General features: G+C 51.7%; 53 protein-coding genes and 2 tRNA genes (2 of these 55 only partly in view). 6 read left to right on the top strand and 49 right to left on the bottom strand.

The genetic code is table 11. The annotated features are described in order from the left end of the window. The 49 genes from lpxD to CVU69_00785 form a co-directional block, all read right to left on the bottom strand. Positions 1 to 957: the 5' portion of a UDP-3-O-(3-hydroxymyristoyl)glucosamine N-acyltransferase gene (gene lpxD / locus CVU69_01025; GenBank protein ID PKN13785.1), read on the bottom strand. 81 nt of this gene lie to the left of the window's left edge; the window shows 957 of its 1038 coding nt (coding positions 1–957); the start codon lies at positions 955 to 957; the stop codon falls past the left edge of the window. A gap of 23 nt (positions 958 to 980) precedes the next feature. After that, positions 981 to 1496, bottom strand: coding sequence for a hypothetical protein (locus tag CVU69_01020; GenBank protein ID PKN13784.1), 516 nt, complete (start codon positions 1494 to 1496; stop codon positions 981 to 983). A gap of 29 nt (positions 1497 to 1525) precedes the next feature. After that, positions 1526 to 3808 carry an outer membrane protein assembly factor BamA gene (gene bamA / locus CVU69_01015; protein ID PKN13783.1) on the bottom strand — a complete coding sequence of 761 codons (2283 nt, stop codon included), beginning with the start codon at positions 3806 to 3808 and terminating at the stop codon, positions 1526 to 1528. Between the two features lie 99 nt (positions 3809 to 3907). After that, positions 3908 to 4597: a lipoprotein-releasing system ATP-binding protein LolD gene (locus CVU69_01010; GenBank protein PKN13782.1), complete on the bottom strand. Its 690-nt coding sequence runs from the start codon at positions 4595 to 4597 to the stop codon at positions 3908 to 3910. Beyond that, positions 4590 to 5843, bottom strand: coding sequence for a lipoprotein-releasing system transmembrane subunit, LolC/LolE family (locus CVU69_01005; protein PKN13781.1), 1254 nt, complete (start codon positions 5841 to 5843; stop codon positions 4590 to 4592). The genes CVU69_01010 and CVU69_01005 overlap by 8 nt, the downstream gene beginning before the upstream one ends. Continuing rightward, a complete protein-coding gene (lysS, locus tag CVU69_01000; GenBank protein PKN13780.1) occupies positions 5844 to 7328 on the bottom strand; it encodes a lysine--tRNA ligase in 1485 nt (494 codons plus the stop codon). An 18-nt stretch (positions 7329 to 7346) separates the two neighbouring features. Then, the gene (locus CVU69_00995; protein ID PKN13779.1) at positions 7347 to 7925 is read right to left on the bottom strand and encodes a hypothetical protein; all 579 of its coding nucleotides are present in this window, start codon (positions 7923 to 7925) and stop codon (positions 7347 to 7349) included. A 116-nt stretch (positions 7926 to 8041) separates the two neighbouring features. Further along, a protein-coding gene (locus CVU69_00990; GenBank protein PKN13778.1) for a peptide chain release factor 2 occupies positions 8042 to 9143 on the bottom strand; the annotation gives its coding sequence in 2 pieces (ribosomal slippage) (positions 8042 to 9085 and positions 9087 to 9143; 1101 coding nt in all). A 317-nt stretch (positions 9144 to 9460) separates the two neighbouring features. Then, the gene (locus CVU69_00985; GenBank protein ID PKN13777.1) at positions 9461 to 9835 is read right to left on the bottom strand and encodes a hypothetical protein; all 375 of its coding nucleotides are present in this window, start codon (positions 9833 to 9835) and stop codon (positions 9461 to 9463) included. A gap of 153 nt (positions 9836 to 9988) precedes the next feature. Continuing rightward, positions 9989 to 10065: transfer RNA gene (locus tag CVU69_00980), tRNA-Arg, on the bottom strand. Between the two features lie 18 nt (positions 10066 to 10083). Next, positions 10084 to 10599: an adenine phosphoribosyltransferase gene (locus CVU69_00975; GenBank protein ID PKN13776.1), complete on the bottom strand. Its 516-nt coding sequence runs from the start codon at positions 10597 to 10599 to the stop codon at positions 10084 to 10086. A 38-nt stretch (positions 10600 to 10637) separates the two neighbouring features. Then, positions 10638 to 11645: an RNA polymerase subunit sigma gene (locus tag CVU69_00970; protein PKN13775.1), complete on the bottom strand. Its 1008-nt coding sequence runs from the start codon at positions 11643 to 11645 to the stop codon at positions 10638 to 10640. A gap of 74 nt (positions 11646 to 11719) precedes the next feature. Further along, positions 11720 to 12490, bottom strand: a complete 771-nt coding sequence (locus CVU69_00965) for a hypothetical protein (GenBank protein ID PKN13774.1) — start codon at positions 12488 to 12490, stop codon at positions 11720 to 11722. Between the two features lie 2 nt (positions 12491 to 12492). Continuing rightward, positions 12493 to 13149 carry a protein-L-isoaspartate O-methyltransferase gene (locus CVU69_00960; GenBank protein ID PKN13773.1) on the bottom strand — a complete coding sequence of 219 codons (657 nt, stop codon included), beginning with the start codon at positions 13147 to 13149 and terminating at the stop codon, positions 12493 to 12495. Between the two features lies 1 nt (position 13150). Continuing rightward, entirely contained in the window at positions 13151 to 13921 is a 771-nt protein-coding gene (locus CVU69_00955) for a 5'/3'-nucleotidase SurE (protein PKN13772.1), read from the bottom strand. A gap of 36 nt (positions 13922 to 13957) precedes the next feature. Continuing rightward, positions 13958 to 14317 (bottom strand): MerR family transcriptional regulator, encoded by a 360-nt coding sequence (locus tag CVU69_00950; GenBank protein PKN13771.1) that lies wholly within the window; start codon positions 14315 to 14317, stop codon positions 13958 to 13960. A 17-nt stretch (positions 14318 to 14334) separates the two neighbouring features. Further along, positions 14335 to 14622 carry an integration host factor subunit alpha gene (locus CVU69_00945; protein ID PKN13770.1) on the bottom strand — a complete coding sequence of 96 codons (288 nt, stop codon included), beginning with the start codon at positions 14620 to 14622 and terminating at the stop codon, positions 14335 to 14337. A gap of 87 nt (positions 14623 to 14709) precedes the next feature. Continuing rightward, a complete protein-coding gene (locus CVU69_00940) occupies positions 14710 to 17130 on the bottom strand; it encodes a phenylalanine--tRNA ligase subunit beta (protein PKN13769.1) in 2421 nt (806 codons plus the stop codon). A gap of 60 nt (positions 17131 to 17190) precedes the next feature. Further along, a complete protein-coding gene (locus CVU69_00935) occupies positions 17191 to 18231 on the bottom strand; it encodes a phenylalanine--tRNA ligase subunit alpha (GenBank protein PKN13768.1) in 1041 nt (346 codons plus the stop codon). Between the two features lie 127 nt (positions 18232 to 18358). Then, positions 18359 to 18715 carry a 50S ribosomal protein L20 gene (locus CVU69_00930; protein ID PKN13767.1) on the bottom strand — a complete coding sequence of 119 codons (357 nt, stop codon included), beginning with the start codon at positions 18713 to 18715 and terminating at the stop codon, positions 18359 to 18361. 104 nt (positions 18716 to 18819) lie between these two features. Beyond that, a complete protein-coding gene (locus CVU69_00925; protein PKN13766.1) occupies positions 18820 to 19017 on the bottom strand; it encodes a 50S ribosomal protein L35 in 198 nt (65 codons plus the stop codon). Positions 19018 to 19097: 80 nt separating this feature from the next. Further along, positions 19098 to 19652, bottom strand: coding sequence for a translation initiation factor IF-3 (locus CVU69_00920; GenBank protein ID PKN13765.1), 555 nt, complete (start codon positions 19650 to 19652; stop codon positions 19098 to 19100). After that, complete coding sequence (locus CVU69_00915; GenBank protein PKN13858.1) at positions 19630 to 21546, bottom strand: threonine--tRNA ligase; 1917 nt, start codon at positions 21544 to 21546, stop codon at positions 19630 to 19632. Before CVU69_00915 ends, CVU69_00920 begins: the two co-directional genes overlap by 23 nt. A gap of 61 nt (positions 21547 to 21607) precedes the next feature. After that, positions 21608 to 21682: transfer RNA gene (locus CVU69_00910), tRNA-Val, on the bottom strand. A 60-nt stretch (positions 21683 to 21742) separates the two neighbouring features. Next, positions 21743 to 22804, bottom strand: a complete 1062-nt coding sequence (locus tag CVU69_00905; GenBank protein ID PKN13764.1) for a hypothetical protein — start codon at positions 22802 to 22804, stop codon at positions 21743 to 21745. After that, on the bottom strand, positions 22782 to 23996 hold the full coding sequence (locus CVU69_00900) for a hypothetical protein (GenBank protein PKN13763.1): 1215 nt from the start codon (positions 23994 to 23996) through the stop codon (positions 22782 to 22784). Before CVU69_00900 ends, CVU69_00905 begins: the two co-directional genes overlap by 23 nt. Continuing rightward, positions 23993 to 24907 carry a class I SAM-dependent methyltransferase gene (locus CVU69_00895; protein PKN13762.1) on the bottom strand — a complete coding sequence of 305 codons (915 nt, stop codon included), beginning with the start codon at positions 24905 to 24907 and terminating at the stop codon, positions 23993 to 23995. The genes CVU69_00900 and CVU69_00895 overlap by 4 nt, the downstream gene beginning before the upstream one ends. Before the next feature lie 25 nt (positions 24908 to 24932). Then, positions 24933 to 25844: a hypothetical protein gene (locus CVU69_00890; protein ID PKN13761.1), complete on the bottom strand. Its 912-nt coding sequence runs from the start codon at positions 25842 to 25844 to the stop codon at positions 24933 to 24935. 85 nt (positions 25845 to 25929) lie between these two features. Beyond that, positions 25930 to 27078 carry a hypothetical protein gene (locus CVU69_00885; protein ID PKN13760.1) on the bottom strand — a complete coding sequence of 383 codons (1149 nt, stop codon included), beginning with the start codon at positions 27076 to 27078 and terminating at the stop codon, positions 25930 to 25932. Beyond that, positions 27075 to 28163: a hypothetical protein gene (locus CVU69_00880; protein PKN13759.1), complete on the bottom strand. Its 1089-nt coding sequence runs from the start codon at positions 28161 to 28163 to the stop codon at positions 27075 to 27077. The genes CVU69_00885 and CVU69_00880 overlap by 4 nt, the downstream gene beginning before the upstream one ends. 215 nt (positions 28164 to 28378) lie before the next feature. Next, complete coding sequence (locus tag CVU69_00875) at positions 28379 to 29710, bottom strand: flippase (protein PKN13758.1); 1332 nt, start codon at positions 29708 to 29710, stop codon at positions 28379 to 28381. 131 nt (positions 29711 to 29841) lie between these two features. Then, on the bottom strand, positions 29842 to 30690 hold the full coding sequence (locus CVU69_00870) for a decaprenyl-phosphate phosphoribosyltransferase (GenBank protein PKN13757.1): 849 nt from the start codon (positions 30688 to 30690) through the stop codon (positions 29842 to 29844). Beyond that, positions 30687 to 32423, bottom strand: coding sequence for a hypothetical protein (locus CVU69_00865; protein ID PKN13756.1), 1737 nt, complete (start codon positions 32421 to 32423; stop codon positions 30687 to 30689). The genes CVU69_00870 and CVU69_00865 overlap by 4 nt, the downstream gene beginning before the upstream one ends. After that, positions 32414 to 33343, bottom strand: coding sequence for an ABC transporter ATP-binding protein (locus CVU69_00860; GenBank protein PKN13755.1), 930 nt, complete (start codon positions 33341 to 33343; stop codon positions 32414 to 32416). Before CVU69_00860 ends, CVU69_00865 begins: the two co-directional genes overlap by 10 nt. Before the next feature lie 9 nt (positions 33344 to 33352). Then, the gene (locus tag CVU69_00855) at positions 33353 to 34246 is read right to left on the bottom strand and encodes a hypothetical protein (protein ID PKN13754.1); all 894 of its coding nucleotides are present in this window, start codon (positions 34244 to 34246) and stop codon (positions 33353 to 33355) included. A gap of 7 nt (positions 34247 to 34253) precedes the next feature. Further along, positions 34254 to 35042: a hypothetical protein gene (locus CVU69_00850; protein PKN13753.1), complete on the bottom strand. Its 789-nt coding sequence runs from the start codon at positions 35040 to 35042 to the stop codon at positions 34254 to 34256. A gap of 70 nt (positions 35043 to 35112) precedes the next feature. Beyond that, entirely contained in the window at positions 35113 to 35511 is a 399-nt protein-coding gene (locus CVU69_00845; protein ID PKN13752.1) for a hypothetical protein, read from the bottom strand. A gap of 46 nt (positions 35512 to 35557) precedes the next feature. After that, complete coding sequence (locus CVU69_00840) at positions 35558 to 35776, bottom strand: pilus assembly protein (protein ID PKN13857.1); 219 nt, start codon at positions 35774 to 35776, stop codon at positions 35558 to 35560. Positions 35777 to 36364: 588 nt separating this feature from the next. After that, complete coding sequence (locus CVU69_00835) at positions 36365 to 37741, bottom strand: Fis family transcriptional regulator (GenBank protein ID PKN13751.1); 1377 nt, start codon at positions 37739 to 37741, stop codon at positions 36365 to 36367. A 100-nt stretch (positions 37742 to 37841) separates the two neighbouring features. Beyond that, a complete protein-coding gene (locus CVU69_00830; protein PKN13750.1) occupies positions 37842 to 38375 on the bottom strand; it encodes an NADPH-dependent 7-cyano-7-deazaguanine reductase QueF in 534 nt (177 codons plus the stop codon). Between the two features lie 41 nt (positions 38376 to 38416). Further along, on the bottom strand, positions 38417 to 38872 hold the full coding sequence (locus tag CVU69_00825; GenBank protein ID PKN13749.1) for a hypothetical protein: 456 nt from the start codon (positions 38870 to 38872) through the stop codon (positions 38417 to 38419). 214 nt (positions 38873 to 39086) lie between these two features. Further along, complete coding sequence (locus tag CVU69_00820; protein PKN13748.1) at positions 39087 to 39545, bottom strand: hypothetical protein; 459 nt, start codon at positions 39543 to 39545, stop codon at positions 39087 to 39089. A gap of 13 nt (positions 39546 to 39558) precedes the next feature. Further along, on the bottom strand, positions 39559 to 40524 hold the full coding sequence (locus CVU69_00815) for a hypothetical protein (GenBank protein ID PKN13747.1): 966 nt from the start codon (positions 40522 to 40524) through the stop codon (positions 39559 to 39561). Between the two features lie 12 nt (positions 40525 to 40536). Continuing rightward, complete coding sequence (locus CVU69_00810; GenBank protein PKN13746.1) at positions 40537 to 44391, bottom strand: hypothetical protein; 3855 nt, start codon at positions 44389 to 44391, stop codon at positions 40537 to 40539. Between the two features lie 2 nt (positions 44392 to 44393). Continuing rightward, entirely contained in the window at positions 44394 to 44945 is a 552-nt protein-coding gene (locus CVU69_00805; GenBank protein PKN13745.1) for a hypothetical protein, read from the bottom strand. An 18-nt stretch (positions 44946 to 44963) separates the two neighbouring features. After that, the gene (locus CVU69_00800; GenBank protein ID PKN13744.1) at positions 44964 to 45929 is read right to left on the bottom strand and encodes a hypothetical protein; all 966 of its coding nucleotides are present in this window, start codon (positions 45927 to 45929) and stop codon (positions 44964 to 44966) included. Beyond that, positions 45908 to 46351, bottom strand: coding sequence for a hypothetical protein (locus tag CVU69_00795; protein PKN13743.1), 444 nt, complete (start codon positions 46349 to 46351; stop codon positions 45908 to 45910). The genes CVU69_00800 and CVU69_00795 overlap by 22 nt, the downstream gene beginning before the upstream one ends. Positions 46352 to 46629: 278 nt before the next feature. Then, positions 46630 to 47985: a hypothetical protein gene (locus tag CVU69_00790; GenBank protein ID PKN13742.1), complete on the bottom strand. Its 1356-nt coding sequence runs from the start codon at positions 47983 to 47985 to the stop codon at positions 46630 to 46632. Next, positions 47975 to 49468 carry a hypothetical protein gene (locus tag CVU69_00785; GenBank protein PKN13741.1) on the bottom strand — a complete coding sequence of 498 codons (1494 nt, stop codon included), beginning with the start codon at positions 49466 to 49468 and terminating at the stop codon, positions 47975 to 47977. The genes CVU69_00790 and CVU69_00785 overlap by 11 nt, the downstream gene beginning before the upstream one ends. Positions 49469 to 49694: 226 nt before the next feature. Here CVU69_00785 and CVU69_00780 point away from each other — a divergent pair, with 226 nt between their 5' ends. The 6 genes from CVU69_00780 to pilB form a co-directional block, all read left to right on the top strand. After that, entirely contained in the window at positions 49695 to 51041 is a 1347-nt protein-coding gene (locus tag CVU69_00780; GenBank protein ID PKN13740.1) for a DUF1015 domain-containing protein, read from the top strand. A 263-nt stretch (positions 51042 to 51304) separates the two neighbouring features. Beyond that, positions 51305 to 52357, top strand: coding sequence for a hypothetical protein (locus CVU69_00775; GenBank protein ID PKN13739.1), 1053 nt, complete (start codon positions 51305 to 51307; stop codon positions 52355 to 52357). Then, positions 52354 to 54600, top strand: coding sequence for a ribonuclease R (gene rnr / locus CVU69_00770; GenBank protein ID PKN13738.1), 2247 nt, complete (start codon positions 52354 to 52356; stop codon positions 54598 to 54600). The genes CVU69_00775 and rnr overlap by 4 nt, the downstream gene beginning before the upstream one ends. Beyond that, positions 54597 to 55565: a riboflavin biosynthesis protein RibF gene (locus CVU69_00765; GenBank protein PKN13737.1), complete on the top strand. Its 969-nt coding sequence runs from the start codon at positions 54597 to 54599 to the stop codon at positions 55563 to 55565. The genes rnr and CVU69_00765 overlap by 4 nt, the downstream gene beginning before the upstream one ends. Beyond that, positions 55566 to 56420: a shikimate dehydrogenase gene (aroE, locus tag CVU69_00760; GenBank protein ID PKN13736.1), complete on the top strand. Its 855-nt coding sequence runs from the start codon at positions 55566 to 55568 to the stop codon at positions 56418 to 56420. It abuts the gene before it with no gap. 99 nt (positions 56421 to 56519) lie between these two features. Further along, positions 56520 to 57671 carry the 5' portion of a type IV-A pilus assembly ATPase PilB gene (gene pilB / locus CVU69_00755; protein PKN13735.1) on the top strand. 543 nt of this gene lie beyond the right edge of the window, so the window shows 1152 of its 1695 coding nt (coding positions 1–1152); its start codon is at positions 56520 to 56522; the stop codon falls past the right edge of the window.

Here is a 57671-nt window from a genome sequence, read left to right as displayed (position 1 = left end):
CTTGGCAAAGATCATGGAAGCCTTGAGCCAGTCACGATGGGGAATCGCCGGGACACCCGAGACAATCTGATCTCCATCAGTATTGCCGGCGAGTGCGCCACGTCCGGCGACGATCAGGTTGTCACCGGTCTTAATATGCCCGGCAGAAGAAGATTGTCCGCCAAAAGTGCAGTGGCGACCGATTTTGCTGCTGCCGGAAATCCCGGTCTGGGCTGCTATCACCGTATGGGCACCGATGGTGACGTTATGAGCAATTTGCACCATATTGTCGAGCTTGACCCCTTGACCAAGGCGGGTCACCCCTAAAGCTGCGCGATCGATACAACTGCAAGCTCCAACTTCCACGTCATCTTCAACCACAACAATACCGATTTGTGGAATCTTGTAGTAACGCTCCCCATCCGGAGCAAAACCGAAACCATCCGAACCGATCACGGCTGATGGCTGAATAATCACGCGATGACCGATTCGACACCCTTCGCGAATGACAACTCCGGCATGGATGATACAGTCTTCGCCAAGGGTGACATCGTCGTAAAGGACGACATTCGAATACAAGGTGGTATGCGATCCGATTTTAACCCGGGCCCCGACGACGCAGCCGGGGTGAATCGTTACCCCAGCTGCGATTTCAGCGGTCGGATCGATACTGGCACGGGGAGATATCCCTTGCGAATCAGGGCGCTGTACATGCAAAAAAGTAAGGATCTTGGCAAAAGCCAGATAAGGGTTCTCACACCGCAAGAGATTAAGCCCTGCCGGGGCTTCGACCCCGATGCCGATAATCACCGCTCCGGCCTGTGTTTCAGCCAGTAGCGGCAGATATTTCGGATTGGCCAAGAAGGTGATATCACTTTTTTGGGCCTGATCGATAGTCGCCATCCGTTGAATCTCAACGTCGGGATCACCATCGATACCAGCACCGATCAGAGCAGCAAGTTCGCGAAGTTTGACCACAAATGCATCCTTCCCTTATTCGTCTACTTTTTCAGAGAAGCGTCGTAAGCTTTGATCGCCTTATCGGTTAGATCCGCTTTAGGGTCCGCGTAAAGGAGGGCGCTTTCGGTCTTTTCAAAGATCGCAGTATAGCTTTCTTTTGCGCCGAGCTCATTAATGATTTTAGAGAAGTCAGTAATAATCTGCCGGGTAAATTCGGCATCCTGCTGCTGCAACTCTTCCTGAATATCTTTGGTGAAACGCTCAAGCTCCTTGAGTTTCTGATCGAAATCACGCTTTTTGGCAGCGCGCTTATCTTCCGAAAGGACTAATCCCTGCTTATCGAGCTCATCCTTCAGCTTTTTCATCTCTTTCTGCTTTTGATCGATCTGGCTCTCGTACTCTTTTACCTTCACGGAAATCTTTTCTTTGGCGACTTTGCCGGCCTCACAATTATTCAGGGCTTTTTGCAGATCAACATAACCAATCTTGGCATCAGCGGCATGAACCGTAGCGACACAAAAAAAGGTCAGAAGCAGGAGGGTGATAAATTTTTTCATCGTACAAAATCTCCTTTACGGGGTTGGCATCAGAACATGGTTCCGATGGAAAATTGCAGGTCCGAGGAAGCTTCACCTTCACGTTGGTCAAGATTTTTACCCCATTCCAAACGTAACGGTCCCAGCGGGCTCATCCAGCGCAGACCAAAACCGGCACTGTGGCGCACGTCACTGAAGTAATCCTGATCTTCAGCCCAGGTATTACCGGCGTCGTAAAAAATGACACCTTTAAATCCTGATTCCTCGATCAGCGGGAAAGTGATCTCGAGATTGCCATAACCGACCTTGGTGCCACCAGTGTACTCGTAACCGCTAACAATGGGATTACCGCTACTGTCGCTAGTCACTGTTTTTATCCGCGGACCGACTTCACGTGACTCAAAACCCCGCAGACTGCTGAGTCCACCTAGATAGTAGCGCTCGTCGATGGGAATCGGCTCACTGCCAACCTCCTGAACATAACCGAGGCGGCCGTGTGCCGAAAAGACAAATTTCCAGAACAAGGGGTAGAAACGGCGATGATCAAGTTCATACTTGACAAACTTCTCGGTTCCGCCCAGACCGGCAAATTCGATGGAAGCCGAAGACAGGGAGCCGGTCCTGGGGTCCATACGATAGTCAGTGGTGTTGCGGCTCAAAGAAGCATAGATGGAAGATAGGGTCGAATAGCCTTCCTGATCGCGAATGCTCAGCGACGCCGACGGACTGACATCATAGATCTCCTTCTCTTCGTAACGGTAGACAAAGAAGGATCTAACATTATAGGAGAACGGGATGCCAAGCTTAAGATTGCCACCATTTGCCTTTTTTGAAAAATCGGTCCATTCGCGATCGGTTCTGTAAAGGTCGAAGCCGAGAGTCAGATCAGTATCGAGAAAGTGCGGATCAAGAAGCCCGAACTGATATGTCGTGCTTTTGCTGCCAATGGCGGCAGAAAGATTGCCTTTATACCCCCGACCCAGGAGATTGTCCTGGGTCACCGAGGTCTGGCCTATAAAGCCGTCGATCGTCGAATAACCAAATCCGAGACTGAAAGTACCGGTCGGTTTCTCCTTCACTTCCACTAGCAGATCCATGGCAGTCGGCGAATCGGCCTTCTCGGTCGCAATCTTGACTTCTTCAAAAAAACCGAGATTTTGAATGCGACGGCGACTCTCTTTAATCTTGGTGGCGCTGAAATTCTCCCCTTCATTCAGCATCATTTCGCGGCGAATGACCTTGTCGATGGTCTTACTGTTACCGGTGATGGCAATTTTGCGGGTGGTAACAAGAAAACTCTTTTCGATTTCAATGGTCAGATCGACGGTGCGCGCTTCAGGGTCAACCTTGGAGAGCGGGGCAACATTGACATAAGCATAGCCTTCATCGGCATAAAGATCGTTGATCTTCATCATCCCTTCGCGCAATTTTTTGCGGCTGAAGAGTTGCCCGGAAGGAAGTCCGAGCAAAGCGATCAACTCCTCACGACTGCGCAACAAATCACCGGCAACTTCGACGGCGCCGATGCGGTACTGCTCCCCTTCTTCAATCTCAATGAGGATATCAAGGTAACGATTCTCCTTGATCATCGTTACCTGCGGCTGGTGCACTTTAACCTGGATATAACCCTGATCGAAATAGCGATCCGTCAGTAAAGACAGATCATTATTCAGGACCTCTTCCTGATAAGCGCCGCGTCCGGTCATCCATGACAGAAACCAGCGCTCACGGGTCTCCATCCCCTTTTTGAGCTCCTTGTCGGTAAAGGCCTTGTTTCCTTCAAAGCCGATTGAGTCAATGAGAATCTCGTCCCCCTCGATACAGTTAAGGGTGATAATTGCTTCGTTAAGATCAGACACTTCGAGTTGCGGTTCTACTTTGGCAGCATAATAACCGGCCTCTTTATAAGCCCTGAGAACTGCTTCAATATTCCTGTCGAGAACGGTTGCATCGTAAAGATCAGGGGGTTTAATCGTAATCAGTGCGCGCAACTTCTCTTCGGAAAGTTCCTTGTTGCCGGCAAACTTGACTGCGCGTACCAACGGCCTTTCAACAACGGTAAAGATCAGAACACTTTTGCCGTCTTTCTCTTCGAGATCGGCGCGAACATCGCTGAAACGGGCTAGACGAAAGATCGCCTGGGTAGCGCGGTCGATGTTGTCGGCGGAGACGGTCGGGCCGGGATCTATCGCCGCAGCAGCGAGAATCATCCCCGGATCGACGCGCCGCGTCCCGGCAATGATGACTTCGTCAACTTTATAATCCTGTGCACAGAGCAATCCGGTAAAGAAGAAAAGTCCGAGCAGAGCGAGAGTAACGGAGCGTATAACCATTAGTATTAATCCCGAACCTGTTACCAGGCAGCAATTCAACAGCAGTTTAAACTATAAGAAAAGGGCGCCGACGAGCAATTGAAAAGTATCATCAAAGATTTAATCCGAAGCGATCCGGCCATCAATAACGCGGACGATGCGATCGAGGCGGTTAGCCAGAGCTTCACTGTGTGTGACAATCACCATGGTCAGATTCCGCGCCTGATGCAGTCCGTCAAGCAATGCGAGGATTTCACCCGAGGTGACACTGTCGAGATTTCCTGAAGGCTCATCCGCCAGGAGTAAAGGCGGATTCATGATCAACGCCCGGGCAATGGCGGTCCGTTGCTGCTCACCCCCGGAGAGTTCACCGGGTTTGTGGCGCAGGCGGTGGCCAAGTCCGACCTCATTCAGGAGGGTCGTGGCCCGTGCCAGCGACTCCTCTTTCGGCAACCGGGCGATCAAAGCCGGCATCATCACATTCTCCAGCGCCGTAAATTCCGGGAGGAGCTGATTAAACTGAAAGACGAAACCGATGGTCCGGTTGCGGAATTCGTCGAGCATCTGCCCCTTGAAAGAGAAGATCTCCTCCCCGGAGAAATGGACCGTCCCGGTGCTTGGACGATCGAGGCCACCGAGTATATGCATCAACGTTGTCTTGCCTGCACCGGAGGGACCGACGATCGCCACCCTCTCGCCGCGCCCGATGACGAGGTTGATGTCATGGAGGACATCGACCCGGCCCGGACCACTAATAAAGCTCTTGTTGACCCCGGCGATCTGAATCAATGTTTCTGAAACATCAGTCATAGCGCAACGCCTCCGCCGGATCCATGCGCGCGGCCCGCCAGGCCGGATAGATTGTCGCCAGCAGACAGATGATCATCGCCGTGACTGCCACGATGGTGACATCCGAAGGATAAACGACCGAGGGGAAGCGCTCCATGCCGTAAACGGCTTGATCAAAGATGCGAATCCCGCTCAGAAATTCAATCCCCTTGATGATCGGATCGGCGTTTTTTGCCAGTAGCAGTCCAAGGAGGGTCCCGGCACCAGTCCCGATGGTGCCGATAATCAGCCCTTCAAAAACAAAGATCTTCATGATGCTCTGCGACGTCGCACCCATAGTACGGAGAATAGCAATATCCTTATGTTTTTCCATAACGACCATGATCAGGGTGGTGGCAATATTAAACGCTGCCACCAAAACAATGATGCCGAGGACGATGAAGAGCCCGAGCTTTTCGAGCTTGATCGCTGATAGGAAGGAACCGAAAAGGTCCTCCCAGGAGCGGACAACATAGGGATAGCTAAAGGTCGAACGCAGTTCCCGACTGACCACGGCCGCCGAAGAGAAAGAGTTGGTTTCGATTTCGATACCACTGACCGCTTCGCCAATTTCCAGCAGTCGTTGCGCCTGACGCAGATCGACGTAAGCAAAATAGGTATCCATAAAACCACCGCGCTGAGTGAAAATGCCGACAACGCGAAAGCTCTTCATCTTCGGCATCATACCGAAGGGGGTGATTGTAAAGATCGGCGGGATGACATTGATCGTCTCGCCGATCGTAATCCCGAGAGTTGAGGCCGTGTCGATGCCGATGATGATCCCCGGCAAAATATTTTCATCCGCAAAGACCATGGTCCGGGCATCGCCACCGACAGCGGACTGAATCTTCTGTTTGAAGATCTTGTTGCCGGCCTCGATCCCCTTGACCGTCACTGCCGCCACATTCCCCCGCGACACCAGCATCGCTTCCTTGGAGACAAAAGGTTGGGCCGAAAGGATTTTTGTCGAGACCGATTGGGCCTCAGCGATGACCTTTGGCACCTCCGTGAGTTCATCGCCGTAGCGCTGGATGAGGACATGCGGAATTGAGCCGAGAATCTGCTGCCGCACCGCGTCGTGAAAACCGGTCATGACAGCGAGAACAACGATCAATGCCGCCACCCCGAGCATGACTCCGGCGATGGAGAGGAAGGAGATAACGGAGATAAAGGTCTGTTTGCGCTTGGCCCGCAGGTAGCGCAGACTGACGAACCATTCGTAGTTCATCTATTTCGACTCGGGACGCATGTGCGGGAAGAGGATGACGTCGCGAATCGACGGGGCGTCGGTAAGGAGCATGACCAGGCGATCAATGCCGATCCCTTCCCCGGCGGTCGGCGGCAATCCGTATTCGAGGGCACGAATATAGTCTTCATCCATGGCATGCGCTTCGTCGTCGCCGGCATCCTTTTCCACCATCTGCTTGAGAAAGCGCTCCTTCTGATCGATGGGATCGTTGAGCTCGGAAAAGGCGTTAGCGAGTTCGCGGCCGACAACAAAGAGTTCAAAACGATCGACAATCTCGGGATTTTCATCATTTTTACGCGACAGGGGCGAGACTTCGGTCGGATAAGCAGTGATAAAAGTCGGATTCCACAGATGAGGTTCGGCAACGGTTTCGAAAATCTCGGTGAGGAGTTTGCCGTGACCGGTCGAAAGATCGACGTCGAGGCCGAGCCCCTTGCCGATTTCAACCATCGCCGCATGATCTTCGAGCAGGGCGGGGTCGACATGGCCGTACTTGACGATCGCTTCACGGACAGTGAGACGCGCCCAGGGGGCCCGCAGATCGACCTCGCGACCGCCATAGCTGATCTGAAGAGTGCCGAGAACCGATTGCGCGACATGGCCGATGAGCTTTTCGGTGAGATTCATCAGGTCTTCGTAGGTAGCGTAAGCCTGATAAAATTCCATCATGGTGAATTCAGGATTATGCCGGATCGAGATCCCTTCGTTACGAAAATTGCGGTTGATCTCGAAGACCCGGTCAAAACCGCCGACCACCAGACGCTTGAGGTAAAGCTCCGGTGCGATGCGCAGAAAGAGCTCCATATCGAGAGCGTTATGATGGGTGATAAAGGGGCGCGCCGTGGCGCCGCCGGCAATCGGGTGCATCATCGGCGTTTCGACTTCGTGAAAATCGTGCTGCACCATGAAGTCGCGGATAGCACTAACGATGCGGCTTCGTTTTTTGAAGACTTCGCGCACCTCGGGATTAACGATCAGATCAAGATAACGCTGCCGATAACGGGTCTCGACATCAGTCAGACCGTGCCACTTTTCCGGCAGCGGCAGCAGTGACTTGGTGAGGAGACGCAGGGTTGTCGCCCGCAGGGAAAGTTCACCGGTCTTGGTACGAAAAGGGGTGCCGCTGGCGCCGATGATATCGCCGATATCGATGCGCTTAAAGAGATCAAAAGCCTCTTCGCCGATATTGTCACGACCGACATAAACCTGGGTGCGGCCGCTGCGGTCCTGCAGCTGAATAAAAGCGGCCTTGCCAAAGTCCCGCCGCGCCATGATCCGGCCGGCCACGGCATACTGAATGCTGCATCCTTCCAGAGCTGCAGCATCGTCGTCAAGGTGAGCAGCAAGAAACTGCTCGGCGGTATGGGTGACCGTAAAATCGTTGGCAAAGGGATTAATCCCTTGTTCGCGAAATTCCGCCAACTTGGCGCGCCGCTGCAGCAGGAGATCGTTTAACTCTTCCATGTCTTCGTCTCTATCTTTCTATTCAGCAATTGTAAAGTCAAAAAAATAATCAGCCGCAACACTATTGCCGTCCGGAATGGCAATATCTCTGACACCGGGGCAGCTCAGCCGGTAGGAACCCGGTACCAGCGCTTCAACCAGCGTCAGAGTGACGCTATTTAGTGTTGTTAACGCCCCAGTGAGTGGTCCGATCTCCGAAGTATTGTCGACGTTGACAACACTAAAGGGCGCTGTTACCAAGGAGCTTTCCAGGAGAGCTTCACCAAAGGTGACAACAAGCTGCGGATTTTGCGAGTCTGAAACACTCTGCGTGACAGCAATTACGCTTGGCGGAGTCGGGTCATGCACTATGGTCAGAAGCATCTGGTTGAGGTTGCCGCGCTTGTCGCTAGCAGTAAAGCTGACAATATTCAACCCTGCCACCAATGGTGCAAATTCAAAGCTCCAGCTGCCGTCACTGCTGTCGACGGCAACAGCGTCCTCACCGCTAGCTGTGCTGTTGGCAATAATAGTCGCGGCAAAATCATCGATGTTGCCGGTAATGATAACACTCGAATTTATGTATGGAGTCGACGAAACCACCGCACCGTTCACCATGACATTGTTGAAGGCCGGCGCGCTTAACTCCTCCTCTGATCCGCAAGCTGTCAGAGTCAGTACACAAATAAGCGAAAGAAAAAAATATAATGAACGCATAGACAGATCTCCGATAACTACGACGACGATCTGCTGAGCAGATACGCTTCAATAAATGGTCCAATGTCGCCATCAAGGACAGCGTCGGTATTCGAGGTTTCAAGATTAGTCCGGTGATCCTTGACCATCCGGTAAGGATGCAGCACATAAGAACGAATCTGGCTTCCCCAGCTGATCTCCTTCTTATCACCGGCAATTGCGGCTGCTTCCTCTTCCTTCTTGCGAACCTCCAGTTCAAAGAGGCGCGCCTTGAGTTGCTTCATGGCAATATCGCGGTTTTTGTGTTGTGAGCGTTGCGCCTGACAGGCTACAACCACACCGGACGGCAGATGGGTAATACGAATCGCTGATTCCGTCTTGTTGACATGCTGTCCGCCGGCCCCGCTTGATCGATAAGTGTCAATCTTCAAATCTTTTTCGTCGATCTCGATCTCGACATCATCGGGGAGATCGGGAAAGACAAAGACCGAAGCAAAAGAAGTGTGTCGTCGGGCGCTGGAATCGTAGGGAGAGATGCGCACTAAACGGTGAATCCCCATCTCGGCGCGTAGCCAACCATAAGCGTATTCGCCTTCGACGGTAAAGGTCGCCCCCTTGACGCCGGCTTCATCGCCCGGTTGAAAATCGGTCATCTCGGTCTTGTAGCCGCGCTTTTCACAGTAGCGGAGGAACATGCGCAGGAGCATATCAGCCCAATCCTGGGCCTCGGTACCGCCGGCGCCGGCATTGATGCTGACAATAGCAGAACGGGCATCGTGCTCACCCGAAAGCATGCGGGCAAATTCCATTCTGGCGACGGTGGCTTCCAGAGTCGGAATGATGGCGCGGATCTCCTCGCGCGTCCCCTCGTCTTCCCCTTCTTCGCCCAATTCACACAACAGGAGAAGGTCATCAGTCTCGGACCAGGCCCCCTCACACCCTTCAACGATCTTTTGTAAAGAGGTCCGCTCGCGCAGCAGTTCTTGCGCCTGATCACCACGATCCCAAAACCCGGGTTTAGCAATCTCGGCATCCAGCTCAGCAACACGCTCTTTTTTCCCCTCTATGTCAAAGAAACCTCCTCAGCTCGGCGAGCTTGCTGCGCAGAATATGGAGGGATTCCTTTTCTTCTCTAAACATAAAATTCCTTTCAGATGAATAAAGCTTGGTATTATAACGAGTCCGGGAGTGATGAGCAAGAAAACAGTTGGTCCATTTTCGAGTAAAAAATCTATGAAGGTCGGGGCAGCATCTTTTGCTACGTACGTTGGCGTTATAATAAACATTAGTCAGAAAAAAAGGCGACCGGGATTCAAAGTAAATCTGGGTAGAAAGAAAAAAACACCCCACAGCAGGGGACAGCTGTGGGGTCAGTTCAGCAAGATCTACGAGAAAAATTTCGTCAGTTGTCTGCGAACAGAGGGGGTCCTAAACACTCATCCGGCCGCAACACTGAATCAATCCGAGTGAATGGCAATCAGGCCGGCGCCGGCCAATGCCCACCAAGCCCAACGATATCCGCCAAAGTGAATTTCCCAAAAACCTCCGCAACAGTCGCTATTCTCTCTTTGTTGAACAGAACCGACTGCCTGGCGGTCGGTTGCGTCCAGGGCCGCAATGACAATGACTTCTTGCTTCTCACTGCCATTTTGGGATGCCAGTTCCGGCAGATAGGACAGGTCGGCTTTACCCTCCTCGACTGTTGCACTACTGGTACGCTGGGCTGAAAGCGGACTGGTTTCAGCTAACGCTGCAACGGGGATAAGCGTCGCTGAAAAAGACAGCAATAAGACACAGGCATAAATTCTGAAAAAAGAAAATTTCTTTTGCATAAAAACATTCCCTTCCTGGCAGTCCAGATTTTTGTTTAGACTTCTTTCGTAACTCGTTCAAGCAGTTATAACAGAATCAATGAACAAGTCAATCCACTGAACAGAGCAGTAAAAAAACGGGTCAGCTCATTCAAGCTAACCCGTCACTTTAATTGGTGTCCCCGAGACGATTCGAACGTCCGGCCCCTTCCTTAGGAGGGAAGTGCTCTATCCTGCTGAGCTACGAGGACTTAACTGACAGAAATTATTCAAAACTGCATGAGGCTAAAGGTCTTCCCGGCGGGGAGACGCTGACGGCCGTTGAGAAATTCGAGCTCGGCCATAAAAGCGCACTCCACGACTTCGGCACCGAGACCGGTGACCAAGTCATAAACTGCGGCAACCGTGCCGCCGGTGGCGAGAAGATCGTCGGCGATGAGGACGCGGTCACCGGGTTTGAAGGCATCCTTATGGATTTCGAGCGTGTCGGTGCCATATTCAAGGTCATAAGTCTTGCTAACGGTTGTAAAGGGGAGCTTCCCCGGTTTACGAACCAAAGTGATACCGGTGCCGAGTTTGTAGGCGAGAGCCGCGCCAAGGATAAAACCTCGGGCTTCGACACCGACGACCTGCTGAATATTCATACCGATATAGCGATGCGCGATCAAGTCGATCATGCGGTGAAAGGCCCGAGGGTCGGCAAGCAGGGTGGTGATATCTTTGAATATAATCCCTTTTTTAGGGAAATCGACAATGTCACGTATCGAATCTTTCAACTCTTGCATGATCACAACTCCTGGCGATTTATATGGAACGAAAGATGTTAATTTTTCTTGCGTCGAATAATGGCGGATGGTGATTCCAATCCCATATCGACAGCCATGCGCCGTAACTTTTCCAGGCTCTTGACCTCGATCTGGCGAATCCGCTCACGCGTCACACCGAGTTCCTGTCCGATTGTTTCGAGGGTTTGTGGCTCTTTGTCGTTTAAGCCAAAACGTAATATAAGAATTTTTTTCTCCGTCGGAGTCAACGAGGCAAAAAAACGGCCGATGTGGTTCATCGTATCTTTGTTCTCCGCATGCGTTGAGGAGACAATGGTACTGGTGTCTTCTATGGTATCGATCAGACTGTAATCGCCATTCTCCCCCATGGGATGTTCTATGGAGTAGGTCTTGCGGATCAAGCTCATCAGCCGGCGAACATGATTAATATTCGTTCCCATCGCTTCGGCTACTTCAGAGGGATCGACATCACCCTGCGATTGGCTGGCAAGCTCCCGTGAGGTCTTGACCATACGGTTGATGTCGTCGGAGACGTGAACCGGTAGACGGATGGTGCGGCTCTGATTAATCAAAGCTCTTTCGATCGATTGCCGAATCCACCAGGTGGCATAAGTGGAAAAGCGGCACTCTTTGGCGATTTTAAAGCGTTCGACTGCTTTAATCAGGCCGATATTTCCTTCTTCAATAAGATCCAGAAAGGGCAGGCCGCGATTCATGTAACGCTTGGCAATCTTGACCACCAGCCGCAGATTAGCCTCGATCATCTGGTTGCGGGCTAGCGCGTCACCCTGTTCGATGCGCTGAGCAAGCTCGCGTTCGTCTTCAGCACTCAATAATTTGCTGCGTTTTATTTCGCGCAGATAGCATTGAATCGCATCTTCACTCGGCCCATCACGTTCTTCTATCTCAATCTCAGCGTTGGGGTCATGATCTTCGGCAATCTCTTCGTCGGCAATAAAGTCATCTGCCTCTATGAAATCATCGTCGCTGACGTCCTGTTCCTCCTGGTCTTCCTTGTTTTCGTACTCATCGAGAAGAATGCTCATTGGCTGTCATCTCCATTTTTTGCCACGAAAAAACAAGTTTCTGTGAATTGGCGAAGTCTAAGGAAACAAGCCGGTTATGGCAAGTAAAAAGTGGGGTTGAGCGGCTCATGGTGATGCCGCAATTCAAAGTAGAGGCGTGGACTTCGCCCCTGGGGCGGCACCCCGGAAAGTGCGATGCGTTCATTCTTCTTAACAAAATTTCCAACCTTGACAAGATTTTTCTGGGCAAACGCGTAGACCGTATAAAAATCGTCATCATGGTGGAGGATGATCATATTGCCAAAGCTGCTGATCCCGTCCCCGCTATAAATGACACGACCGGCGGCGGCGGCAAGAATCGGGGTACCGGGGGAGGCGCCAATCTCAATCCCTTTGCACGGGAAGGGATCCTGATCGTCGAAACTGCGCAAAAGCGCACCTTGCAGAGGCCAGGAAAAACTTCCAGATACCATTACCGGCGGTACTTGCGATCCGGATTTTTTCTTGACAGCGGTCTCCCTGCTCTGCAACTTTTTGGGTTGAACAGGAGAAGACCCGGATTTAACGACCGTTCGTGCTGACGGCGGACGGGACTTCTTCATGACCGGCGAAGTTGCAGGCACTCGGCGCAATGCTCTTGCTCCGGGGATAAAGAGACGTACACCCTTTTGCAATGGCTGCGGCGCATCGATACCATTGACGCGGGCCAACTGCGTTTCGCTGCGACCGTAAGCACGGGCAATCTGACCTAGAGTCTCTCCGGATTGCACCGGATGATAGATCCCCGGGGTGGAACAACCGGCTAAGAGACTACCCAGAGAGATGACAAGCAGGAGCAGAGATGCGTTCAGGGGGGACATGCCCATCTTCACGTTGTAGCTTCTGCCCAGCCGCCGCTGCCAATCAGCGGGACAAATCGGCAATCGACGAGGTCTTCTTCGCGATACTCATCAGCGCTGATTCTGGTCACACGGTGCAGTTGCTGTCCCCCTGCCCCGCCCACCGGAATAACCAGACGACCGCCGATTGCGAGCTGGCGATAGTAGACCTCGACCATGCTCGGTGCACCGGCCGTGACGATAATCGCATCAAATGGGGCCTCTTCCGGCCAGCCGAGAGTCCCGTCGCCGACCCGGACCTGCACATGGGCACAGCTGATACTATCAAGGATTTTGCGGGCACGACGGGCGAGTTGCGGTATCCGTTCGATGCTGAAAATCCGGCTGACCATCTGCGCAAGAATTGCGGTTTGATAACCGGAACCGGTGCCAATTTCAAGGACACGATCATCCCGTTTCAATTGCAGCGCCGCCGTCATCAAGGCAACGATATAAGGCTGGGAAATGGTCTGTTTATCGCCGATCGGCAAGGCGTAGTCGCCATAGGCCTGGCCGCGCAGGGCATCTTCGACAAAAAGGTGGCGGGGAACCTTGAGAAGTGCTGCTAAAACCAGCGGATCATTGATACCGCGGGGCTTGATATGACGCTCGACCATGGTCTGGCGCGCCCGGGCAAAGTCGGTCATCTTAGGGGAACCGGCTTCCTGCCTGTTCTCCGCCGGGAAAACCCCAGGCAGAGAGCTCGGCAAAAGAGTGATAGTTAGTCAGATCAAGATGCAAAGGTGTAATCGAGACATATCCCTGACTTACGGCGTGAAAGTCGGTCCCTTCGGTATTTTCAAAACTGACCTGACCGGCGCCGATCCAGTAATAATGACGTCCGCGCGGGTCAGACTTCTTTTCGATCAGATCACTGAAACGGCGCTTCCCTTGCCGGGTCAAACGCATTCCGGCAGGAAAGCCCCCCGGCACATTGACATTAAGGAAGGTCTCTGCCGGAAGCCGGGTCGCAAGGACCCGGCCGGCAAGATCGACAGCCACAGCAGCAGCAACCGCGAAATCTTCGGCAAGGAAACGCTCGGCTTCGAGCGAGAGCGCCAGCGCCGGAACCCCCATCAGGGTCGCCTCCATAGCGGCAGCCACGGTACCGGAATAAGTCAGATCGTCGCCCATATTCCCGCCGCGATTAATGCCGGAGACGACGAGATCGGGCTTGCGGCCGAGAAGGCCATGGATAGCAAGGTTGACACAATCGGTGGGGGTACCGTCTACGGCGAAGAATCCGGGTCTCAGTTCATCGGCACGCAGTGGCGAGTGGAGCGTGAGAGCATGGCTGACGGCGCTGCGCTCCCGATCCGGTGCAACAACGACAACTTCCCCGAGGGTTGCGAGCTGTTCGGCAAGGACAAGAATGCCAGGGGAATAAACCCCATCATCGTTCGTGACCAAAATCAGCACAGCAACCTCACTACGTTTCAGAGCAAAAAGATGAAATCAGGGGGGCATTTCGAGACGGGCACGCAGCAAGCGAAGGTCATTTTCAACCTCTCTGAGGAGCAATTGCGCCGGGGAGAGGACCGTCTCAGGAGGATCAGGGGGAAGGAGGAGTCCGGCAGCGATACGCTTGCGGGCACCTGCAATCGTAAAGCCACGTTCATAAAGAAGCTCTTTCAGAGCAAGAAGAAAATCGATCTCTTTGCGCCGATAGAGACGTTGTTGCGACCGACTTTTGGCCGGTCGCAACGAAGGGAACTCTTCTTCCCAATAGCGCAGCACATGGGATTTAACTCCGACAATCGCAGCAACTTCACCGATTCTGAAATAGAGTTTATCCGGAATTTGCTGAGTCGGCATAATCGGATTTTTAATATTTATTCGACATCTTCATGGTTAATCGACGCCTTCAAAACCTGACTCGGTTTAAAGGTCAAAATCCGTCGGGACGAAATCTTGATCTCTTCACCGGTCTGGGGATTACGTCCACGACGTGTCGATTTGTCTTTGACGACAAAGTTGCCAAAACCGGCAATTTTTATCTTCTCACCATTCTCAAGTGTCTCCTTGATCAGGTCAAAGACCATTTCCACAATGTCAGCCGATTCCTTTTTGGAAAATCCGGTCTTGACATAAACATTTTCTACCAAATCCGCTTTAGTCATTGAAGCCACCTCCTCGAGCGAAGAACAAATTAGTACTTAATTTTCGGGTAGCTATAACACAGGGACATCGCCGGTTCAATCGTTTTTTTAACGAATTTTCGCGTTAAGTTCCTTACAGAGCATTTCAACGAGCTTACCATGCGCTTTATTGACTTCCTCATCCGTCAATGTCCTTTCCGGACTGCGATAGCGCACGCGAATTGCCATGCTCTTCTGCCCGGGGTCGATCCCCTTGCCGCGGTAAAGATCAAAGAGGATCAACTCCTCCGCATCCTTGCTCTTGACCTTGTCAAAGAGCTCAAAGAGACGCGCGGCACTCACCTCATCGGCAACCAGGAGGGCGCTGTCTCTTGTCAAATCGGGGAATCGGCTTAAGGGCTTGATCCCGGAGAAATGGCCGGAAACTTTCAGGAGCGCTTCAAGATCAAACTCGGCAACATACAGCGGGGCATCGATGGCAAAGGCGGCCAACGTCTGCGGATGAACTTCACCGATAACCCCGAGACGCTGGTTGCGGCTGTAAACCACTGCTGACTTCCCCGGATGGAGATAGGACTCGCCGGCATCCATTTGCCAGCGCAGTTGTGGCACCCGCAACACCTCGGCAATCTCCTCAAAGATCCCCTTGAGGTCAAAGAAGTCGACCAACTCCGCCCCTTGCGCCCAGCCGTCCGGATCACGCCTGCCGCCAAGGAGAACGCCAAGGCGCAGCGGTTCGTCGGGAAGATCCTCGCCGGGGAGAGGAATAAAGACCGGACGAAGTTCAAAGAGACGCAGATCACGGCTGCGGTAAGACAGGTTGCGTGACGCGGTCTCGAGAAGGCTCGGCAGCAGCGAGGTGCGCATCACCGACTGATCTTCAGTGAGGGGATTGTTGACCTTGACGGTGTTGCGGCGGGAATCATCGGCAGCCAGACCGAGTTTGTCCCAAACGTCAGGATTGATAAAGGCGTAATTGATCGTCTCGGCACTACCGCTGGCGACCATGAGATTACGGACTTTTTCTGCCAGTTGATAGCGCTGCGACGGCCGCTGGTTGACCAGTCGACTCACCGGCATGGTCTCAGGAATGGCATCATAACCATTGAGCCTGGCGACCTCTTCAATCAGGTCGATTTCCCGCTCAAGGTCAGGACGAAAGGTCGGAATCAGCACCTGCAGGATGCCGTTATGCTCCATCTCGACAGCCGGCGGCAGGACAGTCAGGCCGATACTGGCCAGAATCTGCCCGATCCGTTCCAGGCCAAGATCGATTCCAAGAATCTGCTTGGTGCGACGGTCAGAGATAGTGAGGCAGCGTTGCTCTATCCGCTGCGGGTAGGCATCGATCATCCCTGACAGCACTACACCGCCGGCAACTTCAACGATCAGTGCCGCGGCACGGTCGAGGGCCAGGGGGACCATATCGATGTCGGCGCCACGCTCAAAACGATGAGACGCTTCGGTATGCATGCCGAGATGTTTGCTGGTGCGACGGATCGCCGACGGATTAAAGTAGGCACTTTCGAGGAGGATATCGGTTGTCTGGGGCTGAATCTCCGAGTTCTCGCCGCCCATGATCCCGGCTAAAGCCACCGGACCGACCGCATCGCAGATCATCAGGTCGCTGCTTTTGAGGGTCCGCACCTGACTGTCGAGAGTCGTGAAAGATTCCCCCTCTGCGGCCGACCGGATAATGATCTTTCCTCCACGGAGTAGAGAGAAATCAAAGGCGTGCAGCGGGTGGCCAAGCTCCATCAGGACATAATTGGTGACATCGACAACATTATTGATCGAACGCTGACCGACTGACTCAAGACGCCGCACCAGCCATTGCGGCGAAGGTCCGATCTTGACACCGCGAATCAAACGGGCGGCATAACGGGGGCAGAGTTCCGCATCCTCAATCGTCACCGAGGTCATTGTCGTCGTCGCGGTGGCACTTTCGCTGAGGGCCGGAATCGGCAGGCGTAACGCTTGACCCGCCATCGCCGCAACTTCCCGGGCAACACCGACAACACTCAGACAATCCGGTCGGTTCGGGGTGAGACCGAGCTCAAAACGGGCATCCTTTAAACCGAGAGCAGCAAAGACCGGCATCCCCGGGGTTAAACCGGCGGGGAGGATAATAATCCCTTCGGATTCAGCTGCGAGTCCGAGTTCCTTTTCGGAACAGAGCATCCCCTGCGATTCAACGCCACGGATCTTCGACTTTTTGATCTTGAAATCACCTGGCAGGACTGTGCCGATCCGGGCCACTGCGACATAATCGCCACTGCGGTGATTACGGGCGCCGCAAACGATCTGCAACACTTCGCTGCCGACATCGACCTTACAGAGGGTCAGGCGATCAGCTTCCGGGTGGGCCTCGACCGCCAGCAGATGACCGACAACGACAGTGTCGAGCCCTTCGCCGATCTTTTCCAGGAAATCGACCTCAAGACCGGCCATGGTCAAACGGTGAGAAAGCTCCTCAACCGTGAAATTGAAATCGACAAATTCTTTGAGCCAGTTATAAGTAACGATCATGACAGGAACTCCAGCGCTTTGTTAGGCAATAGACCGACACCAAAAAGAAGGGACGTACCATCAAAATTGTCGTAGAAACCGCTGATCGTTCTCGAAGAAGAGGCGTAAATCACTGACCCCATACTTCAGCATCGCTACCCGCTCCAATCCCATACCAAAGGCAAAACCGCTGTAGACTTCAGGGTCATAATTGACGGACTTGAAGACTTCCGGATCGATCATGCCGCTGCCGAGAATTTCCAGCCAGCCAGAATTCTTGCAAACCCGGCAACCCTTGCCGCCACAGATGACGCAGGCGATATCGACTTCCGCCGACGGCTCGGTGAAGGGGAAGAAGGAAGGCCGAAAGCGGACATTCACTCCTTTACCGAAAAATTGACCGATAAAACTGTGCAGGATTCCTTTGAGGTCGCCAAAGGTGACATGCTGATCAACAAGAAAACCTTCGATCTGGTGAAACATCGGGCTGTGGGTGATATCTGAATCACGCCGATAGACGGTCCCCGGCGCGATGATCCGGACCGGCGGTTTCTCTTTGAGCATCGTCCGGATCTGTACCGGCGAGGTATGAGTCCGCAGCACGACTTCATCGGAGATATAAAAAGTATCCTGCATATCCCGGGCAGGATGATCCTTGGGCATATTGAGCGCTTCGAAATTATAAAAATCTCTTTCAATCTCCGGTCCTTCAGCTATGCCGAAACCGAGAGAGGTGAAAATTTCGCAAATCTCTTCACTCACCAGGGTAATCGGGTGCTTACTGCCGATGAAGCCGCGCCGACCGGGAAGAGTCACATCGATCCGCTCGGAGGCGAGTTTATGACTGATCTCCGCGGCATTGAGTTCGCTCTGCCGCTGCGTCCGGTATTCTTCACAACGAGTCTTGGCGACATTGATCGCCGCGCCGAAACGGGGGCGATCATCGGCCGGCAAAGTGCCGGTCAACCTAACCAGTGCGGTAAAATCTCCCCCTTTGCCAAGATAAGCAGCAAAAGCGAGTTGCAATTCATGTTGGGTTCTGGCCGCGGCGAGAGCGGCAATCGTGGCCGCGTCCAACTGCTCAAGGGAGATCAAAAGCTCGTCGATATTTTTTGCATTCATGGCATATACACCATTTCTTCAAGGAATTCAGCGGATTGAGAAAAGAATCTGAACTGAAGGGCGCCAATCAAAAAAAAAGAGATGAGGGGGATAAAACCCTCATCTCTTTTGTCCTGAACGGAGCAAATTACTGCAGCTTGGCTTTGGCTTTGTCAACGACCGTACTGAAACCTGACGGGTCGACAACAGCCAGTTGGGCAAGAATTTTACGGTCAAGTGCAATTTCAGCCTGCTTGAGGCCGAAGATCAGGCGACTGTAGGACAGACCATTATCACGGGCCGCAGCATTGATCCGTGCAATCCAGAGGGCACGGAAGTCACGCTTCTTGACCTTGCGATCGCGAAACGCATAGTTGAGGGCGCGATCGACCGCCTCTGTGGCACTGCGGAAAAGTTTACTGCGGGCACCGCGAAAACCTTTTGCCAATTTGAGGACTTTGTTGCGGCGTTGCCGCGTCTTAAAACCACCTTTTGCTCTCGGCATCTCTTTCTCCTTAGGTTGAATTTGTCAACGGCCAAAAGCCGTCGCCGGATCTGGAGGGGGAGCCGTATCCCCCCAGTTCACGGGGTGTGAAACAGTTGTAAAGCTTACAGGTAAGGAATGAGCTCTCTGATATTGCGCTCATCTGCCTTGGCGACGACGGTCGACTGACGTAACTCACGCTTACGCTTGGTCGATTTCGAAGTCAAAATGTGGCTGGTAAAAGCCTTGTTGCGGCGAATCTTACCGGTGCCGGTTTTACGAAAACGTTTGGCGGCGCCGCGGTTGGTCTTGATCTTGGGCATGACCCGTCTCTCTTTCTCTGCTATTTAAGCGCACGCTCATCCCAAGGAAGGCGTATCACTTTTTGGACATAAATTTAATGTCAGGCCTTCTTGATCGGACCCATAACCATGGTCATGAATCGTCCCGACATACTGATATGCGATTCAACAACCGCAATATCTTTAAGATCTTCGACAGCCTGCTCTAACTGCCGACGGCCAAACTCAGGGTGCGTCACTTCGCGACCGCGGAACATAATAGTGAATTTGACCTTGTTTCCATCGTCAAGAAAACGCCGGGCATTTTTCACTTTGAAATGATAATCATGCTCTTCGGTCTTCGGCCGCATCTTGACTTCTTTGAGCTCGACCTTAACCGACTTTTTCTTTGCTTCGCCCGCCTTTTTACTCTGCTCGTATTTAAACTTGCCGTAATCCATGATTTTGCACACCGGCGGCACAGCCGTCGGAGAGACTTCAACAAGATCAAGACCGCGGGCTTCAGCTGCAGCCATCGCATCAGCCAGACTCAGGATCCCGAGCAGGGTTCCTTCGTCGTCGGTGACACGAACTTCACGAGCGCGAATAGCGCGATTAATATTGACTTCTTGCTTGGCAGCGATGTGGCACCTCCTAGCGGTATTCCCTGCATTCATTTGCAACGAAATTTGCAAAAGCGGCAGGCGTCATCGATTCAAGATTAGCTCCGGAACGATAGCGAGGGGCGACAGTAGCGTCAGCCATCTCTTTATCGCCAACCACGAGCATGTAAGGGATCTTCTCTACTTGAGCTTCACGGATTTTAAATCCGAGTTTTTCATTCCGCAAATCAATCTGCACACGGATACCCGCATCACGCAAGGTCTCAAAAACTTCCTGCGCATAAGCAGATTGATTATCGGTGACATTGACAATGATCGCCTGAACCGGAGAAAGCCAAAGGGGAAAACTGCCGGCGTGGTGTTCAATAAGGACACCGATGAAGCGTTCGATCGCCCCAAGAATAACCCGATGCACCATGACCGGCCGATGTTTTTCGCCATCGCTGCCGATATAATTGAGGTCAAAGCGTTCCGGCAGGGTAAAATCGCACTGGATAGTAGCACATTGCCATTTCCTGTCAAGAGCGTCCTTGAGCTTAATATCGATCTTAGGGCCATAAAAAGCACCGTCACCCGCATTCACTTCAAAGTCACGCCCGGAATCCTTGAGGGCCGAATGCAGGGCATTGGTAGCCAGCTCCCAGGCCTGATCCGTACCGATCGACTTTTCCGGACGGGTCGAGAGTTCCATCTCGTATTCAAAGCCGAAGATCCCCATGACCTCTTGCACAAACTTGAGAACACCCTTGATCTCGGCATCCAGCTGTTCCGGCATGCAGAGGATATGTGCGTCGTCCTGGGTAAAGCCGCGGACCCGCAGCAAACCGTGCAGCACGCCGGACTTCTCATGACGATGCACGGTCCCGAGCTCGAAATAACGCAAGGGCAGATCGCGATAAGAACGCATCTTCGATTTATAAATGAGCATATGAGCGAGACAGTTCATCGGCTTGACGCCGTAACTCTGCTCGTCCACTTCAGTAAAGTACATATTCTCGCGATAATTGTCGAAATGTCCAGAAGTCTTCCACAATTCCGTGCGGAGAATCTGCGGCCCCATGACAATATCGTAACCACGCCGCAGATGCTCGCGCCGTTCAAAATCTTCGATCAGGGTGCGCAGCATCGCCCCTTTGGGGTGCCAGATCACCAGCCCCGCCCCGGCTTCATCGCTAAAAGAGAAGAGATCCAGCTCGCGGCCCAGCTTGCGATGGTCGCGCCGCTTTGCCTCCTCGATACGCTCAAGATAAAGCTTCAACTCTTTCTTGTCAGTAAAAGCCGTGGCGTAAAGACGTTGCAACATGGCGTTCTTGTCATCGCCCCGCCAATAGGCACCGGCCACGCTCAACAGCTTGAAGACCTTGAGCAGGCCGGTCGACGGGAGGTGCGGACCACGACACAGATCGACAAAATCTCCCTGACGATAAAGCGAAACTTTTTCGTTGGGGAGATCACGGATCAACTGAACCTTGTAATCTTCCCCCATGGAAGCGAAGAGAGCAATCGCTTCATCGCGGTCCATCTCTGAACGGACGATCGGCAGATTGGCCGCAGCCAACTCCGCCATCTTCCCCTCGATCAACTCAAACTCTTCTGTCGAAAAGGTATGATTCGGACTATAAAAATCGTAATAGAAGCCGTTGGCGATGGCTGGACCGATCGTCACCTGCACCTCTGCCCCGAACAGGGTCTTGACGGCATGCGCCATGAGATGCGAAGCACTGTGACGATAAATCTCCAGGCCCTCAGGAGATTGCAGGGTGATCAAAACCAGGTGGGCATCATGCGTAATCGGTGTCGTCAAATCGACAAGCTGACCGTCGATCTTCGCGGCCACCGCCTGGCGTGCCAGACCTTCACTGATTGAACGCGCCAGATCGAGAGCATTACTGCCAGCCGCTACTTCTCGTACCGAACCATCCGGTAATGTTACGCGCACCTGCATAATCTCCACCACTCTCCACAAAGTAAAAGAGGCATCCTAAGATGCCTCTGATTCCGGTCAAAGTTGGTAGGCACGGGCGGGATTGAACCGTCGACCCCTACCGTGTCAGGGTAGTGCTCTCCCACTGAGCTACGTGCCTACGTCCGAAATGCTCGGTACTTTTAGCAGAGGGCCTTGATTGTGTCAAGTCCGATTTTTCTTAATCTTCATTTTTTTCAACTTCCACAATCGCCTGATTCAGGCGCTCGGCATTTTTAGGGCTGGCCATCAAGTAGGCCGTCTCTTCGTAGGCTTGAAAATCTTCAGAACTGACAACGCTCAAAAAAGCCGCTGCGGCGCGAAGAGGTATTTTTATATCACGCTTCTCTTTATTAGATCGACCGACAATACAAACCCCTATGACTGACAGATCGGCAGTCAGACTGAATTGTTCATCCGACTTGAGCTTTCGCCAAGCGCGCTTCATTCCGGAAGACCAAGCTATATCATCAAATATAACAACGGCACCTTCGGCAAGATGGGGGGAAATCTGATTAAAATATTTAATAGTCGCCACTTCGTCATGGTGTCCGTCAATGAAAACGAAATCAAAAAACTTCTCTTTTTCGAGGACATTGCCCAAAGTATCGTGAAACCTGCCGACAACTATAGAAAAGTTCTTTAATCCCAACTCGACGAAGTTCTTCTCGGCTAAATCAGCAAACGTGGCAGATCCCTCAAGGGTCTTCAACTCACCACTCCCTGAGAGAACCTGCGCAGCAGCGACATAACTCCCGGAAATTCCCAAACAGGTCCCCAACTCAAGGCATTTCTCCGCCCTGAAGAGCCTGACTAATTTAAAGAGGAGCAACCCCCAAAAAAAAGGTTTACTCCACTGTACGACCTCAGAAACCTGCTTGGTTATTGTCACCCCATTGGCGCTCTCTACTTCGGTCAACGTAATATCAGGAGAACCAGCCCCATAATCAGCGAATAAAACCTGGCGGTCAGACGCTAACATTTTCGACCGCAAGCGCTCAATTCGCCTAACATAATCAACTTCATCAGGAAGAATCTTTCGGGTTAGCACGTCCTCCAGAGCCTGACATAGCTTGTTGAGAGGAGAATCGGAAAATTGTTTCAAATGACGAACTTTTATTAGTGCATTTCTCGTCTGGAAATAACCGAGAAAATTAATTACTATCGATTTCACAATATTCATATTCATACCTTTTTCGAGAATTTCAGAATATGAAAGACTAAAAACCAGAAGCATCTTCATTTACTCGTTTTTTTTCAGAAATCATTTCTATCCGGCTACAAAGGTGATTAAATTGGCTCTGCCAGTCAAATTTTTTCGCATACGCCATCAATTCAGCAGGGTCAAAACACCTCTCGCTTAAAACATGTCCCAGATAGCGAGCAAATTCGTCCCTGTTCTTTGCCAGACAGGTCGGAGGAGCAAGATCCGTAAGCACATCCCATGCCATTGAAACCACAGGGAGTCCACTGGCTAGGTACTGGTACAACTTTAGCGGATTCGTACTATTTACCAATACCGGATTCTTCTCAATATCCAAAAGGATCAAACCCACATCAGCATGCTGCATATATCCCGAAATCAACTCGTATGGACGTGGCCCAAGCAAGTGCAGGTTCGGTCTTTGATGAAGTCGCCGCCGCAACGCCTCATCAGGTCCGACGAAAACAAACTGAACTTCAGGAAATTTCACCGTGAGCAAATCGACCAATTCAAAATCAAAACGTTCCGGCAGGACTGAGCCAACATGCACTGCTATCGGCCCGGAAAATTCTTTATACTCTGATGGCTTATTTGTTGGGGCGGAAAAAAAATCGAACTCGACGCCGTTAGGGAGATAAAGGGTATCTCGTGGATTGAGACGGGTCACATAATCCTCAAGCGGTTTTGACGTGTAAACTGTCAAATCAGCTCGTTGCACCAAAGCCTGCTCACGACGACGAACTTCGTCATTATAATCGAAGAAGCCGGAATCATTGTCCGCGACCCGAAAAACAGAAACATTGCTTTTGATTTTATCCAGCCAGAATGCCTGCTTTGAGGTTCTGAAATATAGGACATCAACCTCAGCGAAACCATTTTTCCGCACCTGACGAATCAGATTAGGGAATGTCAAATTCTGCCAAAAAGAATGGACCCATCTATTTTTAAGAAACGAGACATTATAAGGCATCACTAGACCCCCTGGTACGTACCCCCAGAGATCGCCACCATTTCCCCTGACACCACCGGACAGATAATTCTTCAAGCGGGGTTTCAACTCAAAGCCCTTAACCAGGTGAAACGGTGTCACCGGGTCTGAAATAAAACCGACCTGCCAACCAGCAGCAAGAAACTGCCGTGCTAACAAATGATCGCCAACCTGGATCGGTGACAGCCAATGCTGACAACTGACCATCAGGATCTTTTTTCGTCTCTGCATGTCACGCATCATTTCCGGACGCGGGCCAGGGTTGTCAAGTTGTCACCACGCCCCAATGCCAACCCGAGCATCGCTACAGGAGAAGCTGCAAGCATCGATGCCACCTTAAAGCGACTATTTATTGCTTTTAAAAGTTTGGAGTCAAACTTCCTTGCAAAACTCTCAAAATGATAAAAAGGCGATGCCGTCTGGTAAGTTTTAATGATTTCAAACCCTGATTTTTCAATAAGTTTTTCCAGGGAACGCTGGTTGAAAAAATTGCAATGCCAGGGGAGCACCCATTCCCAATCGACGCCAAAAAGATATCGACCGATACAATCAATATTGGGCACAATCACCATGACTACACCCTCTTCTTTTAATGACCCGTGGATTTTTCGCAGAACTGAGCCAGGATCTTGAATATGTTCAATCACGTGCCGAAGAATGCTGATATCAAAACATTTTTCAAATTCTGTATTCTCAATATATTCATTAACGACATTCAACCCATACTTCTTCCGTGCTAAGTTGCAGCGGTTTAGGGAGGGTTCAAGGCCCGTTACCTGGAAACCGTTTTGCGCCCAGATATTGGATATCCAGCCAGCGCCACAGCCAACATCGAGCAAGGCCCCCCCGGCTTGGCCAGCCGTTTGAATGAGTCGGATTTCCTTTTTGAGATAAAGCTGTTCATGCAGTGTTTTCATGAGTTGGCTACCGTACATCTCGGCATCATCCAGGCTGTCCATCTGTCGGCCTTCAAGTTCCGGGATCAGGACAGGTCGCATAAACATGGCTGTACAGTTTGGACACCTGAGAATATGCGCCTCTTCGGTCTGCGAAGAATTACGGTAAATATAAGCGGCATAATTGACACTGCTATTGCAGGCAGGACAGGCGTAGGGTTCAATTACCGTTACTTTTTTTTCTTCAAGACAAAACACGCGTCACTCCAGGTTATCAATATAATTAACGATAGATAATCTTTTTGTCCCGATGATTCATTTTCTGAAAAATCAAAGAGATTGGCGCCCAGACAAAGCCGGCGCTGATTTTTCCCCACTGGCGATATTTGGCATTGGGCATCAACAAGAAAGGTAAAAAACGCAATGCATTAAGGTAACAGACAAACCAAACCGGTTTAGAGTATCGACGAAACAGCCGGAGAAATGAGAGGCCATTACAAAGGGGCTTTTTCCAGCTGTCAAAATATAGAGGCGGATGCAGGTAGAATAACTCCTCTGCGCGTGTCATCCGTCCATCCATAATGGTAAAACGAATTGACAACTCAATATCCTCATAGGAGGCAAGTTGTTCAAAAAAACCACCGATTCGGGCCAAAGCAGATCGCCTGTAAGCAACACAGCGCGACGCAAACGAGTATCTGTCAAGATAATCGTATTTGATTCTCCATAGACCATAACTCGCTTCTCCTGGAATCTGTACAGCCCCAATCGAAAGATCAGCATCAAACAATTTCACCAGTCTGCTAAGAAAATATTCCTGTGGGATGATCGTATCATCATCTAAATAGAGAATCAGTTCTCCCTTCGAATGCTTTAACCCCTGATTACGCAGGCTGGCAATATTATGAAGTGGGACAGGATTAGTTAGATGTACGAGGTTTAGTTGGGACGCAAAAAGCCTGATCAGTTGACCAGTCTTCTCATCCATCCCATCCTCAACCACGATGACTTCAAAGTCATTTTTATTGAGCCCCTGCCCGGCAAGGCACCTAAGAAGAACCTCAAGATCTGTATCCCGCTGGTATGTAGGAAATATGCAGGAGATAGCTAACTCTGTTTCACTGTTGATGACCGCATCACCTTTAAGCGAAAAAGGAAAGAGTTGATACAAGCTTTTAAGTAATCGAGTTTTCATTACCTAATATTCTCAAATAGAAAGTCGTTCAAATTCTCCACGCTTTACCAAACTGTCCGTGCAATTTACGAATAAAATAATGCGACTATTTTTTATCTATTTCAGAGAAAACATTTTTCCACATTTTCTCTGAGAGTTTTTTTATCTCTTCAGATTTTTCTTTTAGTCTTGAAGAAAGCGCCTGTTTAGTTTCAGGATCGATAATAAAATCTATTTTTTTGTATAATTCATCATCACTGCCAATCACCGAAACAACTCCTTCAGGGAAGCCATATTCCTCAAATAGCTCAAGATATTTGTGGCTCCACCCGGTAGCGAGCGAAGGAACCCCTTGGCTGAGAGCGCTTACCAACCCATGATAACGGCTACCAACAGTGGCCTCACATGCGCCAAGTATCCCCTTAATTTTCAGGGGATCATCTTCTTTGATGACCGGAATACCACCGACAGCGTCAGAAATACTAGTTGCCAGTATCATGTCGTTAGCGCCCTCATGCACCAGGATAAAAGGTTTAGCATCATTCTCTACCAAGTATTTGGCACACTTAATCATAAAAGGTAAATAGGCTTCACTTTCCTCCATAATAGTCATATCAATCATTCGATAATTGGGTACTAAGCAAGTTTTGTTATTCTCGACATCAAAATAATCTGGAAGTATTCCATTGATAAGATTGGTAAAATCAGGAAACTGTTTGATTTTTTCCTGCTCTCCTACCACGTCGACCAGGTAATCGTAAGACACCTTTTCGCGAGGAAACACCAAAGCAGCATTTTCGATAAACTTAGCTACATGTAACCTTATATTATTATTGGTATAAGGGCCAAAAGCCTGCGGCAAGAGAATCAGTTTGGTTCCCTGTTTTTTCCAACGGCTTGAAGAACAAGCTAACTCTTTGCTGCTGTCCACTCCTAACTGATCACTATAGGAAAATCCGGCCGCATCAAGAACAACATCAACTTCTTTATCAAGGACTATGCCGTACATTTCCCGAAGTTTTTTCGGGAGGAAACCCGCTAAAATGCCCCATTGGATGCCAAATAACCACAACCAAGCCTTAGGATACATACCTAGACCGACCAATTTATGGAACGGTTGGGATCCAGATTCAGGTGATGGTGCCATAACAAAAGTAGCGTCTGGATAAGTCTGTTGCATTTTCTGCAGAACTGCATACAGCATTAACTGGGCACCCTTATTAACAAATCCGGCTTTTCGAATTTCAATAATCATCGTTTGCTCATGTTGAGTATGTTACGCGTAAAAGTTTTGCTTTTATCGATGAACCACAAAATAAAATTATAAAACTTTCGTCTCAACAACCACCAACCAGCCGCATTTAAAACAGCCTCCCTTGTGTTTTTATCAAGAGACAGTGCATCCATTAACATTTTTTTGTGATTTTGTACGGGAGCACATGTGATCTGAATATAAGGATAGCGAGGTAATTGCTTCCCCATTTCTTCCCAAGCGCGCATAAACCCAGCCCATTCTTTACGCTTTTTGTCAACACCCTGCCCTGTAATGGCAACGTTCCAGTCACATTCTCTCAATGTCACAAAACCCGAAAGTTTTGCTTCCCTAATAAGTTGTTGACCTTTTTCGTTACGAGAAAAAACGAGTGTTTCGCCGCCAATTTTGTCAGCATCATTGACACCATGAGGATCACCTAAAACTACATCCGCAAAAACATTTAACTTGTCGAAACACAATCGACAGCGGACGGGTGTAAAAAAATCTTTAATCGCTATGCGAAACGATGCTTTTAAAACAACTTTTTCGCCACTTGCTTTTTTCACCACCGGGCTACCAGGATAAGAAGGGAACAACTTATCTCTGAATACAAAATCACTGATTGGTTCGTGGGTTGCGCGATTAGACATAAAGTTGATTGCCGCCGTGGTCATGATCCGATCGCAGATCAAACCTATTTTAAAGAACTGCTTTTTAGCAAGATCAGGATTCATATCTGTCAGATTATGCAACCCATGCATGTGGCAAGGTAAGCCCACAAGCGCCACCGGCCCTTGAATTTTTTTTATATCCTGGATGACCTTAAGAAGGGGGATGGGTGTATATTTCGATTTTTGCGCTCTCATGAGTTCAGAAGTACTCTTAACCAGCAGCACATCACCCCTTGGAAGAGCACCTGTTTGCATAATTGCTACAACAGCCGCTTCAATCTGAATTGTTTCAAATAGGTGGATTAATAATGCCGTAGTGACACCGCCACTTTGGCTGTTAGAAAAAATCGCATCATCAGTACACCGACCGATTTCACAACTAAGAACATTACCAGCAAAAGGATCTTCAGGCATTCGTGTTGTTAAAGTTTTACCAAAATTTATACCGGGGCACACATCGTAACACAACCCACAATGAATGCAGGTCCTTTGGTCAATCTGAGGGAAGAGATAACCGCCTACCGTTTCGCTGTAACGGACTGAACCGTTGGCACAAATTGCAAAACAAGCACCACAACTGTTACACAGATACTGTGCCGCTACAGTAGACACATTTATTCGATAATTGGTCAATATGCCTTCCTTTTTATGTAGGAAAGGGGATACCTAATTGGCGACATCATAGCTTTACTCATCATCCAAAATATTGGACGGGTTTTCTTGTAAAAAAATAATGAAAAATACGATGCTGTGGCGTAGGACAACAGGGTAGCAACTGCTGCACCGTATCCAGAATATTTGGGGATGAGTAAAAAATTCAAACCTATATTTGCAAGTGCTCCTAAACCCTGTGTTATTAAGGAAAAAATTAAAGCGTTTTCAATCAAAATCCACATACTGAATGCCGCTCGCATAAAAATAAATAAAGAAGCAAAAATATGGATGGCAAGTATTGGTGCCGATGCTAAATACTGTTGTCCGAATAAAAATTCCATAAGTGGTTCAGCCATAAAATTTACAACCAGTGCAACAGATAAAGCTAAAATAAAAAGAATATCGAAAATCTTTTGGAGACTTGCGTTAAAAAAAATTTTGTTCTCTTCTTTTAGCTTTATTAAATTTGGAAATAATGAAGCAATAATTGCTGACGGTACAAAATACCATGCCTCCGATAGAGTTGCTGCTACAGAATAAATTCCAACCTCTTCAGCACTTGTCAACCATTTGAGCATTATTTGATCAAGTTTTAAATAAATAGAAGAAAAAATTGCCCCAAGAAAAATAACCCATCCATGGCTCCATAGTTGCTTTGCCATCATTAAACTGACGCGCCAAGTCGTGATAGGTATATTCGCGGTAGAACGAAACAATAGAAGAAGAAAACAGGCAGCTAGAAAACTTTGTAATAAACTGGAAAAAGCAAAAAATAAAAGCTCTGCGCTGATGAGCACTAGTAATACATTGAAGCACGCCGTAAAAAAGAATGAAGCGGACCTGGCTATTGCAGTATATTTAGCCTGGACATGTGCTTGAAACCAAAAATCAATCACATCAAATGGTTTAAAAAAAAGTGCTGATGCCACGACAATCAACACCAAAAATTCTTTATTTTCTCGGTCTTCAAAAACCAACGCATAAATAAGTAATGCAATGAAACCAACTAGAAAACCTAAAAGTTTTAACGCTATGCTTGTTCCAATGATTTCTGGTCTACTGTCAGGTTTTCTGACTAGTTCCCTGACTACCAATCCACCTAAACCCATGTGTCCTGCTGAGGCAAAAAGGGCAGTCAACGAAAGAGCGTAGGCTAAAATCCCATACCGTTCCGGCCCAAGATACCTGGCAATCAGAACTGTCACTAAAAAACCGACGCCAATAGTAAATAACTTCTCTCCCATAATCCACGAGGAGTTCAATATGTAGGTTTTGAAACGATTATAACCATTCAATATTACACGCATGAAGCTGCCTTTTATCGTAACATTTAAACATCTTCTGACATGCTTGAGGAGAGGATTAAGTCAGGGTGAAATAAAAAAACACAGCGGGGGTGACATTGTCTAAAAAGGGGGAATGAGAACGTAAGGGTACTTTACACGTACATGGTCATAAAGACCAGAACCACCCAAACAAAACCGACGACAAAAAGGATCGGATCCTTCAACAACGCGTCGGTCGGATCACCGCTGGCACCTCGTTTCACATTGAGCATGTAACGAAAGAGTCCAAAACAGCAGAGTGGTACGGTGTAGACCAGGCGATGCTTGGAGACGACATACATGGTGTAGGTGACCAGAACCGTGGATGCTGAGATTGCCATGAAGAGTTCAAGGGCTCCAGGTGGATACTCTTTGAGAACCTTGCGTTGGTCACCGCCGCCACCGCCCAATTCTTCGGTCTCACCAAGTCGCTTACCGGCACTTAAAAAGAGTGCCAGCAAAAAGACACTCAAGAAGAGCCAATCGGAAATCACAACATTAAATGCGATTCCTCCAGCGAAGAGCCGGATTACAAAACCGGAAGCAATGCAGAAAATATCGATAATAGGGAGATGTTTGAGGCCAGCGGAGTAACACAAGGAAATTCCGAGATAAATCAATAACAACACACTAAAGAGATCGCCGACAATAAAGGCCGCAGCAAGGGCACTGGCAAGGCAACAAAATGCAAGAATCACGGCAATTGTTGGCGTCACGTGGCCGGCAGCAATGGAGCGATGACACTTCTGAGGGTGGTTGCGGTCAGCCCCGACATCGTAAAGATCGTTGATAATATAGGCGGCGCTCGAGGCTAGACAGAAAGCCAGAGGCGCCTGCCAAAGAACCTGACCCGAAGCGGCAATGGTTGTCAGCTTGCCACCGAGAAAAGGTGGGAAAAAAAGAATCAGGTTTTTAAGCCATTGATGCGGGCGCAACAGCAAAACCAGTGCTTTGATTTTCATAAGCCCTCCAACTGCCGGATAAAGGTCTCTGCAGCACCGCGATAATGGGCATCAGCGGGGGTTTTTTCCAAAGCGGCACGGAAGGAGGTGAGTGCTTCCGTTTTATCCCCCATGGAAAGCTGCATTTTAGCGATACGATAGTTGGTAAAGGCGCCTGGCCGCAGACGCTGTTGCTCTTCCAACCAGGCAAGAGATTCCTGCTGAATAGCCAGTCGCAACTCAGGAGTTTCCGCCCGGCCGATCCGGTGATCGTTGATCCGCAACAGATGCTGGAGCAGATCATAATATTTCTTGGGTTTGGTATTGAGGAGTGGCAGAAGAATCGCGCGAGCGCCTTCCAGATCTCCTCTAGAGAGAAGAGCCCCTGCCAGGTTCATATCGTCGTTGATGAAGTCGGGCGCATTGCTTCCCGTCTGCATATCAGCCAGTATTACTTCTGCTTCAGCTGACCGCCCCTTGCGGATTAAGGCAGACGCCAACTCGGTTTTTATTGAAACTAAATCAGGACTTTTGGCGAAGGTGTCCTGGTAAAGACGCAGATTGTCCTGCCAGATCCAGGCGCGATGCAGCGTTGTAGCAAAAAAAACCAGCAGAAGTAGCGCCAGCGCCAGATCACAACGGCGTCGTAGCGGAGCAGAGACAAGTGTGCGCAGGCGGATGACCAGGAAGGCGAGCAAGGGGGCAAAGAGAGCAATGGAGGTGTAGAGATAGCGCTCGGCTAGCGGCGTCCAGGTCATCTTGCCGAAGACGACCAATAGTGCCGGCGAGAGGACACAGAAAGCCATCAAGCCGAAAGCCCCGGCGACATCAGCGCGCCAGATCAGGTAAAGGAGGAGCACCGCGAGGAGAATACCGGCTAACACGTACCCACCGGAGATCTCGACAATGGCGAAATTCAGCGGCCAGGGGATAAAGAGTTTTTTGAGATAGAATCCGTAGACTTTAAAGGCAATACGACCCTTGTCCAGCAAGTCATAATCGCCGGCGGTGACACCCTTAAGGGCGGTATTGATGCCACTGTCGCGAGCGATAGCCAGGTGGCGCAGGACAAAATAGCCGATTATCCCCAGCGTCGGCATGAGTAGCGTCCACCAGCGGCGGCGCAATTTGTCGAGCCAACCGCCGTGCCCCGGATAGACGGTAATCAGCCAGAGCAGAGCAGGGAGAATAAAGACCGCCACTTCCTTGGCCAGACAAGCGACAAAGAGAGCGCCGCTGCCAGCCAGGGCTGCCAGAGGCCGCCCCGCTGGCAGCGCCAGAAGACTCAGCCACACGGCGAGGAGCAGGAAGACCGCCATCAACGGATCGGTGCGACCACTGATCCAACTGACCGATTCGGTGGCAATGGGGTGTAGCGCGAAGAAGAGAGCGGCCAAAAGGGCTGGCCACAGCCCTTTTGGCCCCCACAGGGGGAGTAACCGTTTGGTGATGGCAAAGACCAGACAGGCGCACGCCAGGTGCAGCAGGATGTTTTCCAGGTGCATGAACGAGGGGATCGTGCCCCACAGGTCCCGATCTAGGGTATAGGTGAGAATGGTCAGCGGCCGGTAGTAATAAGAACCACTACGCACGAAAAGCTGGCGCAAATCGAGGGGGCCGGCCTGATCGATGCTGCTGATCATCTTTAGATCGTCGATCGAATTGTAACCGGCCGACAGACTCGGATAGTAGGCGAGCAGGACCGCCAGGACCAGCAATGACAGACAGTGCCAGGTCTTCAGATTCAGGCGCATGCAGTTCCGCCGCTGGAGCGCACCAGATCGAGGAAGTAGTCCTCAACATCCCGCCGGCGTGGTTCGATCAGGTCGAAAGAACCGCCGGTTTTCAGTAATTCGACAGCAAAGGTATCGTAACGATCCCGCGGCACAAAGACTTCATAAACGCCGTCAGCGCAGATCGTACCCCCCAATACGTGGAGGTTTTCGATAGCGAGTCCCCGCACCCGGCAAAAATAGCCGTCGACCCCTTCGCGCAGCAATTCTCCAACCACCCTTTCTTCCTGAAAGAGGCCGCCGATAATGACGCCAATGCGATCACAGACCCGTTCGGCGTCAGCCGTGACATGGGTACTGAAAAAAACCGTCTTCCCTTGTTTTTTTAGATCGAGAATGATCTCCTTGACCAGGGCCCGGCCGATCGGGTCGAGTCCGCTCATCGGCTCATCGAGAATGTAAAGATCAGGAGAGTGGATCAGGGTTTGAGAGAGGCCGAGACGCTGCACCATCCCTTTACTGTACCCCCGGATCGGTCGTCCCGCAGCCGCTGTCAGGTCGAGCAACTCCAGTACCCGGTCACTTTCCCGCTGGATGACCGCCTTTGGCATGGCAAAGGCTTCGCCGACAAAATGAAGGTATTCACGAGCAGTGAGGAAGTCGTAAAAAGCGGGATTTTCCGGCAGAAATCCGACACGGTGACGCGCTGCAGCTTCACTGGCTGAAACTCCAAAGATGCGGGCTTCGCCAGCGCTGGGACGGATCAATCCCATCAAAATCTTGATGGTCGTACTCTTGCCGGCACCATTCGGCCCAAGAAAACCGAAGACCTCGCCAGGGACAATATTGAGGGAAAGGTCGCGCAGAGCTTCAACCTTCTTCCCCCACTTACCGCGGTAGGTCTTTTGCAATTGTGAAATGGCGATCGGAGTTGTGGACATGCTCATCACTCACTTGTCAGAAGGGGCTGCAGAACTTTCGACGGAAGGCTGGCCGGAGGCAACGAAAGCAAAGTTGCTGGTCGTGCGCACCTGTTTCCTCTCATCCAGATAAAACTCTCCGCCATAAGGGTCAATCGGTTTGGTGGAAAGATAGCCACTTGTCACCAGAGTAACGATATCTGCGGGAGGATGCCCCTTTTCTTCAGCGTAGTGATCCCGGGCCTCTTCGATGGACAAAACGGTTTGAAAAGCCGTTATTCGAACCTGCAGAGTTTCCTTGATCACAGGCGTCCGCGCGCTCTTTTCGAGAGTTACCAGATAGTCGATAGCCATTTGGGTTTCACCTGCTTCCTGCAGATAACGGCCGGCCAGCGACTTGAAAAGCGTTGCATCCGAAAGTTCTCCAGCCCGCATGTACAGACGCGCCGCCGCCGCCCGATCCTTGAGAAAATAGGCTTGATTGAAAGCCGCAAAGAAGGGAAGCTGCCAGTCCCAGGTGCGATACTGCATGCCGTATTCGAGGAGTTCGGTGGCCAGTTTGTACTGTTTGGCGTCCCATACCAGGATTGACTGGCCGAAATAATAGCCATCCATGTTATAGGGGTCAAGGTGCAAAGCAGAATGCACTGCCCGCGACATAGCCGGATAGTCGGCGACGCGCAGCACTTTGCCGGGATCAGCCGCTGGGTCGACCAATGCCCCGTAATATTGGATGATACGGCCAAGGGAAGAGGCCGCGAGAAATTCCTGATAATCTGGAAACAGGACTTGCAGAACTTTAGGGTGAGGACTTATGCCGAGTTTGACCGCTGTGACCTTCTCTTTCATCGCTTGAGTAAAAGGACCAAGGATAGCGAGATAGGCAACCAAAACACAGCTGGCCGTAACGAGATAACGCTTCATGCTCGACCTAGCCGAGTTCCCGGCGGGAATAGACGGCAGCTGCGACAATAAGGACAAAGGCCATATAAATAAGGCCGTAGCCAGCGGTCAGTACGAGAGCATGAAAATCGAGGGGAAGAGCGTAGATGGCATTGATCTTGAGATCGAAGGCGGAAAGATTTGGTAGAATATAATACAACCCCGCAGCAAGCTTTTGGGTCAACGGTGACAGCGACTGGCCGGCAGGGGAAAGGACATAGTCATAAGCCTGTTGGGTGGCGCCACCGACAAGATAGATGGCGATAGTGCCAAAGACCGGAAGGAAGAAGGAGGTACTGACCGAAGAGAATAGGACTGCAAAGGCCACCAATAGGGTACATTTAAGGGCATCAAAACCGAGCGCCGCCACCACCGCCAGCCAGGAGATTGGCCGGTCCGGGGGGTAAGAACCGGCAACGAAGAGAACAACGACCACCAACATCAGTCCCAGCAGGATCATTGAGACGAGGAGAAAGAGGGCGATGCCAACAAAGCGCTCTAACAGGTAGCGCGCCCGACTGCGGGGAAGAGTAAGGACACTGTGCGTATAGCGCCGCTCCACGTCCCGCCACAGGGAAACCCCGCCAAGGAAAATCGACAGAAGCAAGAGAATAAAAGAGACCAGCGACAGCGACAGGGTCAGCGCCAGCTCGGTGACCTGGCGCATCGACAGGGTGCTGATGGCCGGAATCACCAGAAAGGCTACCCCGGCGGCGAGAATCCCCTGCAAAACCCGGTCGCGAAGGATCCCCTTCAAAGTCACAGAAACAATCGTCATGGCTTTGGCTAACCTTAAAAAAAAACGGGATGCCGAAACATCCCGTTTTTTTGAAATTTGATAAGAGAAACTACATCGGTGCAAAACCTTTGGCATCGGTAAAATCAGTGGTGTCAGTAGCCGTCAATGCCCCGCTGTTATAGGCGGCGGTGCCAGGCTCTGCATTAGATTTCCACTGGTAAATTGCCGTGCTGTCGTAGGAAGAGCCATAGGCCTTGGTGCCGCTTTTATGCTGAGTCATCAGGGCATAACCTGCTGTAGACGTACTCCAAGCCACAGCTACGCCAGTAGAACACTTGCCAATCTGTGCGGTAGATGCAGTAGCAGTTTCACGATCACCAGTCATGGTCTTACCTACTCCAGTTGCCTCAAAATCTATGCTAGAGGTGTCTGCAGAGGTAGCCGCAGCGGCAAAGCAACTAGAAGCTGTAAGAACAAGAACTGCCGTCAAAATGAGAATCTTTTTCATAAAAAGCTCCTTTTCTATGCCCTGTTCAAACCAGGGCTACAGTAATTTAATAGAGACCAAGAACGGCGGGGTATTCCTGATTATCAGCCATATAAGCTTCCATGCCGGTCTTCATGTTCTTCAGGTCGCTGGTGGCACCGCTGTTATACGCTTTCTGCCGATACGAAGAGAACTGGGGGATAGCGATAGCTGCGAGGATACCGATGATCGCAACGACGATCAGCAGCTCGATGAGGGTAAAACCTTTTTGGCCCTTTTTGAGCATTTTCATGATGTAACCTCCATTGATGTGATGTATGCCCCGTAAATGGGACGGCGAATGGTAGCATTCTTTCAATTTGTTGCGTGACGACTATACAGATAAGCAGGGCGCATGCCAAGGGTGAAAAGTATTTTTTTTTAAGGAAAGAAAATCCTCAAAACTGCCCGGACTAGGAGAGATAAACAGGAAGATGATAAAAATTTCGATGGCTTGGAAGCGAAGTTTTATGCAGAAAAAAATATTAGAGCCGTTGTTCTCTCACCATTCCAGACCCGAGAACAGGACAGCCGGCCCTTGATTTTGCCCTGACTGCCGATAAACGTCAGCCTTACGCGCCGGCACTGCCGTAAATTGTCAGCTTAAGGCTTTAAGGGAACCTAACCACCTTGCCAGGGGAGAAACGGGCGGGCACAAGACCTGCCCCTACCCGGCGAATTTTCATTTTTCGGTAGGGGCTCCCCTTGTGGGTGCCCTGATTCAAATGATCCTCTAATTTTCAACAACCGGGTGGTTCGCGAACAGATCTTCACCGCGGCTAATAACGCCATTAAATTCCGTTGACCATACCAAACTACTCCCCGGTTGCACCCCCTACTCGTCAACATCCAGACCGAACTTCGCGAGACGATAACGAATCGAGCGAAAAGACATCTTCAACAGCTCGGCGGCGCGGGTCCGCACGTTGTTACTGCGCTCCAGGGCTTTGAGCAGGAGCTCGCGTTCAATAGCAGCAAGATAGGCATCGAGATCGAGGCCGTCTTCCGGAAGGTCATGTAATAACGTCCCGGCGGCTGCGTCGCGCACCTGGGGGGGGAGACAATCGACGCCGATACTCTCGGCAGAACCGAGAACCAGGCAGCGCTCCAGTACATTGTGCAGTTCGCGGATATTGCCGGGCCAGGGGTAATCGAGGAGCAGACGCAGCGCAGCATCACTGATCTTGACGTCGTGGCCGGCGTGACTTTGATAGAAGTGATTGATGAGGAGAGGAATATCTTCGGACCGCTCGCGCAGGGGCGGCAGGGGAATATGGATGACATTGAGGCGATAATAAAGATCTTCGCGAAAACGTCCTTCTTTGGTCTCGGTGGCCAGGTCTTTATTCGTCGCAGCAATCAGCCGCACATCGACCGGCAGATCCTTTGTGCCGCCGACGCGGCGAAACTCCCGTTCTTGCAGCACCCTTAACAGCTTGACCTGCATGCTCGCCGGCAGCTCGCCGATTTCGTCGAGAAAGATCGTGCCGCTGTTAGCGACTTCAAAGAGACCGGCCTTTTGTCCGCTGGCGCCGGTAAAGGCCCCCTTTTCGTGGCCGAAGAGTTCACTCTCCAACAGGGTCTCGGGGATGGCGCCACAGTTCACCGGCACAAAGGGATGATCACGGCGCGGACTGTTAAAATGAATCGCCTTGGCAACCAGCTCTTTTCCGGTGCCGCTTTCGCCGGTCACCAGCACATTGGCCTTACTTGGAGCCACCTTGCTGATCAGCTCATAAACCTGCTGCATCGGCTCACTCTTGCCGACCATATTGGCAAAGCTGTAGCGCTGACTGAGTTCCTGACGCAGCGTCTGATTTTCTTGACGCAGAGCGCGCCGTTCAAGAGCATTGCGGACAATCAGGCGGATTTCGTCGTTGCGGAAGGGTTTGGTAATGTAATCAAAAGCGCCGAGCTTCATCGCTTCCACCGCGTCTTCACTGGTTGAAAAGGCGGTGATCATGATCATCATCGTCTCCGGCGCATGCTCACGGACAAAGCGGAGGAGTTCAAGACCCGTGATTTTCGGCATCTTGATGTCACTAATGATCAAATCGAAGTCGGATTCCCGCAACAGTGCCTGCGCCGTCGCCCCATCGGCGGCAGTTTCGACGTCATACCCCTCGCGCTGTAGCATGATGGTGAGGACTTCACGAAGACTCGCTTCGTCATCAACAACGAGAATCCGTCCGCTGGGTGCTTTGTCGGCCATGGGTGGTCTTTCGTTATTCAAGAATTAATGCTAACCCCTCCCGACCTCCCCCTGACAGGGGGAGAAGGATTTTGATTGAGGGTGTTAACCTGGCCCTTATTCAGCGCAAATGCCGGCCGCTACCGAGAGTTTCGCTGAGAGTGAGGTTATCGCGGCGCTGGCGGGCATAATCGGCCCAACTTTGGCCCGGCGCATCGGCGCGTGCTGCCACACTTCCCCAGTTGACAAAGGGATGGATGGCAATGCCACCGCGCGGATGGAAGACCCCCAGCACCTCCAGATAACGGGGCTGCATGACCGTGACCAGATCATCAAGGATGACATTGATGACGTCTTCGTGGAAGTCCCCGCGGTTACGAAAACCGTGCAGATAGAGTTTGAGCGACTTCGATTCAACCATCTTGCGATCCGCCACATAACGGATATAGATCGTCGCCCAATCGGGCTGGTCGGTGATCGGGCAGAGGCTGGAGAATTCCAGACATTCAAGCAAAGTCCAGTAATCCCGCTGCGGATGGCGGTTATCGAAAGTTTCGAGGATTTCAACGCTGTAGGTCTGCGGATAATCGGCAGCTTTCCCGAGGTATTGCAACCCGGCTTCGGCGCGGCTGTGTTTTTTTTCATCTATTGTCATGACAAATCCTTGTAATTATTCCAAGCAGTGTGTGACGCCGTCTAAAATTTATCAATACGGATCCGCCCGGTATTTGCGGTTCCAACTCCAACTTTGTATTTTTTTATCGGGCCATCGAAGATACAAACATAACCGCTACTCGATGAACCCGTCGGATTGAAAGTAAATGAAACTTTACCGCTCGTGGTTGTACAAGTTGTCCCGCCTTTAATTCCGACACCATCAGAAATTTTCGAGGACGCAATGATGGGACCCCCAACCACATTCATAATCACTGTACGGGTCTCTAAATCAAACTCCACCTTGACCCGCTGATTAAGATTAATCGCCTGGCCCTTGGCCCGTCGCAACGTCATCGAGCTAAAATTCGCCGCTTCCTTACAGCGCGCGTTTCTGGTCCACTCAATAAAATTCGGGACAGAGACCGCGACAAGCACACCAAGAACACCGATAACGACCGTCAATTCAACGAGAGAAAACCCCTTGCTTCCATTCATTAATGCACCCCCCCCACTGGTGTGACACTATCAAGTGAAACTCAAAAGCTTGATGAAAAATTACAATTCTTTATAGCAGTTTTAAATGTTAGGGCAAAGCAAACGTCTCACCTGCTTTGCCCTTGGTTGTTGGCACGGAGATCAAAATTGAGCGAAGCAGATGAAACTTGTCTGGCCCCCACTATCATCGCCCGGTATTTTAATTCCATGTTCCTTAAAATTTCTCCAGAAAAATCCGCCCGGTATTCGGAGTCGCAATACCAACTCTGTATTTTTGTACCGTACCATCAAAGATACAAATAAAACCGGCATCAGAGGATCCGGTGGGATTGAAGGCTATAGAGAGTGTACCGTCTGCAACGTCACACGACGACCCTTGTTTAATTTCTATCCCCTTTTTAAAGAGCATTTCAGATCCTGCTCCTACTTTTATTTTATTCGCGGTATTTGCAGCACTGTTATCCAGGGTAAAAAGGACAGTGACCGATTGATTGAGATTGATCGCCTGCCCCTTGGCCTGCCGCAATGCCGTCAAAGCCAGATTGGCCGCCTCCTTGTAACTGGCATTCCTCGACCAGGAAATCAACCCCGGGATAGAAATCCCGGCCAGGATGCCAACGATACCGAGGACAACGATCAACTCAATTAGAGTGAACCCTTTGTTTCTGTTCATTAATTAAAACCTCTCACTGACGTGACATGGTCAAGCTGTATTCCTGGTAACCTTTTTGTCCTTGTGCATCGTAAGCGACAATACTGACGCGATACTCACCGGCAGACAAATCAACCAAGGGCCAGTTGATTTGTCCGGTTTTCCGGTCGATGATCATGCCCGGCGGGGGATTTTCCAACGCATAGGTGATCGCATCGTCATCGGGATCTTTTGCCTGCGCTTGATATCTGTAAGTTTCGGATAAAAATTGCAGCGGAGGTGTAGAAATAAAGACGGGGGGGGCATTGGGGATGGTGATAGCTGTCCCTTCGTAGGGAGCGCCCTCCTCTACACCGTCAAAGGGGATGACTTGAAAGGAAATCTGATCGCCCCGGCTGAATTGATCGCCGGAGAGGGTTGAGCCGCCGTTAAAATTGATTTGGCTGCCATCACGAAACCATTTGTAGTTAAAATTCACATCGTCCCCATCTGAATCTTCCCCGATGGCGACCAGTTCAATGTCGACACCGCGATGAATGGCGGGATTTTTAAGGGAGACCTGCTGCACGACCGGCGGGAGATTGCCAATGGCGACCGAAGCACTGTAGCTTGCCCCGGCATTATCGACAAAGACGGTTATGACCGCCCCTTTTGTTAGATGTTTGACGGCCAGTCGATCCAGCTCCTCGCCATCGAGAGTCTCGCCATTTTTCTCCCAGCGATATTTAACCCGGCCTGATTCCCCCTTGAAAACTGCCAATAAAAAATCGTTGGAAGTCGGATTTTCCGGCAACAGGACAAGTTGCGCCGACTGCTGCTGCGCGGCAGTGCCGGCAGCAGCAGTCGCTGGTTGGGTTGAGAGCCGGGACGGGTTCTCCGTCGGGATGGCGGCATTATTTTCCTGTTTGCAGCCGCGAGCAACCAGCAAGCCGACGATAGCCAGTAAGGCGATGGCGAGAAACACCAGCCATTTTTTATTGATGGAAAAAGGAAACTGCATCAATTTCGATCCTTAATATTTTATCCAGTATAGCGGCGTGATCATCTTGGCATCCGGCGCTTTGTAACTTCCAACCCGGTTACTACTGCTGATCATCAGACTGACCTTACCGCTGGCGTCGATGAGAGTCACAATACCAGAGGGGATACCGATACCGATATTCTTCACCCGATCGGACTTACGAAGGACTTTACCCTCATCCCCTTTGGCGCGCTCATTGGCACCGAGGGTTGCATCGTTTGTTGTATCATGATTGTAAACTGCTTCGGCAGTCGCGTAGTCGATCTGATAAAGGCGGGAGGTTCCGAGGTTGCCGATCTGACAGATATCTAAAGTATTGTCAGGCGACGAGGTGTAGGTCGTATAAAAGACCTGTTTATTAAAGACTAGAGGTGCTGCCAGAACCTTCTCACCGGTATTCTCAAGGTTGACATACCAACCGTAGTTCGTTGTGCTGTCTAATGAGGTCAAGATAGTGCTGATCTCTGCTGCTGTGGCATTACTGTCTTGCAGCGTGTTCGAGGTCATATTGATCAGATTACCGATACTGATATTACTATCGGTCTCCTGGTTCCGATCCCTGACCATAAAGAGACGGTCGACAACCGCCCGGTTGAGAGGATGGGAACGATCACCCGTCCCGAAATAAAGACTGATAACCCCTTTTACAACCGCAACAGCCGGTTTATAAAATAATTTTCGGCCGACACCATCTGGATCACTTGGACCGTTAGCACTGAAAATCCGTTTCGCTGTCCACTCGTCTTTTATTGTCGACCCTATGTTAAAACGCCACATTTGACCACCGGTATCACCAACATAGATCCGGTCAGAAAAGCCGTTTCCATCTGTATCGAGGATTGTTAATTCCGACGGGAACGAATACTTCATCGCCGCATTCATTGAGGCATCGTAACCCCATATTTTCACACCACTATTGGTAAAGCTCGGTTGATATTGACCACTAACGTCTTTGACCAAGGTTGCAACCTCAACAGCATAAAGACCACGGCCTTTTGGATTGAGCTGATTGGCTGTGCCGAGCGAAGAGACGAATCCGGAATTACTATTCGCGGCGCTAGTACTGGTTGTCACTGTCGTGGTGTTCGGGAAGAGATTGTTGTTTCCGTACCGTAAATCTTCATTGTTGTCGTAACCGGCGCCAAAGAACGCAACGACCTTCTCAGAGTAATCGCCTGTACCGATCTTCATCTTGGTTATTCGCGGTTGTCCCCAGGTTTCACCAATTTCACCGAATCCAGCCGTCGTATTGTCAATACGCCAAAGCCATACAGGTGACAGAGGATCTGTGACATCTAGTGCATAATAGGCTCCGCGCGACCCGCTAGCATCGAGAGTATCTTTCCCTCCGCCTTGCCTCAGTCCGAATATAAGTACAACCTTATCACTCCCCTCAATAATTCCGTCACCATTAACATCATGCATATAAGCCGTTGCAGATTCATCAACATAATAATTATGCTGTGCAGTCTTTAAATTTTTCAACTTCGGCAGCAATGTTTCCGGGATATAACTCCAGGCTTCTTCACCGTTACAATCTTTAATCGCGTGGAGCATTCCATCGTTAGCACCAACATAAATCATCGATTTGTTCACCGCACAGTCTGACTCCTGATCCGTGGTAAAGCGACTGTAATTTACAACGAGCGGTTTTGAATGGAGGATATCACCGAAGGGCCAGTCGCGTATCTCATTCGTATTCCCATCCTGATTTTCATCATAACCGTCATAACCGGAAACATACTTAATCAGTTTATCCCTCTCTGCGGCAGTGTCGAGATCAAGGCTCGAATCGTCGTCTGTTATGAGCGAATTCCCTAGAGAAAATGCATTTTGACTATTCGTCAATGCCGTTGAAGTTGAGCCGATCGGGCGTGTATAAATATTACGGGTTCCGCCTGATATCAGTTTAACCTTAAGACTCCCTCCTGCTCCACCGGCGGAGACATTTCCGCCATCACCGCTCACTCCTCCATCAGTTAATGGCAACAGGCCATCGAACGACATAATTTTATCAGAATTATTAGGATCAGATCCCCAATATGATTTGGTTGAAAGGATAAAATCTCCATCGGCGTTCGTTGCAGGATTACCAGCCCGATCAAGGAGTTCGAGGTTACTGCTCACCCCATATTTTTTAAGATTGCCGAGCCAGGGTTTATTGCTCTGGGGCTTAAAGAGTCCGAGATAGACGCGATTACTACTGATCGTCCGGTTGGTGCTACTGGCCGGAACGACCGGAGCCACGAAGGAGGTATCTGCTTCAAGAACAATATTTGCGAGCAGTTCGGTCAACGCTTTGGCCAAAGTGTTCGCATTGTAGACATTATAAAATTGCCCTCCACCTACCTCTGCAGTCCTTGCAGTCAGAGGATCGCTCATCTGAAAGGCCAGAACCGTGTGTGTGACAATATTCTCCTGTTTGTATAGAAAGGCAGCAACATCATCCATATAATGAGTCCCGGCACCGTAAACCGTTTCGTCTGCTCTCCCATCACCGTCTGAATCGACAAGATTTTTATAAGGCCCGTTTGTTGCCTCTGCATTGGGAAGACCGATGGTGATCAGGATGATATGGTTATATTGACAGGGGTTTTTATTGCTATCTAAATATGTATTTGCCATCGTCGAGCCGATACTTTGTCGCGTAAAGGTCGCGTTCGGCAAAGGGAAGACGGCATTCGCAGCAATTGTCCCGGAGGTTGGGTATTTGGCCCCCATATAGTAGCCAGCGTCAAAGAGCGCCTCTGCCTGAGGTCTCTGAGGACCGGCATTAATATAATCCGCACCGATAGGGACAGGAGTTGCAGGGGGTAGGGACATCCGCGGCAGGGCAAGCTTGAAGTTATTAAATTTCGTATTATCGCTTAAATCGTCCATGCCATAAATCACCTTACCCCCCTGGTTATTGGGATTGTAGGTCATGGCGCCGAACTTGACCGCAAAGCGGGCCCCATCGACAACGTTCGCTAACGCATTATAGATCAGCTCCCGGGGAGTCCCGCCGGCAAAAGCGGTTGTGCCACTCGGAATGTAAGTAACTCCTGTCGTCCAGGCCGGAATTGCAGCATCGACAGTCGTTGCCACGGGAGATGAGGTTGCAGAGCAATAGGTCGGCGATGCACTGGCAAGACACCCTCCACTGGTCTGTGTCCAAACGGTCTGCCAGTTTACACCGACCAGAGGTTCAGTGCTGGCATCAGAGGTATGGGTGGTTGTACCGGAGAATAGAAATGTCCCGACGCAGCCATTCGTCACAGTGACCGTCTTAGGGCTGCCGGTCTTTCTCGTCACGCTGCATGTATAGACCTTTTTAACGACATTCGTGCCGGCGGCAGCTGCACTGCCCTCACTGCTCGAACTGAGATAATTCAGATAATTACCCAGGGCATAGGACGCGCCCTTGTTAGCATAGGCACAGGCACCACCACTTAAATTAGGTTCTGCGGTCGTCCCTGACCCTGAGTAGGTGCCACTGGCCAATAAAACATTCTTTATAGACGTACAAGATATCAATTCCAAGGCTGACGTTGTATTGACGATCTCACTCTTATTCGTTGCAAAGGTCCCTTGCTGACTGGCAGGATAGACGGCCCACTTTAGATAAGCCCCATCATAGGGAGTGTCGGGGTCATACTTTACCCCAATGGCCTTGCTTTCGACTGTCGCCTTACTGGTATCGATCAAGAAGAGGACATGGGGTTTAGGACGATTGGAACCAGTATCGATCGCCGAATAGATGGCTGCATCGCCGATGTAGGTATCCCATCCGGCAAATGCTGTTTTGGATACTGTCATCAGAAAGACAAGCAATACTGCAAAAAAATATAAACCTGAGCGTTTCATAATCAACCTCCACCCGTGGTTAAGTAGATACTGTCATTATCATTCTTGAAAATGCGCACAATAGATGTATCAATGTGAACTTCTGCCGCATTCGGTTCATCTTTTTGTTTGGCGGTCACCGAAACCTGGTAAAAGTTGGCGCCGAAATCGGTGCCATAAGCCTCGGCAATCTTGGCCGGCAGGTCGCCAGGTCCAAGATCGCGAATAACACCCTCAGTCAAGACTCCGCCTCCAGCCGCTTCGATGCGCGTTTTGTGCACACCACTATCCGCTGTCATCAGATCAACCTCGGACCCCATGGTCATGAGAATATTACGGCTGGTGGCATACTCAACGGCGCGATCTGCAACCCAGAAAGTCTGTTTGGCAACCTGATAATTCCCTGAGACCTTCATTTCGGTTCCGCTGGACATCAGGACGACTGAACCGAGAATGCTCAAAATCACCAGCATGACGATCGCCAGAATCAAGGCGGCACCGCGCTGATTCCCGACCACGCTGCAAGTTGATTTCCTTGTCTCGGTTTTTCTTCTGTTTACTGCAACCGGCATCATCGACGCCTCCTTTTAGCTTTAAATGTTACGAATTTTTACAGTCGTCTGCAATTCACGGATCTTGCTCCCCCTGGTTTTAGCGTCTTCGGTCAAACCGGTAAGTAAGATCCTTACCCCGACAATTTCATCCCGTCGACTTGCCACCACCGCTGTCTCGACTGTGCCGTCATCCATAAGATATTCAAAACTCAGACCCGAGACATTTGTCGCGATAATCCTTTCATTTGTGTTCCGATTGGCTATGGTGAGGGCAGGTAAACCTGTCCGCCATATCCTGCACAACACCATCATGTTTGGGTCTAAGCTGGCAGGATCATCTTCCAACTGATAGGTCACGACATTGGGATAAGTTGCATCATTAGCAGGACTGGGCACCTGTACGATCATATCACCGGGCACAAAGTTGAGATCAACAAGCGGGGTCGCCAATGGTTCAAGGCGCAGAGAGGAAATAAGTGGCGGCGCGGGAGTATTCACACCTACCACTAAAAAAGCGCCAATCTGATCGCCTGACAACGGATTGACAATACGGACAAAAGAAGAATCTTCAGTAAAAAGCCGCGCCATGGCAGCGTTAGCAACATTAATGGTGACACCGTCAGGATCTCCTGCCGCGAACTTGGTCGCCGTATTAGCGCCACCGGGGGCGTCGATACGCGCAAAGGAATTGAAAGCCGAGGCCGTCATCATCGTGATCTGGCTAGCGCCGGCATCCGTAATCGGCGCCGCAGTCGGAATTAAGAAACCGGCCATCTGGATATCACGAGCCACTTGATCAAGTGCTATCCGCAGCCCTTGCTGCACCTCGACCACTTCCTCGGATGAGGTCGTCGACCGCACAACATTGACATATAAATTAAGAATAACCGTGGACATAACCCCAAAGATTGTCATCACCACGAGAAGCTCTACCAATGAGAATCCCCGACTGTTTGTCCGCATTCTGCCTCCGCGCCCGCTGCTCATTGGGTTTTCCTCAAGCATGTCAAAGTCCGGTTATTTCCGCCCCACGAGGTGAGACCACCGGATGAAGAGATTTCCAGAGTAATTGTTGAGACGTTCTCAATCGGATCATCAATCGACACCGTGTATTGGGCGTTAAAATTCCCACCACCCTGTACAGTTAAAGGATTAATCCCGGCTGTCGTGGGATCAAAATCCCAGAGATGAGGATTCCCGGCAACATCGACGAGCCTGGGATCATCCGACGACCAGGTGAGAATCTCTTCCATGATCCCGGCCGCAGCGGCATTGACGGTAGTCATTTTATGGGCGCCGGCATTGGATTGCAGAGCTGTTATCTGCATACTGGCAGTTGCGAGGAGACCGACCGCGAAGATGGTCACTGCAACCAGCAGTTCAACCAGAGAGAATCCAGCTTGGTTTTCTACGACATTAGGGGTCATGGCAGTTATCCTTACCGATGTTTGTTCTTGCAAAAGCTATTTGCAACAAGCGCGCCAGACAGAGAGAACGGGAAAACTTATTAATTACAAGATATTAACTTTTTCTGAAAATATGTCTGGTCATGATAATGCAATTTTTGCATAGATTGAACGCAAATTTTGCTTCTTACTTCGACCTGCTGACTTTCAAGCTGGCACCCTACCACCCCCAGCCCCTTTTTAACAAAGGAGGGAAGCATAAAATCTGAAATCTTCCCTTGCTTTATGTCAGCCTGCCATCACTCCAGCCCGTACTCCTTCATCTTGTACAACATCCCCCGCAAACTGATCTCCAGCAATTTGGCCGCCTGCGTCTGATTGCCGCCGGTGACCGCCAGGGCTTTACTGATATATTCACGCTCCATTCTTCCCACAGCATTCTTCAGCGACAAATCATCCCTTTCGCCCCGTGCGCGGCGGCGCAATTCGCCGGGGAGATCGCTACTCGCAATAACGTCACCGCGGTTGAAAATCATCGTCTTCTCCATGAAATTCTCCAGCTCGCGCACATTGCCAGGCCAAGGGTATCCGGAAAGCGTTTCCTGGCATTCGGCAGACAGCACGGGGGGCTTCCGCCCTTCCCGTCCGGCAATCCGTGCCAGGAAGTATCGGGTCAGTTCGGGGATATCCTCGCGGCGATCGCGTAGCGGCGGGATCTGGATCTCGACCACGGCCAACCGGTAAAAAAGATCTTCCCGAAAGCTTCCTTTCGCAACCTCATCTCGCACGTTACGGGCCGTGGCAGCTACCACCCGGACATCGATCCGGCGGGGCTGGGTCTCACCGACGCGCAGGATTTCACCTTCCTGCAACACCCGCAACAACTTCGGCTGCAATTCGAGGGGAAGTTCGCCGATTTCGTCGAGAAAAAGGGTACCGCGATGGGCGGCGGCAAAGAGGCCCGAGCGCTCGCGCTCGGCACCGGTGAAGGCCCCCTTGGCGTGGCCAAAGAGTTCACTCTCGATCAGCGTCGGCGAGATGGCGCTGCAATTCACCGCCACAAATGGTCCGTTTTTCCTGTCCCCTTCGGCATGTAAAGCTCGGGCGACCAACTCCTTGCCGGTGCCGGTTTCGCCGGTAATCAGCACCGGCGACGACGATGACGCGACTTTTTGCACCAGCGAAAAGATCTCCTGCATGGCGTCGCTCCGGAAAACAAGAGTCGGCGGCGTACCGCTGCGGGACAACTTTTCTTTCAACACAGCGTTTTCCCGCAGCAAACGGAACCGTTCTTCGGCTTTGCGCAAGGTCAGAATGATCTCGTCAGGTTTAAAGGGTTTGGCAATGTAGTCGTAAGCCCCTTCCTTCATGCAGGCGATCGCCGAGTCGAGGGTGCCGTAAGCACTCATCATGATGACCGTGGACACCGGCGCTCGCTTGATCGCGGTGCGGAGAAAGGCGAGACCGTCCATCTCCGGCATGCGGACATCACAAAGGAGGAGATCGAAGGGTTCCTGATCCATCAGGGCAAGCGCTTCCAACCCGTTGGCGGCGTCGCTGACCTGATACCCTTCGCGCTCAAGGACGATGCGCAACATATGACGCAGGGAGGCTTCATCATCGATGATGAGAATCTTTTCCAGTTCAGGTTTCATCGTTTGTCACCTTCTTCAGCCATAAGATAAATTCCGAACCTTCCCCGGCCGCCGAGCGGATCTCAATGTGCCCACCGGCATCGCTGGCAATGCGGTGACTGACCGAGAGGCCGAGACCGCACCCTTTTCCCGGCGCTTTGGTGGTAAAGAAGGGATCAAAGAGATGGCTCAGATCTTCCGCGGCAATCCCCGTCCCCTGATCGCCCACCGCCAGCCAGACAAAATCCCCATCTTCACCGCCGGCCAGACGAATCTCCCCGCCGGCGGGGGACGCATCCCGGGCGTTCAGCAGAAAATTAACCAGTACCTGGATCAAACGGTGTCTGCCTATCCGCACCAAAGGAAGAGATAACGGCAGGTGGTCACAAAGGCGAAGATGCTCGAAAATCCCTTGATGCAGAAGCAGATCACGCGCTTCAGCAAAGACCTCGGCCGGATCAAGGGTCTCGGGAACGTTGCCGGCCGGGGCGGCATAATCGAGCAAATCCCTGACCAGACGATCGATGCGGGAGGCTTCAATAGCGGCACGGTCGACAAGATCCCGGGGCAGACCAACGAGGACGTCGCTCTTTAACAGTTCCAGATAGCCGATCACCGCCCCCAGGGGGTTGCCGATTTCGTGCGCCATACCGGCAGCGAGGTGCCCGACAGAAGCCATACGCTCGACCCGCAACAATTCATCGCGGGTCTCCTGCAAGGTTTGATTGGCTTGTTCCAGCGAACGGATGGTTGCGCGCGTCTCTTCCCGACTGGTCTTGAGGGCTTCCTGCATGGTGTTGAAAGAATCTGCGACTTCGAGGATTTCCCGGGGACCGCCCTTGAGATCGAGGAGTTGATCGAGATCGCCGGCAGCCACCCGACCACTGGCTGTCATCAAACGTCGGATCGGAGTGACGACGGTGCGGCCGAGCAAGTAAATACCAAAGATGAGGAGAACCCCCCCATAAAGAGCAACATAAATCAGAACGATGTGCCGGGCGGCTACGATGCGCTGGCGAATGTCCGTCAGAGAGAAACGGGCCTGTACCAGGGCAACGAGCTGTTGACGGTCAAAGAGCGGGACGGTAATGACCGCAACATTCTCCACAGAGCTGCCGCCAGGGAGCCAAAGAGAATCATAGCGGAGCTTGACGGAGGTTTCCCCGGTTATCACAACCTGCCGCAATTCGCCGCTGTCGACATCATCTGCAGCCGTTACCGGCTCAAGGGGATTAAGGTTGCGATCGGTCAGGAGGAGGGTGAGGATGTTGGCATTCGAGGGGATAAGTCGCTGCAGCTCGCCGTGGAGAAAACTTTCCGAGGCAGTGAGACTGTCTTTCCGGGAAAGGACCTCCATGATATTTTGCAAGTGACGCAGGCGCTCTTGCAGCAGCTCACGCTCGGTCAAGCGCAACAGGAGAAAGCTGACAAAGAGGAGGGCGGCGGCCATCAGCAGTGCAAGATTGATGATAATCTCGGCGCGGAGGCCGACCGGCCTAGCCATGCGCCGGCCAGACAATCCGCGGAAAGGAAAAGGGGATGGTGTTTATTCGCGCGTCCGTTGATAGCATGATGGCCGTTGTGAATTCAGATAGTTAATGGAACTTTAACACTATGCCGAAAATCCCTGTTCTCGGCAAGAAAATCTGCATGGTCAGCGGCAAGTCTGTTCGCAGATTTCCCTTGAAGGAGAAAGGAGACTTCCGTATATTGTCGAGCAATTATATCCAATGCGGGGCAAATCAAATATGGCCAAGATCGTCCCTTTCCGTGCGTTGCGCTACAATTTAAACCAGATCGGCGATCCCGCCGCAGTCATGGCCCCCCCTTACGATGTCATCTCCCCTGCCCTGCAAGAGCATCTTTACAAACGCAGCCCTTTCAATATTGTCCGGCTGATTCTTGGCAGAACCGACCTTGACGATAATGCCGAAATCAATCGCTACAGTCGCGCTGCGGCCGACTTTGGCGCCTGGCAGCAGCAGGGGGTGCTGGCGCGTGACGATGAGCCATGCCTGTATCTCTACGACCAGACCTATACTCTTGAGGACGGCAGCACTGTCACTCGCAAGGGCTTCATCGCTCTGAGCCGTCTCGAAGATTTCTCCTCCGGCGTGGTTAAAGCGCACGAAAAGACGTTAGCCGGGCCAAAGGTGGACCGCCTCCTCCTCACCCGCGCCTGCCAGGCGAATTTCAGCCCGATCTTCTCCCTTTATGCCGATCCCAGCTGCGCCCTCGAATCCCTCGGCCAGCAGTTCAAAAACACCACTCCGGCGCTGGCTATCGACGATGACGAGGGTGTCCGCCACTGTCTCTGGCCGGTCGATGACTCCTCCTTTGTCCACAGAGTCAAAGACCTGCTCGAAAACAAACCACTCTTTATTGCCAATGGTCATCATCGTTATGAAACATCACTCAAGTATCGGGACGAGATGCGGGCGGCACACCCCGGCTTTTCCGGCAAGGAAGCATTCAACTACGTCCTGATGTACTTTGCCAATATGGAAGATCAAGGAATAACGATTCTGCCGATCCACCGCGTCATCCACAGTCTGGACGACTTTTCTGTCGATGATTTTGTACAGAAGCTCACCGACGACTTTCTGGTCAGCGAAGAAACCATCAACACCTCTGACTGCGCCGCTTTGGGAGGATTACAACAGCGTCTTGCCGCCGCGGGACAAGATCGCCGCACCCTTGGACTTTATCTTGGCAACGGACGGTTCCTGTCCTTGACTCTGAAGAATGAAAAGCGCATGGATCAGCTCTTTGATCCCCGCACGCCATCGGTCCTGCGCACCCTTGATGTCTCAATTCTCCACCGCCTGATTCTGGAGCAATACCTTCAGATCACGGCGCAGGCGCAGGAAGCACAAAGCAATCTTCGCTACTGCAACGGTTTTAACGAACCCTTTGCCCAGATCGACCGAGGCGAAGGACAACTTGCTTTTCTCCTTAATTCGACGCGGATGAACGAGGTCCGGGATGTGGCGAATGCCGGAGAGAAGATGCCGCAGAAATCGACTTATTTTTACCCCAAGCTATTGTCGGGATTGGTGATTTACGCGCACGATTAGTCTCTTATGATTTAAGTCTTTACATTTGTGAGTAAAGCTGGAAAAGCAAAACCGTTTCACACGGATAACTTCGGATAGAATCTGATAAAAATCTGATTGAACAGAAAAAAAGGTATCATCCGCTTTTATCCGAAGTTATCCGATTTGATCCGTGTGAAATTGTCTTTGTTTTTCCTGTTTGGTTCCGGCTTGTCCGGCTTAGGGGACGTTCAGACGAACATAAGCGGGCGCCGCATGCGGCGCCTCATAACAAGGAGTTATTTATGGATATTCTTGCCATTGATATCGGTTTCGGCTTTACCAAAGCCACAGACGGCAATCGGTCCGTCATCTTTAAGTCGGTCCTCGGCGAAGCGACCGATTTGCAGTTTCAGGGATCGATCCTTGATGCCCCTGCGGATGAGCACATGCAGCTTGAAATCGACGGCCGCTCGCTCTTTATCGGCGATTTGGCCGAACGGCAAAGCAATGTCCGCTTTTTCACCCTGGATCAGGAGCAATTTGTCTCCCGTTTCATCAAATACCTGGCCCTGGCGGCAGCGGCCCGACTGGTGAACGGTTTTATCCCGGTCAATCTCGTGACCGGACTGCCGATCGGTTACTACAAACAGTACAAGGATGAACTGGCGACCTTACTGAGCGGCGAGCATCGGGTCTTTTTGACTGACGGTAACGGCAAGCGGGAAGAAAAATCGATCAAAATCAATAAAGTAAAAGTCATCCCCCAGCCCTTTGGTTCCCTCTTCAATCTCATGCTCAACGATCTCGGCGAGGTCGGCGACAAACGATTGGTCAAAGAGAAGATCGGCATCGTCGATATCGGTTTTCGTACCTCGGACTATACGGTTTCAGACAAGATGCGCTATTCAGAAAGGGGGAGCCGCACCACTGATTCAGGGATTGCCCGGGCTTTCAACATCATTGCCACCAAACTGAGGGAAAAGAGCGGGGTGAATATCGAGCTTTATCGCCTGCATGAAGCGGTAGATCGCGGCTCGATCCGTATCCGTGGTAAAGAATACGAACTAAAATCTTTGACCGAACAGGTCTTTGGCCAACTCGCCAGTTCGGTCGCCAACGAAATTGACCGGCTCTGGGCCGACGATTGGGATATGGATACCATCGTCCTGACCGGCGGTGGCGGCGTTGTTCTCGCCAAATATCTGCAACCGCTGATTAACGGCCAGGTGGTGGTCGTCGATGCCGCCAGCGATGCCCGCCTCTGCAACGTAGGCGGTTACTGGAAGTTCGGTAAACATCTCTGGGCAAAAGGGGTGATCCCTGGCCCGTCGGCACCGTCGGCAGGCAATCCTTGAAGCGGAACCGCAACGCCCCGCATCATCGCGAGCTCGAAGGGGAAAGTGTCGTCCCGATGGCAGAGATCCTCACTCTGCTGCAACGCGCGCCGGCCCGGTCGCTGAGCGGGCGCGAAATCCTTGATGCTTTCCCCCTTCTTGATCGCGCCGCCCGCCAGGCAACGCTGCGGGCTCTCGATCGTTGGGTCGGGGAGGAGATTCTTGAACAGCGCAAAGACCGGCGCTACACCTTCCCCTGGAATAAACGGATCGTCACCGGCCCTATCCGCGTCCAACGCGGCGGTTATGGCTTTGTCAGCGGGCCGGAAGGGAGCGATGACATCTTTGTCGCCGCCAGAAACCTCGCCGGTGCGATGGACGGTGACCGGGTCACGACCCTGATTGAAAAACGCCGTGACCGTGCTGACGCCCGCCCGGACGGACGGGTCATCAGCATCGTCGAACGGAGCCGCTCCGAAATTCTCGGCCGTTTTGTTGCCGGCACCCCGAGTGGTCGCTTACTGCCGATCGTCCCGCGTTTTGCCCCGCCCCTGTTGATCGCAAAAGAGGATGAAAACGGCATCCTTCCCGGCCAGGTCGCCATCGCCCGCATCAGCAGCAAGGTCAGCCACAGCGGCGCCCTGACCGGAAAGATCAGCTCCATCCTCGGCACCGCCGACGATCCGGCCGTCGATGTCGCCACCATCGCTTACAAGTACCATCTCCCCACCACCTTTCCCGAAACCGTCATGCACGCGGCCAACGCCATCCCCGCTGCCGTCCTCCCGAGCGAGATCAGTGGCCGGGTTGATCTACGCGAACTCTCCCTGGTGACGATCGACGGCGCCAGTGCCCGGGATTTTGACGATGCCGTGGCGGTCCAGCGCGAAGCGGACGGGCGATTCCGCCTCTGGGTGGCGATTGCGGATGTCGGTCATTATGTGCGCTCTGGTGACGTCATCGACCAGGAAGCGCTCCAGCGCGGCACCAGCGTCTACTTTCCCGATCGTGCCCTGCCTATGCTGCCGGAGCATCTCAGTAACGGCATCTGCTCCCTGCAAGCGGACGTCGACCGCTTGGCGGTGGTAGCGGAGATCCTCTTTTCTCCGGAAGGGGAGAGACTCGACTCCCGCTTCTATCGGGCGGTGATCCGCAGTCGCGCCCGCCTTACCTATGAGCAGGTCTATGCCTGGCTCAGCGATGCCGCGGCCGGGGCAGAAGCGCCGGTCGATCTCCTGGCGCAGACGCAGGTGATGGTGGAGCTTTCGACACGCCTGACAGCGATGCGGACAGCGCGGGGGAGTATCGATTTCGATCTCCCTGAAGCGGAGATTATCGTCAACCTGCGCGGCAAACCGGAAGATATTATCCGCCGCGAACGCAATGAAGCGCATAAGCTCATCGAAGAGTTCATGCTTGCGGCCAACGAAGCAGTCGCCGACTTCCTCACCAATAAAGAAATCCCCTTTCTCTACCGCATCCACGAAGAGCCGGAGCTGGAGAAGATGCTCGAACTCCAGGAATTTACCGCCCCCCTCGGTTATGGTTTTGCCGGCGGCGCGGAAGCATCCCTGCCCCGCGCCCTGCAGGAACTTCTCGCCGCCACGGCGGCGGCGCCGGAAGGACGGGCGATTCATCAACTCGTGCTGCGCAGCATGAAGCAAGCCCGTTATGCCGCGGAGAATGCCGGTCACTTCGGCCTCGCTGCCAGCCACTATTGTCACTTCACCTCGCCGATCCGCCGTTATCCCGACCTGGTCGTTCATCGCGTCCTTTGTCAACTGCTGGAGTCAGCAACCGGGATCGAACCCCGCCAGCGCCAGGAATGGCAGAAAGAATTTCTCCCCCTCGGCGAGGCTTTGTCGAAGCTGGAACGGCGCGCTACCGATGCGGAACGGGAAATGGTCAATCTCTACAAATGTCGCTTTATGGCGGATAAGATCGGTGAAGAGTTCGACGGCATCGTTGCCGGCGTGCAGTCCTACGGTCTCTTTGTCGAACTTGATCAGTGGTTTGTCGAAGGTTTGGTCGCGATTGCCACTCTCACCGATGATTTTTATGAGTTCGACCCCCTCCACCAGACCCTGACCGGGCAGCGCCGCCGCAAGATCTGGCGCGTCGGCGAAGCTATGCGCGTCAAACTGCTGCGCGTCAATCCCGACTGGCGTGAGATCGATTTTTCCCCGGTCGATATGTCCCCCCCCATTGTCGCCCCGCCCCAACGCCAGCAACAGCGTCCGGGAAGATCACGTAAAAGAAGATGAGAATCATTCACGACCTCCAGGAATTGACGGCTGTCCCGCGGCATACCGTTGCCACCATCGGCAATTTTGACGGTGTCCATCTCGGCCATCGCGCCATCTTTCGCAGGGTCGTTGCCGAAGCGCGGCAGGCACAGGGGACGGCAACGGTCATTACCTTCAATCCCCATCCCCTGAAGCTCCTTGCCCCGGAGCGGGCCCCGTTGTTGATCGATACCTATGCGGAGCGGGAACGGCTGATTGCGGCGTCTTGTATCGACCTCCTCGTCTGCCTCCCCTTTACGGCCACCCTGGCAGCGCTGCCGGCAACCACCTTTGTCACCGAGATCCTCCTGGGTTCCCTGGGTCTCAAGCACTTGATTGTCGGCTACGATTACGCATTCGGTCGTGACCGGCAGGGGGACGCGATTTTTTTGCAGGATTGCGGCGAACGCTACGGCTTCACCGTCGAAGTCCTGCCGCCGATCAAGCAAAATCAGGATGTCTACAGCTCGACACGAATCCGTCAACTTCTGCTCGAGGGGGACGTGGAATCGGCGGCATCACTTCTCGGCCGGCACTTTACCCTGGAAGGAGAGGTCATCCATGGCGCCGGCCGGGGCCGGAAACTCGGCTTCCCGACTGCCAACCTGCACACAGGGAAGGAACTTCTCCCCAAAGCAGGGGTTTATGCCGTCAAAGTCCAGCACGGGGCGGCGCTGCTCGACGGCGTCGCCAACATCGGCAAAAACCCGACCTTTGGTGAAAATGAACTGACTGTGGAGGTCCACCTCCTCGATGGACAACCGAATCTTTACGGTGAAACTTTACGCTTCTACTTTGTGCAACGTTTACGGGAGGAAATGCGCTTTGCCGGCGTCCCCGAACTCTGTGCGGCCATTCAGTGCGACATCATCCGTGCCCGGCAAATCCTTTGCCACGCGCAGGTGATTGAATATCAGGAAGATTCCGAACAAGGAGAGAACTAAATGATTGTTCAAGGCACAACCAAGGTCTTTGCAATCCTCGGTGACCCGGTTTCCCACTCCTTGTCGCCGCAATTGCACAATGCCGCCCTCACCGCTGTGGGAATCAACGGCATTTATGTCCCTTTTCATGTTGTCCCTGAGCAGCTTGCCACGGCGGTAGCCGGAGTGCGGGCGCTCCAAATTGCAGGACTCAGTGTGACTGTCCCGCACAAAGAGCGCATCATCCCCTTGCTGGACGAAATCGATCCGGCGGCGCAACGCATCGGCGCTGTCAATACTGTCGTTAATCGCGAGGGGCGCCTGATCGGCTACAATACCGATGCCCCCGGTTTCTTGCAGGCGTTACGCGACACCCTTGACTTTTCACCCTTGCACAAAGAAGTGCTGCTAATCGGTGCCGGCGGCGCAGCGCGGGCCGCCCTTATTGCTTTGGCGCAAGCCGGCGCGACAACGGTTGTCGTTGCAAATCGGACTCCCGATCGGGCGGTCGACTTGATCGCGAGCTGTTGCACGGAATTTCCTGCCTGCCAGATGATGGCAACCAGCCTTGATGCCCTCCATACCGGCGATTTTCTCGGCCGGGCCGACCTCCTCGTCAATACCTCAGCGCTCGGTTTAGCCGGAGAATCCTTCCCGTCTGCCATCATTGCCGGCCTGAAACCTTCAGCCCTGATCTTTGATATGGTCTACAGCCGGACAACGGCGAGTACGCCGTTAGTCCGCCAGGGAGAAAGCGCCGGTCACCGCGCCGCTGATGGTCGCAGCATGCTGATTGCGCAAGGTGAAGCCGCCTTTTCTCTCTGGACAGGGCTGGTCCCTCCCGGCGGGGTGATGAAGGCCGCTTTAAATTTTTAACTCTCTCAATCTACAAGGGAAAATTTCTTTTTTTGGCTTGACCCTCTCCCCCCGAGTCGATACTATACAACGCGGCTTAATCTGACCACACGGGGAACTATGGCAAAGAATCGACTCGGCGAACTGCTGGTTCGCAAACAACTGATCACGGACATCCAGCTCGCCAAAGCCCTTGAGGATCAGAAGGCAAATGGTGGTCGCCTCGGTGCGGTATTGGTTGGTCTCGGCTTCATAAAAGAGGAAACCTTCACCTCTTTCCTTTCCCAGCAATATAGTGTCCCGTCGATCAATCTCAGTGAATTTGAAATCGACCCCGCCGTCATCAAACTCGTCCCCGCAGAGATTGCGCAAAAATACAACCTCATTCCGATTAATCGCACGGGCGCGACCCTGATTATCGCCATGAGCGATCCTTCCGACATCAATGCCATCGACGATCTGCGCTTCCGCACCGGCTACACAGTCGAGGTGGTTGTTGCTTCTGATGCTTCGATCAAGGTCGGCCTTGACCAGTATTACGATCAGAGTGCTTCCTTCAACGAAGCGATGATGATGGACGATATTGATCTTGAGGTCGTCGAAGAGTCGGAAGTTGATACTCACGCTTTAGAGTCTTCTGCCGAAGAAGCGCCCGTCGTCAAGCTGGTTAATCTGATTCTCACCGATGCCATCAAGCGCAAAGCTTCGGATATTCATATTGAGCCGTACGAGCTCTCCTTTCGCGTCCGTTACCGCATCGACGGCGTCCTTTATGAAGTCATGAAGCCGCCGATGAAGCTTAAAAACGCCATTACCTCCCGCGTCAAAATCATGGCGGAAATGGACATTGCCGAACGCCGCCTGCCGCAGGACGGCCGCATCAAGATCAAGCTCCCTCGCGGTGGAGAGATGGATTATCGCGTCAATTGTCTGCCAACCCTCTTTGGTGAAAAGATCTGTTGCCGACTCCTCGACAAGTCAAACCTGCAGCTCGACATGACCAAGCTTGGCTACGAAGCCCAATCCCTTGAATGGTTCAAAAAAGAGATCCACAAGCCTTTCGGCATGGTTCTGGTCACCGGTCCCACCGGTTCAGGAAAGACTGTCTCCCTCTATTCGGCCCTTTCCGAGCTGAACAAAGTCACGGAAAATATCTGTACTGCTGAAGATCCGGTCGAATTCAACTTTGCCGGCATCAACCAGGTACAGATGAATGAAGCTGTCGGCCTCAACTTTGCGTCGGCGCTGCGCGCCTTTCTCCGGCAAGACCCG

The organism is Deltaproteobacteria bacterium HGW-Deltaproteobacteria-4 (assembly GCA_002841765.1).
Taxonomy (GTDB): domain Bacteria; phylum Desulfobacterota; class Desulfuromonadia; order Desulfuromonadales; family UBA2197; genus UBA2197.
The sequence above is the reverse complement of the archived record's forward strand: the minus strand, read 5'-3'. Positions and strand labels throughout refer to the sequence as shown.

Excerpts from the sequence above, each read along its gene's own strand:
- CVU69_00775 (PKN13739.1), top strand. The coding sequence starts at position 51,305 with ATGGATATTCTTGCCATTGATATCGGTTTCGGCTTTACCAAAGCCACA.
- CVU69_00790 (PKN13742.1), bottom strand. The coding sequence starts at position 47,985 with ATGAAACCTGAACTGGAAAAGATTCTCATCATCGATGATGAAGCCTCC.
- CVU69_00965 (PKN13774.1), bottom strand. The coding sequence starts at position 12,490 with ATGGGCATGTCCCCCCTGAACGCATCTCTGCTCCTGCTTGTCATCTCT.
- CVU69_00960 (PKN13773.1), bottom strand. The coding sequence starts at position 13,149 with ATGACCGACTTTGCCCGGGCGCGCCAGACCATGGTCGAGCGTCATATC.
- CVU69_00805 (PKN13745.1), bottom strand. The coding sequence starts at position 44,945 with ATGATGCCGGTTGCAGTAAACAGAAGAAAAACCGAGACAAGGAAATCA.
- lysS (PKN13780.1), bottom strand. The coding sequence starts at position 7,328 with ATGGAAGAGTTAAACGATCTCCTGCTGCAGCGGCGCGCCAAGTTGGCG.
- CVU69_00875 (PKN13758.1), bottom strand. The coding sequence starts at position 29,710 with ATGCGTGTAATATTGAATGGTTATAATCGTTTCAAAACCTACATATTG.
- CVU69_00945 (PKN13770.1), bottom strand. The coding sequence starts at position 14,622 with ATGACTAAAGCGGATTTGGTAGAAAATGTTTATGTCAAGACCGGATTT.
- CVU69_00880 (PKN13759.1), bottom strand. The coding sequence starts at position 28,163 with ATGCCTGAAGATCCTTTTGCTGGTAATGTTCTTAGTTGTGAAATCGGT.
- CVU69_00860 (PKN13755.1), bottom strand. The coding sequence starts at position 33,343 with ATGTCCACAACTCCGATCGCCATTTCACAATTGCAAAAGACCTACCGC.
- CVU69_00970 (PKN13775.1), bottom strand. The coding sequence starts at position 11,645 with ATGAGCATTCTTCTCGATGAGTACGAAAACAAGGAAGACCAGGAGGAA.
- CVU69_00785 (PKN13741.1), bottom strand. The coding sequence starts at position 49,468 with ATGGCTAGGCCGGTCGGCCTCCGCGCCGAGATTATCATCAATCTTGCA.
- CVU69_00950 (PKN13771.1), bottom strand. The coding sequence starts at position 14,317 with ATGCCGACTCAGCAAATTCCGGATAAACTCTATTTCAGAATCGGTGAA.
- CVU69_00905 (PKN13764.1), bottom strand. The coding sequence starts at position 22,804 with ATGAAGATGCTTCTGGTTTTTAGTCTTTCATATTCTGAAATTCTCGAA.
- CVU69_00900 (PKN13763.1), bottom strand. The coding sequence starts at position 23,996 with ATGATGCGTGACATGCAGAGACGAAAAAAGATCCTGATGGTCAGTTGT.
- CVU69_00925 (PKN13766.1), bottom strand. The coding sequence starts at position 19,017 with ATGCCCAAGATCAAGACCAACCGCGGCGCCGCCAAACGTTTTCGTAAA.
- CVU69_01020 (PKN13784.1), bottom strand. The coding sequence starts at position 1,496 with ATGAAAAAATTTATCACCCTCCTGCTTCTGACCTTTTTTTGTGTCGCT.
- CVU69_00795 (PKN13743.1), bottom strand. The coding sequence starts at position 46,351 with ATGACCCCTAATGTCGTAGAAAACCAAGCTGGATTCTCTCTGGTTGAA.
- CVU69_00845 (PKN13752.1), bottom strand. The coding sequence starts at position 35,511 with ATGAAAAAGATTCTCATTTTGACGGCAGTTCTTGTTCTTACAGCTTCT.
- CVU69_00820 (PKN13748.1), bottom strand. The coding sequence starts at position 39,545 with ATGAACAGAAACAAAGGGTTCACTCTAATTGAGTTGATCGTTGTCCTC.
- CVU69_00935 (PKN13768.1), bottom strand. The coding sequence starts at position 18,231 with ATGAATGCAAAAAATATCGACGAGCTTTTGATCTCCCTTGAGCAGTTG.
- CVU69_00780 (PKN13740.1), top strand. The coding sequence starts at position 49,695 with ATGCGGGGCAAATCAAATATGGCCAAGATCGTCCCTTTCCGTGCGTTG.
- CVU69_01005 (PKN13781.1), bottom strand. The coding sequence starts at position 5,843 with ATGAACTACGAATGGTTCGTCAGTCTGCGCTACCTGCGGGCCAAGCGC.
- CVU69_00930 (PKN13767.1), bottom strand. The coding sequence starts at position 18,715 with ATGCCGAGAGCAAAAGGTGGTTTTAAGACGCGGCAACGCCGCAACAAA.
- CVU69_00985 (PKN13777.1), bottom strand. The coding sequence starts at position 9,835 with ATGCAAAAGAAATTTTCTTTTTTCAGAATTTATGCCTGTGTCTTATTG.
- CVU69_00830 (PKN13750.1), bottom strand. The coding sequence starts at position 38,375 with ATGACAATAGATGAAAAAAAACACAGCCGCGCCGAAGCCGGGTTGCAA.
- CVU69_01010 (PKN13782.1), bottom strand. The coding sequence starts at position 4,597 with ATGACTGATGTTTCAGAAACATTGATTCAGATCGCCGGGGTCAACAAG.
- CVU69_00835 (PKN13751.1), bottom strand. The coding sequence starts at position 37,741 with ATGGCCGACAAAGCACCCAGCGGACGGATTCTCGTTGTTGATGACGAA.
- CVU69_00800 (PKN13744.1), bottom strand. The coding sequence starts at position 45,929 with ATGCTTGAGGAAAACCCAATGAGCAGCGGGCGCGGAGGCAGAATGCGG.
- CVU69_00885 (PKN13760.1), bottom strand. The coding sequence starts at position 27,078 with ATGATTATTGAAATTCGAAAAGCCGGATTTGTTAATAAGGGTGCCCAG.
- CVU69_00865 (PKN13756.1), bottom strand. The coding sequence starts at position 32,423 with ATGCGCCTGAATCTGAAGACCTGGCACTGTCTGTCATTGCTGGTCCTG.
- CVU69_00975 (PKN13776.1), bottom strand. The coding sequence starts at position 10,599 with ATGCAAGAGTTGAAAGATTCGATACGTGACATTGTCGATTTCCCTAAA.
- CVU69_00810 (PKN13746.1), bottom strand. The coding sequence starts at position 44,391 with ATGAAACGCTCAGGTTTATATTTTTTTGCAGTATTGCTTGTCTTTCTG.
- CVU69_00840 (PKN13857.1), bottom strand. The coding sequence starts at position 35,776 with ATGCTCAAAAAGGGCCAAAAAGGTTTTACCCTCATCGAGCTGCTGATC.
- bamA (PKN13783.1), bottom strand. The coding sequence starts at position 3,808 with ATGGTTATACGCTCCGTTACTCTCGCTCTGCTCGGACTTTTCTTCTTT.
- aroE (PKN13736.1), top strand. The coding sequence starts at position 55,566 with ATGATTGTTCAAGGCACAACCAAGGTCTTTGCAATCCTCGGTGACCCG.
- CVU69_00870 (PKN13757.1), bottom strand. The coding sequence starts at position 30,690 with ATGAAAATCAAAGCACTGGTTTTGCTGTTGCGCCCGCATCAATGGCTT.
- CVU69_00815 (PKN13747.1), bottom strand. The coding sequence starts at position 40,524 with ATGCAGTTTCCTTTTTCCATCAATAAAAAATGGCTGGTGTTTCTCGCC.
- CVU69_00850 (PKN13753.1), bottom strand. The coding sequence starts at position 35,042 with ATGACGATTGTTTCTGTGACTTTGAAGGGGATCCTTCGCGACCGGGTT.
- CVU69_00825 (PKN13749.1), bottom strand. The coding sequence starts at position 38,872 with ATGAATGGAAGCAAGGGGTTTTCTCTCGTTGAATTGACGGTCGTTATC.
- CVU69_00920 (PKN13765.1), bottom strand. The coding sequence starts at position 19,652 with ATGAATGCAGGGAATACCGCTAGGAGGTGCCACATCGCTGCCAAGCAA.
- CVU69_00855 (PKN13754.1), bottom strand. The coding sequence starts at position 34,246 with ATGAAGCGTTATCTCGTTACGGCCAGCTGTGTTTTGGTTGCCTATCTC.
- CVU69_00890 (PKN13761.1), bottom strand. The coding sequence starts at position 25,844 with ATGAAAACTCGATTACTTAAAAGCTTGTATCAACTCTTTCCTTTTTCG.
- CVU69_00765 (PKN13737.1), top strand. The coding sequence starts at position 54,597 with ATGAGAATCATTCACGACCTCCAGGAATTGACGGCTGTCCCGCGGCAT.
- CVU69_00995 (PKN13779.1), bottom strand. The coding sequence starts at position 7,925 with ATGGTGAACGGTGCGGTGGTTTCGTCGACTCCATACATAAATTCGAGT.
- CVU69_00940 (PKN13769.1), bottom strand. The coding sequence starts at position 17,130 with ATGATCGTTACTTATAACTGGCTCAAAGAATTTGTCGATTTCAATTTC.